The organism is Helicobacter apodemus, assembly GCF_000765745.2.
In the GTDB taxonomy this organism is placed as follows: domain Bacteria; phylum Campylobacterota; class Campylobacteria; order Campylobacterales; family Helicobacteraceae; genus Helicobacter_D; species Helicobacter_D apodemus.
In genome coordinates this window covers 57,672-111,896 of the sequence record NZ_JRPC02000003.1, presented here as the reverse complement: position 1 = coordinate 111,896, position 54,225 = coordinate 57,672, and the positions used below count along the sequence as shown (strand labels likewise).

The window sequence follows — 54,225 nt, the reverse complement described above, 5'->3', positions numbered from 1 at the left end:
GATTTAACAAATTAGAATATGTTTTAACATTAATCCTAGAGTATAGAGGTTTAAGATTAGAATTAGAATCTAAAAACTTAGGATTAAATAATTGAGGAATTAAACTTTGAGAATCTAAAGCATTAGGATTATCTTTATAAACTTTAACATTACTCTTAGAATCTAAAGCATTAGGATTTATAGCTTTTGTATTAAGATTAGAATCTAAGAGTTTAGGATTTAAAACTTTAGAAGTCTTAGAATAAAAACTTTGAGAATCTAAAGCTTTAGGATTACTTTTAGATTTTAAAGTAGAATCTTTTGTATAGGATTTAACGATTATCTCTTTATTAGATGGATTAAGGTTTTTCATTGGTTACTCTCCTTGTATTAGTCTTTGAGCAATAAAACCATTATTGCTTTTATTAAGAATATTTACTTTAATACTACTGAATAAATTATAACATATATTTATAATATTGTTATTTCTTATTAAAGAATATATTTTATTATTTCTATGTCTTATTAAAGAAAGGAATTGAGAAATTAATCTATTAAGGATTAGGGGGTTAGAATCTAAGGAATTAAACTTTAAGGGTTCAGAATTAAGATGATTCTTAGAATCTAAAGCATTAGGATTCATAGCCTTTGTATTAAGATTAGAATCTAAAAACTTAGGATTGATTACAAAGTTAAGATTAGAATCTAAGGAATTAGATTCTAAAGTAGAATCTTTTGTATGGGATTGTAAAGTTATAGTATTTGCAGTTTTAGCATTGACTTTAGAATTTGTTTTAGAATGTAAGACTTGGCTTCTTAGAGGAATATTATTGCCCCCCCCCCCGCAGGGTATAATGCTTGTTATTTAATAGAATATTTTGCATAATATTGCAACCTCTTTTTTTGTATGTAGTTATTTATGTAGCTATTAGGGAATTTATAGCTAAAATTTACTTTAAAAAGGCTAAAGGTTCTAGTTATTTTGATAAGATTACAAAAATTTTAAAGGTTGTTTTTGCAAAATTCTATCTTATCTCCTAATACCCTAATGTTAGCACCACTTGCGGGATATACCGATTTGCCCTTTAGGGAGGTGGTTAAAAAGTTTGGGGCAGATATTACTGTTAGTGAAATGATTAGTGTCTATGCTCTAGCTTTTAAGAATCAAAAAACGATGAAAATGGTAGAAAAATCTCCGCTAGAAAATCCCTTTGCCTTGCAGATTGCCGGGAATGATTTAGGGATTATTCAAAGGGCGGTGGAGTTTTTAAATACTTTAGATTCTATACAGATTCTTGATTTAAATTGTGGTTGCCCAGCCCCAAAGGTTTCAAGCCACGGGAGTGGAAGCTCTCTTTTAAAAGATCTTAATAAACTTACGCTTATCCTAAGATTCTTAAAAAAAATTAGCAAAATACCGCATTTAAGCGTTAAAGTGCGATTAGGATTTGATAAGAAAATCCCTCTTGAAATTGCTAATGCACTCAATGACTGCCCTATTGATTATGTGGTTGTTCACGGACGCACTAGGAGTGATGGCTATAGGAAAGAAAAAATCGATTATGAGGCGATAAAAACGATGAAAGGAATTTTAAAATGTCCCCTTATTGCTAATGGGGAGATAAGCTCTCCAGAGATTGCTAAAGAAGTGAAAGATTTCACAGGTGCAGACGGGCTAATGATAGGGAGAGCAGCGATACAGAAGCCTTGGATATTTACACAGATTAAAGAGGGGTTAGAGGAGAGTATTGCCTTAAGGAGAGGGGTAGCTTTAGAACATTTTGATAGGAGCATAACCTTTAGGGGAGATTATGGGGCTATTATGTTCCGCAAAAATCTCCACGCCTATTCTAAAGGCTTAGAGGGAGCGGGTGAGTTTAGGAATATCATCAATACCCTAACTAATCCTCAAGAAATACGGGAGTGTATCTTAGAGTTTTTTAACCGCACAAGCTTTAGTGAATCTGAAAATGGCTAAGAGCATTAAGGCAACCTACCAACGCCTAACCTTGACTTTGGTATAGATAAAATAGGTTGCTTTAAAGCTTTTTATGGTTTATTTTTGTTAGAATTTCAACATTTTTTAAGGTATAAGGAAATTTATGACAACTTCACTTCTTTTAGAGATAGGCACAGAGGAACTTCCGGCTATTCCTCTTTTAAGAGAACTCCCTAATATTAAAAATAAATTTGCAAAAATCCTAAAGGATTATCGCTTAGATTGTGATTTTGAGTTTTTTTATACCCCTAGACGATTAGTCCTACTCTCCTATACTTTTCCGCTTATGCAAAAGGCAGAGATTTTAGAGTTTTTTGGACCCCCTTTAGAGATTGCTTATAAAGAGGACAAACCCACACAAGCGGCTTTAGGCTTCTTTAAAAAATGCGGAATTACGCAAGAGGAAGTTTCTACCACTCTTAAAGGGGGCAAGGAGATTTTGTATTGCAAAAAGGAAGCCCCAAGCAAAGAGGCTAAAGAGCTTTTGCAATGCATTACGCAAGAGTTTTTGCATTCCTTAGATTTTGGTAAAACTATGCGTTGGGGAATGTTAAAGGAGGGCTTTATCCGCCCTATATTGTGGATTTTAGCCCTTATAGATGAGACCCTCATTCCTCTTAATCTCTATGGTGTAGAATCTAGCAATGCAACCTTTGTCCATCGTAGCCTTAGCTACCAACCCCAAGAAGTTAAGAATGTCAAAGAATATCTTGCTACACTAGAGAATGGCAAAGTCCTTTTAAACCCTAAGAATAGACGCTCTAAAATCTTAGAGGAAATTGCACAAATTGAGCAAATGCACCAGATCAAAGTAGAGATTGATAAGACACTCTTAGAGGAAGTGGTAAGTATCACGGAATACCCAACCGCTCTTTTAGGGCAATTTTCTAAGCATTTCTTAGAACTCCCACCCCCTTGTATCATCACTTCTATGAAAGTGCATCAACGTTATTTCCCAACCCATAAGGACAACGAGCTTTATAATGGCTTTATTATGGTTTCTAACTCTTTAAGTGAAGATTCTACAAGAATTATTGAAGGGAATCTTAAAGTTTTAAGCGCTAGGTTAGAGGATGCTTTATTTTTCTATCATAATGATTTAAAAAATGGCTTTAAGAGCAGTGAGCTTAAAAATATAACTTTTGTAGAGGGCTTAGGCTCTATGTGGGATAAGACACAAAGAGAGCGGGAAATTGCAAAGATTCTCATCGCTTCCTTGCCTAAGAATCTCTTCAAAGATACTGCAGATATAGAGCTTATAGATATCGCTATTAGTTTATCAAAAGCGGATTTAATGAGTGAAATGGTTTATGAATTTACAGAATTGCAGGGAAGTATGGGTTATTATTATGCGAAATCTTTGGGCTATGGGGAAAACATCGCTTTAGCCATCAAAGAGCAATACTTACCTAATGCCGAGGAGAGCAGCCTCCCTAGTAATATTTATAGTGCAATTGTAGCCCTTGCTTATAAGCTTGATAATCTCTTAGGGCTTTTTAGTATTCATAAAATCCCCAGTGGCTCAAAAGACCCTTTTGCACTAAGGAGAGCAGCTAATGGCATACTTAAAATCCTCTTGCATTTTAACCTTTCAGTCAATCTTCAAGAAGTTTTGCAAGCTTGTAGCAAACTTTATCAACCCTTTGGCATTAATCCCTTAGAGGCTTTTTTGTATGAGCGGCTAGAATCGCTCCTATCCTTTAATCCCTCTTTATTAAGGGCTACTCTTGCCACAGGTGAGCGGGATATTGTAGAGATTAAGCGGAAGCTAGAAGCCCTAAATTCAACCCTTAATACGCAAGATAAAGTCCTGCTTACCCAAACCTTTAAACGACTTGGCAATATCACCAAAGAAGTCGCTTTAGATTCTAAGTTAGAAATAAAAGAAGAATATTTAGTGGCTAGTGAGGAAATAACGCTTTATAAGAACTTTTGTCAAATAGAAGCAAGGGGGTATCAAGGGGATTATGCCAACTATCTTCAAGAGCTTTTAAACCTTGCTCCCTTTTTAAATCGGTTTTTTGATAAGGTGCTTGTTAATGCTCCTGATGAAAACTTTAAAAACAACCGCAAGCACCTTATTGCAAGAATTTACAAAGCGTTTTTAAACATTGCAGATATTAAAGAGATTAGCTTTTGATGGAATTTGATTTAGTAGCACTACAAAAGCAAATAGAGCAAAAAAAACGCAATTATCCACAGGAGTGGTTAGGTAGAAGCCTAGCTTATACCCCCTATCAACCCCGCCCTATTAGTGAGAGCTTAAGAAAAACCCAAACTTTCACACCCAAAAACCTCTACCATTTGCCAGATTCTAAGGATTTCTTAGAAATTGCTATAAGCAAAGCCCAACACCATAGTGCCTTACTCTTAGATTCCTTAGAAAACCTTACCTATATACGCCGATATATCCATTTACCCCTTGTCTTTAATGCCCCCATTATTGATACTTACCAAATCTTAGAATCCCTTGTTTATGGTGCAGATTGCATTGCTTTAAGAGCGGCTATACTCTCCCAAAGAGACCTTAAAACTTTAAGTGATTTTAGCCTTAAGCTTGGATTAGAAAGTATTTTTTTTGTCCACTCTAAAGAGGATTTAACAAAGGCTATTTTTGCGGGGGCTAATATGCTTGTGATAGAGGATATAGACCTTATCCCGCTTATCCCTAATAATAAAATCATCTTAGCTTATGCCACCTCTAGCCATAAAGGAATTGATAGTTTCATCCTAAGTGATTAAGCTTATTTTTAGATTTTTTTAGTTAAAAGCTTCTCTTATTTCAACATAAGGAGTGATTATGTCTCTTATGATAAATGAGGAATGTATCGCTTGTGATGCGTGTAGAGAGGAATGTCCTAATGAGGCTATTGAGGAAGGAGATCCCTTTTACATCATAGACCCAGAGCTTTGCACAGAATGCTATAGCTTCTATGATGAACCCGCTTGTTTGTCTGTTTGTCCTGTTGATGCTATTGTAACAGATCCTGATAATATAGAAACCCTTGAAGAACTAAAGTTTAAGCATTTTCAAATCCACAAAGAGGACTAATGGCAAAAATAACAGCAGTTATTGACATTGGTTCAAATTCTGCAAGAATGGCTATCTTTGAAAAGACTAGCCATTTTGGTTTTCATCTACTCTATGAATCTAAAAGCAAGGTTAGAATCTCTGAAAACTCTTATGAACATAATGGGTATTTACAAGATGAACCCATACAAAGAGCCATTAACGCTTTAAAAAGCTTTTTATGGATTGCAAAGCTGCATAAAGCAAGAAAGATTCTTTGCGTAGCTACTTCTGCGGTGCGCGATGCCCCTAATAAAAGCATTCTTTTACAAAAAGCTAGAGAAATTGGCTTAAATATCAAGGTTATTGATGGGGATAGAGAATCGTATTTAGGGGCTTTAGCCGCTCTTAATCTTCTGCCTTATGATAGCGGGATTACTCTTGATATAGGCGGTGGAAGCACAGAGTGTGCGTTGATTGAAAAGCATAAAATCCTTGATACCTACTCACTAGATATAGGAACTATTCGCTTAAAAGAGCTTTTTTTAGACAAAGGCGATTACAAAGGGGCTTATGATTTTATTCAAAAACATTTACAAAAACTCCCCGATCGGTTTAAGCATTCAAGGGTTTTTGGTATCGGTGGAAGTGCAAGGGCTATTAGCAAAGCTATCCAAAAGCAAATCCAATACCCCCTCTCAACCCTACACGCTTTTGAATACGACTTTTTAGAACATAAAGATTTTATCCAACAAATCTATAACACCAAAACCCAAGAATTACACAAATTAGGCATTAAAGAGGATAGGTTAGATTCTATACAAAGCGGGAGTTTAATCTTTCATCTTATCTTAGAGCATTTTAGGGCTAAAAAGGTTGTTACAAGCGGGGTTGGTGTGCGAGAGGGAGTGTTTTTAAAAGATTTATTAAACAATAAAACCAGTTTTCCTCCAAACTTTAATCCTAGTGTGCGTAATATCAAAGATAGATTTATCCGCAATACCCAGCTTTGTAAATACGCTAAATTCCTTGCCTCTAAGCTTTTCATCTCCCAAAAATGCTTTCATCTCATCCCCCAAAGTTTTGCTACGCATTTACTTATCGCAACAGAGCTTTGCAATGTAGGGGTGGCACTAAATTTTTATGAAAAGCATAGGCATAGCAATTACATTTTATTTAATGCACTTAATTATGGGCTTACGCATCAAGATAGATTGCTTATTGCATTCCTTACCCAATACAACAACAAAAAACTTCCTAATGACTATCCTTATCAACAATTACTACCACCCTTAGAGATTTTACAATATCTCTGTTTGTTTGTTGCCTTAGCTAATCTACTTAGTAAAAACCCTAACCCTAAAGACTTTATCTTTACTTGGGTGGAGGAGAATCATCACTTGAGCTTGTGTATAGAGCACCAAGAACTCTCTTATATTTTAAAAGAAAAATTAAAAAAACTCCTCACCCCACCTACCCTCTCTTTAAAATTATGCTAAAACCGCTAAAAATTGCATTTATTCGTTTAAGCTCTATGGGGGATATTATCCATAGTGCAAGTATTTTGCCCTCTCTTTTTTCTGCACTTAGTGAGAAATACCAACCTATCTTTGATTGGTATGTTGATTCAATCTTTTATGAAATTTTAGAACAATCCCCTTATATCCACAAGCTTATCGCCCTGCCTATCAAACAAAGTCTGCAAGAGAGAAAACCTAAGAATCTCTTAAAAATTTATCAATCCCTTAAAGAAGAATCTTATGATTATGTCATTGATTTACAAGGCTTAATCAAATCCGCTCTTATAGGGAAATGCTTAACCACCCAACATTTCATTGGTTTTGATTATCAAAGCATTAAAGAGCCTTTAGCCTCTTTTTTTTATACACAAAAAGTCTCTATACCTTATGAAAAACATATCTTATTACGCAATGCCACCCTAGCCTTTAGTGCTTTTAACCTTACAATCCCTACACTCCAAACCCTACTACATCCCCCTACTTTTCTTGCAAGTAATTCTAATCTATCCCCCCTGCTTATAGAGGGCAAAAAGGTATTATTGGTGCTAGAGACTTCAAAACCTAATAAAACTTATCCTCAAAGTTCGTTTTTAGAGCTTGTTAGGCTTTTTAACATCGTAGGTATTAAGCCTCTCCTACTTAGCCACAAACAAAAAGTTAATGCGGATAAAAACTTAGATTTTCAAACCTTATCTCATCTGAATTTAGGGCAAATCAAAGCTATCCTACCCCAAATGGATTTAATTATAGGGGGTGATACAGGTATCACACATTTAAGCTGGGCTTTTAATCGCCCCTCTATCACACTCTTTGGAGCAACCCCCGCACAAAGATTTGGCTTAAATACTGATAAAAACCTCTCCCTTAGTGGGAATCCTCATCCTAATTATGATAAAAAAGACTATAGTATCACCCTTATCCCCCCTCAAGAAATTTTTAATCAAGCGAAGAATCTTTTAGGGATTAGTCAATGAAAAGATTTTTATTTTTTGGATTTTTAAAATTATTAGGCGTTTTTTTTCTTTATATGCCCCATTTTTTAAGATTTAATCTTGCTTTATGTATGGCTTCTTTGCTTTGCTTTCTTGATAAAAAAAGGAAATTTGATTTATTAGCAAATCTTGATTTTGCCTATAACAATAGCCTAAGTCAAGAGCAAAAACAAGAAATTCTAGAGACTAATTACCTCAATCTAGTCTATAACACAATAAGTTTTTTTATGCTAGGAGTATGCAATAAAAAGCATATTTTAAAGATGGCTGAAATTGATAAGCCAGAAATTATTAATAACTTGCTCCACAAGGGAGAGAGCATTATATTAGTAACTGCACATTTTGGGAATTGGGAATACACAACCCCCGCTTTTACCTGTTATTTCAATCACCCCATTACCGCCATTGCTAGAATGACTCCTTATCCACTTATTAATGAATATCTGCTAAAAGTGCGATCCCAATTTAATATATCCATCTTTGATAAAAATGGTGCGGCAAAGCATCTTATACAAGCCTTAAAAAAAGACAAGGTTATAGGGATAGTAACCGATCAAAATACCGCAGAAAATGAGGGGGAATTGGTAAATTTCTTTGGCAAAAAAGTTCGCCACACTCCCATTGCTTCAATCTTAGCAAGGAAGTTTGATGCAAAAATTGTATGTTCATTCGCTTCTTATTCAAAAGATTACAAAAAGATTCTTATCAAAATCCTGCCCCCCATTGAATACCAAAAAAGCGAAAACATCAAAGCAGATATTTATAATCTTACACAAATTCAAAGTGATATATTAGAGCAATTCATAAGAGAAAATCCCAAAGAATGGCTTTGGTTCCATAAAAAGTTCAAAAATCAATATGAAGAAATTTATAGGAGGAGCGATGAATAAAATCTCTGCAGTTATCCTAACCAAAAACTCCCAACGACTTTTAAAAGAAGTTTTACAAGCCCTTAGTAAAATCGATGAAATTGTGATTTTAGATAATGGTTCAGAGGATGAAACCCTAGAAATTGCGAAAAACTTTAGCAATGTTAGAATCTATCATCACGATTTTATAGGGTTTGGTGCGATGAAAAGACTAGGCAGTAAGTTAGCTAAAAATGATTGGATACTCTCTATTGATAGTGATGAGATTGCCTCAAAAGAGCTTATTGATGAACTCTTAGAGAAAGAATTAAAAGAGGATTTTTGTTATAGCTATGCTGTGAAAAACTACTTCAATCATCGGCATATTAAAAGCTGCGGTTGGTATCCAGATAGATTTTGTGGAATCTATTATAAACACAATGCAAACTTTGATGATTCTGCTGTGCATGAAAAAATCATCTCCCTAAGCCCTAAACCCCTAAAGGTTATTCCCCTGCAAGGTTATATCTCCCATTATCCCTACCAAAACACTAGTGAATTTTTAGCCAAAATGCAAAAATACACAACCCTCTACGCACAAGATTTTGCGGGTAAAAAGCAAAGCTCTCCGCTAAAAGCTCTCCTGCATTGCCTTTGGTGCTTTTTTAAAAACTACTTCTTGCAAAAAGGATTCTTAGAGGGGTATGAAGGTTTTGTGATAGCCTCTTATAACGCACAAAGTGCATTTTGGAAATATATTAAACTCTATGAAGCTAATCAAGGGAAAAAATGAAAATTCTAATTATCAAATTGCGTAATATAGGGGATACCTTGCTTATTACCCCTCTTTTTGAAAACCTTAAAATCCATTTTGGAGAATCTAGCATTCTTGATGTTTTAGTCAATGATGGCACAGAGGGGATTTTACCCCACCAAAATATCCGCAAAATCCACATCCTCAAAAGAGCGGGAAAATTCCAAAAACTCCAATATGGGATTAAACTCTTAAGGGCGATTAGAGACGAAAAATATGACATAGTAATAAGCTTAACAAGTGGTGAGAGAAGTGCCTTTTTAAGCCTTGTTAGCGGTGCAAAAATGCGGATTGGATTTAGCCCAAAAGCCTTTTGGGCTAGACCTATCTACACACATAATCTCCAAGAAAAATACCAACACACCATAGATAATAATTTAGAATCCCTAAGGGCGCTTAATATCCCAATTATTACCAAAAAGGTGCAAGCAGCAAAAAGTCAAGAGCTACCAAACTTTCAAATACCAAAAAACTTTATCCATTTGCATTTTTTTAGCCGTTGGATGTTTAAAGCCCTAAGTGATGATTTTTGTGCAAAAATCATAGATTTTATCACCCAAACTTACGCAATAGAATGCCTTTTAACTTGCAGTAATCAACAAGAATTAGAAAAACTGCAAAGTATTTTAAACCTTAGCCAAAATAAGCCTAAATTTCTAAACAATCTTTCCCTAGCAGAAGTATCTTTGCTAAATTCAAAAGCCAAAGCCTTTGTTGGAGTTGATACCGCTATTATGCACCTAAGTGCGGCAAATAATACGCCAACTTTTGCCTTTTTTGGTCCTAGTGGGGCAATACACTGGGGTCCTTGGGATAATGATTTATTTACTTCTACTTATACACAAAAAAATGGGATTCAAAGAATGGGTAAGCATTTAGTCTATCAAGAGAGTTTTCCCTGTGTGCCTTGTGGGAGGGATGGTTGTGAGGGTAGCAAAAAAAGTGATTGTCTCTTAACAAAGCTTAATGAAGAATTAGCACTTAGGATATTAAAAGACTTTTTAGACCCTCTCTTGCTCCCACTTAGAGGAGAAAAGCCTTAAATACTTTTTTCTAACAAGGCATTTAGTCGCTTCACAAAAGCATTCACATCTTTAAGCTTACTGCCATCAAGTAATTTTGCCTCCTCTAAAAGCAAAAATGCAATCTCGGCATTTTTAGCTTCATCATTACTTAAAAGCAATTTACTCAAAATAGAATGATTAGGGTTTAACTCTAAAATAGGTTTAGGCTCTGGTATATCTCCACCCATTCCCATAGCTCCCATTTGTTTCATCATCTTCATCATCGCAGCATTAGGGTCATCAGGGTCAGCAACGATACAAGAGGGGGCTTCTACCAATCGTGTGCTTAAACGCACTTCTTTAACTTCATCGCCTAAAATCTTGCTAAAAGATTCTAACAAGGTTTTAAATTTCTTTTTTGTGGTTTCATCAATAGCATTTTCTCCTAAATCCTCTAAGGCTTCCTTAGAATTAATAGAACGCAAAGGTGTCTTATCAAACTCTCCAACCATAGGCATAACAATGCTATCAATCTCATCGCTAAAGAATAAAACTTCTAAGTCTTTTTTCGCATAGGTTTCTAACAAAGGAGAGCCTTTTAATAATTCTAAATCCTCACCTTGCAAATAATAAATAGCTTTTTGCCCCTCTTTCATTCGCTCTTTATAGGTTTTAAAAGAAATTTCTTTTCCCTCACTTTTATTAGAGGGGAATCGCAAAAGTTCTAAAAGCTTTTCTTTATTTTCAAAATCGCTATAAACCCCCTCTTTAATACATCTACCAAACTCTTGGTAGAAATTTTTATATTTTTCCTCATCTTTAGCTAAATCTTCAATTTCGCTAATAATTTTCTTAGTAGAAGCGGATTTAATCGTGGCTAAGATTCTATTTTGTTGTAAAATCTCACGACTAACATTTAAAGGTAAATCCTCACTATCAATAATACCTTTAACAAATCGTAAATAAGAGGGCAAGAGTTCTTTATCATCATCGGTTATAAAGACGCGTTTTACATAGAGTTTAACACCGGATTTATAATCTACCCTATAGAGGTCAAAGGGTGCTTTTTGGGGGATATAAAAAAGCGTAGTATATTCTAAACTTCCCTCTACTTTAGTGTGAATCCAAGTAAGGGGATCATTAGAATCATAGCTAAGATTCTTATAAAACTCCTTATATTCCTCCTCTTTTAAATCCTTTTTCGCTACTCGCCAAAGTGCGGAGGCTTTATTGATTTGCTCACTTTTCTCCTCTATAATCTCCTTTTTATTCTCGCCCTCTCCCTCACTTTTAGTTTCTACAAAATGTAAGAAAATAGGAAAAGGGATATGGTCTGAATATTTTTTAATAATCTCTTCAATACGATAGCGACTTGTAAATTCCTTTTCTTCCTCTTTTAAATAAAGCTTAATCTCACTCCCTTGGGTTTCTTTCTCACATTTTTCTATTTCAAACTCCCCACTTCCATCACTAATCCAAGCAAAAGCCTGTTTTTCTCCAGCTTTTTTAGTCGTTACAATGATTTTACTTGCCACCATAAATGCGGAATAAAAACCTACTCCAAATTGTCCAATAAGTGCGGAATCTTTTTTCTTATCTCCACTAAGTTTAGAGAGAAAATTTTTCGTTCCACTCTTTGCAATCGTGCCTAGATTATCCAATAAATCTTTTTCATTCATTCCTATTCCATTATCACTAATGGTTAAAATATTTTTATCATTATCAAAAGTGATATGAATTTCTGGAGTAAAACTTAAATTCTTTAATTTTTCATCCGTTAATGTCAAGTATTGCAGTTTATCTAACGCATCAGAGGCATTGCTAACAAGCTCTCGTAAAAAAATCTCCTTATTAGAGTATAAAGAGTGAATCATCAAATCCAAGAGTTGATTAACCTCTGTTTGAAAAGTATGTTTTGCCATTATTCATTCCTTTATTTATAAATTTTTTGCCATTATAGCAAAGAAAGTTTCAAAAATCAACAAACTTTATAGTTATAAACTAAACTTTATTGATAACATATTGATAAATATATAAGAGTTATCCTCTATTAAAGTTATACAAATAACCGCAAACTTTTTGCAAAAGCGTGCTTTTCTAGTAAAATACCTCCAAAGGATTCTCTAAAATTCTAATTTTTTCGCATACATAAAGGATAAATTTTGAAAGTTTTGATTTATGGTTTTAGCTGGAGTGGAAAGGCAGCTTTAGAACTATGCGAGGGTATGGGTTGTGATTGTTTAGTGGTTGATGATTCTTTAGATACTAATTTTAGCGATTACCGATTTATCACCTATCAACACTTAGAGGATAGAATCCTAAGCGGCAATGTTTTTGATATGTATTGGATAGCCATAAGTGGTACCAGAAATTACTGCAAAAATACAAAATAAGCTATTATCTGTGGGGGGGGGGCAGAATTAGCAAAGATACCATTTGCACCCTATCACTACAAAGCTATGATAGAAAATATTTAAAGTTTATTCAAGCTAAATACAACACCCAAACATTTATTACAAGCCTACTAGAAGGAACATTCGTATGGAAAGAGATTTTAGAAGGCTAGAAACAGGAAAAGAAAGCGGATTTGCAAAAAAGCTTTCAAAGATATAAGGCAATTAATACTCAATGCAAGGATTTAAGTATTTTTGCAAAAATCTTTAAATATGGGACTAGAAATAGCAACTTAATATATTATCAGGGCATTACTCTACCTATTAATTTAGCAGCAGAGGATAAAAACTTTTTCTTTAGGAATCCTGTGGATTTTAAAGGATTAAAGCAGAGGAAAAAGCCAATTTTAGCCCTTTTTGGTCCAAGCACAATTCAAGAAAACTATTTAAACGATAGTGATACTCTAGCTTTCAAGCTGCAAAAGCTAGAGAATAAACACAAAAATCCTAAAATCGTCTTAAACTTTGGTTTCTCTGGTTTTACACTTTATGAGCAGTTTTTGCTATATACTTCTTTAATCTATCCCCTAAAGCCTGAAATTGTTGTAGCCGTTTTCTTTGGCGTAGATATTTTAGTAGGGAGAATAAGCTGCGGAATGTTATTAGAGCAGCATTCAATCTTTTATAATGGTTTGCTAGAAAAAGATTATAGGGATATAACCCAAAGCGTAGTGCCTATGCGTTATCAATTCTTAAAAGCAGGAGAGAATCCCCCATTAAATGATAATGAAGTTCTATTACAAGCTTTACAAATGAGACTCTCTCAATTTAACGCAATGGTTAGAAGCTATGGGGGCAGATTTTACCCTATTTTAAACCCGCTACTTCCTTGTAAAAAAGAGTGGAGTAAGGAGGAGAGAGAAAATCATCTTAACACATTAAATAATTTTACCAATATCGGCGAGGATACAGATATAAAAAGAAATATGGAGGCTTTTAAAGCAATTCCAAGAGATTTTAATCTTTATGATGGTAATGAGGCATTAAGAGATTGCAAGGAAACTTTGTCTTCAGACTTCATTCACTTAACCCCCCCAAAGGGAATGAAAAATTCGCACAATATATTGCTAATCTCATAGGCTAAAGCTTAAAAAAATCAGCAAAATTCCAAAGGTTTTAGTGTATCTTTAAAAACTTTTATTAAGCTTTAATAAGAAATAAGATAAAAACGATTCCTATAATTCTTAGTAATAAGGAGTGATATGAGAATATTTCTTAAATTGTTTTTCCTTATTTTAGTGCTTACACAAGGCTATGCCCTTACGCAAAGTTATGGCAATAGAGGAAGTGATATTTTTTATAAGGGGTTAGAAGCCCATCAAAACAAAGACTTTCAAAGAGCTTTTAGATATTTTGAAAATGCTTGTAATTTGAATGAAGGTCAAGCTTGCTTCAATGTAGGTTTTTTGTATTTTGAGGGAAAAATAGTCAAACAAGACTATAAACAAGCTATAAAATATTACCAAAAGGGTTGCGATTTAGATAGCAAAGAGGGTTGCTTCAATCTAGCTCTTTTATATGAAGAAGGAGAAAAGGTTAAACAAAGCTATAAGGAGGCTGTAAAATACTACCAAAAGGGTTGCGATTTGGACGAAAGTCAAAGTTGTGTCAATCTAGGTATTTTGTATCAGAATGGGAAAGGAGTCAAACAAGACTATAAACAAGCCCTAAAGTATTACCAAAAAGGTTGTGCGTTAGGCTCTAGCGTAGGTTGCAGAGAATTTGAGAGAGTGCAAAAGCAATTAAGTCATTCAAGCAATAAAAAATGAATTTTGTTATTATATCTTTTGACCTAATACAAACTTATATTTGATTAGGGGAACATTATTAAGATAAAGGGACAATAAAGCTAGAAATATAAAAAGCATTCAAAGGCTTACAATAAAAATGGCGGGGATTTTACTTTAAATAAATTAAAAGGTCAGAACATAGCCTTTAAAGGCTATGTTAAAACCCATAACAGATATAAAAAGCTTACAGATTTACAAACTACAAAAAAGCAAAGGTTTAAAAAACCACTTTAACTTTATTAAATTTTCTAAAGGCTATTAAAGATGGGGTAGGGTAAAATACAAGGAATGGAGCTTTAATGCTATAACTTACCAAAATTTATACTTAAGGAGTAGAACTTCAATGGATAAAAGACATACTTGGTCAAATAGCCTAACTTACATATTAACAGCAGCGGGAGCAACCATTGGTTTTGGTGCAACTTGGAGATTCCCTTATCTTGTCGGAGAAAATGGCGGTGGAGCTTATGTATTAGTCTTTATCCTTGCAATGCTTCTTATTGGAATCCCTATGATTTTAGTAGAAAATGTTATTGGAAGGAGAGCGCATAGAAACTCTGTAGATGCCTTTAGCCCCCACTATCAAAACAAAGCTTTTTCAAAATATTGGAAGATTGTAGGATTTATGGGGTTAATTGGCTGTTTTGGAATTATCGCCTATTATATGGTGCTTGGTGGTTGGGTTATTACCTATATAGTCAATATCCTAAGTGGGAATCTCAATTTATCAACACCCATAGATAAAGAAATTACCCAAAATTTTTATACGCAAAATATCGAACATAATCCCCTTATGGTAACTTTATATACGATAGTATTTATCCTACTTAATTGGGTTGTCCTCATTAGGGGTATTGCAAATGGTATAGAAAAAGCGATGAAGTTTCTTATGCCTTTGCTTTTTTTATGCCTCATTGGTATTGTCATTAGGAATGTTACACTTCCTGGGGCCACAGAGGGTATCGCATTTTATCTCACACCAGACTTTAGCAAAATAGACGCAAAACTTTTTATCAATGTCTTAGGGCAAGTGTTTTTTGCTCTCTCGCTTGGTTTTGGGGTTATGATAACGCTCTCTTCTTATATCAACAAACAAGAAAACCTCATCAAAACGGCTATTAGCACAGGTATTGTAAATACTATTATTGCCCTCTTAGCAGGATTTATGATATTTCCCTCACTTTTTAGCTTTGGTTTAGAGCCCAATTCGGGTCCAAAACTTGTATTTGAAATTTTACCTATCGTATTTTCGCATATGCCTTTTGGTGCTTTAGTGGCTATTAGCTTCTTTGTGCTTCTTACTCTTGCTGCTTTTACTACCTCCATTACGCTTTATGAAGTGCTTATCACAGCCGCTGAAGAAAAATTGCATTTAAACAGGAAAATTGCAGTAAGTGGTGTTTTAATCCTAACATTCATTGCAGGGAATATCCCCTCTATTCTCTCTTATGGTGCTTGGAGTGATATAACCATCCTCTTAGACAAAAATATTTTTGATTCTTTTGACTTTATTAGCGGAAATATATTCTTTGTCCTCACAGCCCTAGCCTCTTCTATCTTTGTAGGTTGGGTTTTAGGCAATGATGCTAAAAAAGAGCTTAGTAATGGAAGCAATGCACAAGAAGTCATTAACTTTTGGCTTTATTATGTAAAATTTATTATGCCTATTGTGATTGTCATAATATTTATTTATGGGATAAAAGATTTTTTTGTATAAAAGGAGCAATTAGTTTTACTTACGCAAAATAAGCCTTAGCCCTTTGTGCTATAAACCTAAATCCAAATATTTTAAGTGCTTTTTTCACTTTTTGTGCTTGTGCTAGAGTTTGTCTTATAGGGTTATCTTTGCAGATTTTAATCTCTCCAATGTTTTAGTATTCAAGTAATTTCCATCATTTATATTTCATTACCTTTAAATCCACAATCCTTGCCTTTTCTTGAAAGATTTTTAAAGTTACAATAGCTTGATTGTTGGGATTAGCAAGTAAATCTTGAATTGTTTGTGCTTCTTTTGGTGGGGCGAAGTATCTCTCTATCTCCACTAAAGGAATAAAGTCTCTATAATATAGAGGGGGTTTTGTTTTGATACAAAGTCTATTTTTTGGTAATTTAGGTAAAACCTCTTCAAAGATAAAGAGATCAGATTCTACCTCTTTAAGGCATACAAAGACTCCTTTTTGAAAATCCCCTAAACGAAAATTTTGTGGAGACTTTACCCTATAATCTAACCGCACAAAATCTCCAGTAAGTAAATCTCTAGGATCATAGCCTTTGGTGTAGAAGCTACACCAAAGGCTATTGGGGCATAAGCCCAAGCAAACATCGTACCAATTAAGGCAAACTGCAACACACAAGCAAAAAAAGCCATTTCATCTTAAATTTTTTGGCATTTATTCTCCTTGAATAATAAAGTAATCCCACTCCAAAGAGCAAGAATATTATACTTGTGATAATGTAATTTTCAATTAATGCAATATAAGTATAGAAAATGGTTGCTACTAAGATAAGGATTACTAAAATTTTGTAATTTTCCTTAATGTAATGAATCCCTAAGAGTAGCAAGAAAATCAAATAGGGCTTTGCAAATAAAAATGCTAAGAATGCAAAATGGGGATTTTCAAGAAATTCAAGCCCCACATAACCAACAAGTGCATACCAAGTTAAAATACCAATCATAATAATGCCTAGAAAATAATTTCTAAAGTAGAAATTAGCAACACCCAATAAAGCCAATAAGACTAGAGCAAGAATAATCCATATATCCATAAGGGGAGGATTAAGCATAAAAAAACTAAATTCAAGACTAAAAACAAATAAGCATAGAATTGATAGGGCTTAAAATGGAATCCCAAAAACATCAAAGGAATCCAAACTCCACTAAATGAATCAAAATTTAGCAGTATAACTTTCTAGTAATAGAAAATTAAGGAGGGCAAGTAGCTTAGATTCAATGGGTGAGAGCTTAAAAAAAATTCCACTTTGGGTAATAAAACTCAGCAAAATTAGTAATATCAATGAATTAGCCAAGTTTAGCTTCAAGGTTTCAAAATCAATACCAAATTGATAATCTAAAAATACCCAATAGCTGCAAAGATATATCCTTGTAGATAAATAACAAAGGATTTAAGACAAAAAGCAAGGATTAAAAGCACAATTCCAACACTTAAAAATGCCAAAGCCGTATCATCGCCTAAATGATAAATTTGTGAAAGCAAAGCAATATTCCCAAGTAAAACAAACCCACTTAAAATACCAAAGCTTTGCTGAGCACTTGAACTCTTAGCATAAAAAATACCATAATGTATAAAACGCCATTTTAAATCAAAATTTTTGCATTTTAAATCGAAGCACTTTGAAATAAAATGAAAAAAATCAACAAACTTTAAGATATAGTCCTTACCTTTTAAAAAGCATTTAAAATATATTTAAAACTTTTTTAAATTCTAAGCTCTCACTTTAAAATAAAATCTATTTTTGATTCTTTTTTATATTGAAATCCTGTTAAAACAATGGAATAACTTGCCATTAACTTTACCTCTTAATTTACCATACAAGATAACTAAAGCCATCACAAACCTATTGGGGATTAGAAGTAGAATCCTTATTCCTTTTCTTGATTGCTTCTTTTGCACCCTTTGGCATATTATCCTCAAAAAGATTATCAATTTCCTTAGGACGTGTTATCATCTCTTGCACAATAAAATTTAACATTTCAAAAAGTTTATAGGCAATCTTTGGATTATCGTTTATGTCTATCTCTTTTGTAGAATGCACCGCATTATTTCCTGTAATACGCACAATATCTAAGGCTTTTTGAACTTTTGTAGGAAGTCCTAACTTGACAAGTTCTTTAATATCCTCATTAATATTTTTACCTTTAAGGCTTTTGTATTCTTTATTATCTCTCAAATATGATAGTAATTCCTCTAAGGCTAAACGCAACAAAGCACAAGCTGCTCTAGGAGAATCCCCTACAACATTAGAAGCTTCCTTGTAAATTGTCTTAATAGATTCGGGCATATCCTCTGCTGGAGGAATAGTAGATGATTTGGGATAGAGCATTTCTGTCATCAATTGTACCTTACCATTTTGTGAGAATCCATATCTTCGCCAAAGATTATAATTAAAACAAACCTGACATGTTGCAAGATGAATAGAATAGTCTATTCCATTATGCAAATACTCCCAATTCATTTGAGAATAAGCACCGCAATGGGGACAATTAAAAGCTGTCAAATTAAAAGATGGAGAGACAAATTTTTGCACTATTTTTTCAAATGAAACATTATAATTATATTCTACTAAAAGTCTCTTTTATTAAACTCCTTTCATTTCAAAATCAAATTTCATATTCAGTCTTTTTTTATATTAAAATCCTTTTAAAACGAAAGAATAAAAGGTATTAATATGGATATGGAAGAAATCATAGAAAAGCTAAAAGATATTCTAGCTAGTGAGGGACAGACAAGCATTAAAACCATTGATGTGGCAAAGGCACTAGGGATACACCCCTAGAATTTATTACTTTCTCTTATTTCAAACCTCTTTTATTCTTAATTTTTCCTTTTTCTCTTTCTAAAAGTGTATAATTTGTATAAATCGTGTATAACCGATAAACATCGTAAAATACATAGATAGAGTAGGATTTATACACTTATATAGTATAAATATATTATTTTCTAGGGATTTTAATTAGTTAATAATTGCTCAATCCTATCTTTTTGGGGAGCAATTTCTGTGATTTGGATACCAAAGTTTCCATCTACAATTACCACTTCGCCTTTTGCGATAACTTTCTCATCTACTAGCACTTCCAGAGGGTCATTAGCTAGTTGGTTAAGCTCTACAACACTTCCTATATCCATAGCGATAACATCTTTTAAGAGCATTTTTTTCTTCCCTATTCGGACTTTTATGTCTAATCTTATATCAAGAAGCATACTCATATTTTTCATCTCTGTATTATTTAAAGTAACAGAATTATGGCTATTATCATTAGAGATAGCTTGTGGAGTGGATTGCTCATTAGGGTTAAAAAGTTTTTCAAAAGCGGGAGAGAGTGCAAAATATAAATAATCTTGGATATTTCCTATATTTAATGCAAAAGTATAGAATCCTTGGTAATTATCAAGCCCTAAATCCCCCTCTGCGATAAACTCTATATTATTAATGGTGAAGCTTAACTTAGGGAGCTCTTTTTGCCCGCTTAGTGAAGTAGAAATTGCCCCAAAGATATTTGAAGCGATTTCTTTTGTCGCGTCTAAATCATCGCCTTCCATTGTTTCTTTGGATTCTCCCTCTCCCCCTAACATCATATCTGCTAGGGCAGTTCCTGCTTTGGCAGATATGAATAGGGCTAAAGAGGCATCTTGGGTTTGGATACTAATCTTTGCAAGAGGGGGCTTAAAATCATCTTTTTTGCCATCTTGTGTTTCTATATGATGAATATCGGGGGCTTGCCCTAATAATCCCTCAAAGGTGGAGATACTTTCTTGAATAATGAGTTTTAAAAAGTTTTTTAGCATAATCCCCCCTTTTAATCATCTTCTATTTCATTAGCTCTTGATTTGCGTTGTATTTCAAGCATTTCAAGGATTTCTTTAACTTGATCTTTTTCTGTTTTAATCATTTCTTTAATTTCAATAGTTTTGCGGTAGCGGTGTAACCCAATACTTGCTAGGAATTTCTCTCTACCATCGACATTGATAATTACTGTATCATCTGCTGGTCTATCAAGTCTAATAATATCATTCACTTCTAAATCTAAAATTTCTTTTACCATAAGCTTTGTCTCCCCTAACATTGCGGTAACATTTACCTTAGCTCCACCAAGTAAGGCTTGGAGCTCTTTGTTTCTGGATTTTTTAGAGCTTGTTTCGCTTAACATAATATCACGACTTGCAAGACGCGAGAGGATGGATTCTAAGGATATTACAGGATAGCAAAGGTTCATCATCCCGCTACTATGTCCTATGATAATCTCCATTACTACCATAATAACGATTTCATTTTGTGCGACAATTTGGACGACATTTGGGCTAGATTCTTTAACATCTACGGTGGGAAAAATCTCTGTTATGGGTCCCCAAGCGTCTTTTAGGGTTTGCATCATTTGGCGTAAAATTGTATCTAGTAAGTTTAATTCAATATCGCTAAACTCACGCGTGGATTCATAAGGGTCTCCTTTGCCACCTAAGAGCCTATCAATCATAGAAAATGCAATGCTAGGGTTAATTTCTAAAACTCCTGTGCCATCAAGGGGTTTCATAGAAAAGACATTGAAACTTGTAGGGCTTGGTAAGCTCATTAAAAATTCTCCATAAGTCATTTGATCCACACTATGGAGCTGGATTTCAACGATGGAGCGCATAATTGCAGAAATTTGGCTAGAGAGTGCTCTTGCCATTTTGTCGTGAATTCCCCTAAAGGCTCTTAGCTGTTCTTTGCTTACACGATTTGGACGTTTGAAATCATAAAGTGTAATTTGTCTTTGGTGAGAAATTGTTGGTTTCTCTATTGTTTCCTCTGTTTCATCTGCGTCATCATCAACGACTTCTAAAAGGGCGTCAATTTCTTCTTGACTTAATATATCAGCCATTTATCCCCCTTTGTTCAAGGTGTTGGCGAATCTTCCTAACTATGGATCTATGGATTTGGGAGACTCTAGATTCGCTAAGCTCTAAAATCTCGCTAATTTCTTTGAAATTTAGTTCTTCATAATAGTAGAGTTGGATTAAGAGCTGCTCTTGTTTGGAGGCTTTTTCTAAAATTTCTTGGATAATTTCTATAAGCTCTTCTTTTTCAATTTTGTTATAAGTTTTATCCTCTTGTTGTCCGCTTAATTGCTCATCAAGGGGTAAAATCCCATAAATTTCACTAGCATTTCTTGCTTCTTTGATTTTCTCTTCTTCTTCACCTAATATTTTACTTAAGTAAGTATTATCCGGTTCTTCTTGGTAGTCATTGTAGTATTTTGTTATTTCTTTATCGATTTTTCGTATCAAGCTTCTTGTATGTCTTCCTACATAATCAAGACTTCTTAGGTAATCAAGCATTGCACCATAGACTCTAGGTCTTGCATAACCCCAAAAGGAATCATTGATATTTTTGTCGTATTTTCTTGCAAGTTTTATAAGCTCTTCAGTGCCTATGGATATAAGGTCAGAAAATTCCACATTTGCAGGTAAGCGTTCTTTTAGTCGAAAAGCAAGAGCTTTAAGGGCTGGGAGGTAATCTAATGCTAAATTATCTTGATTTTGTTTAATCGTGCTTTGGTAGCCATTAGAAGTTTTTAGCATAGGTATTCTTTTGCTTAGATTTTGGAGCATCATCAATGTCTTCTTCTTTTAATGTTTTTTCCATTGTCCTTAAGAAGCTTCGTATTTTGTTGGTGATTTTCTCACGTTTATCAAATTCCTCAATATATTCTTCTAAAAGACGATTGTAAGAGGGCTTTTGGGTAATTTTTGGATCTTGGTTAAAGAATTTTACACATAAAGATGCGCTTAAAAGGAAAATTAGATAAAACCCGATTGTAGAGACTAAAGTTCCTGCTATAATCATCTCTGGCTCATCAAATTTTATAAAGGATAATAAAAGCCCTATAAAAAATCCAGAGACAACAGCAAAGCTTAAAAAATTATCCATTCTTAGCGTCATTGATATTTTGCTCCTAAATTAAAAATGTCCTAAAATTCTTTTAAAGAATTTGCCAAATCTTTTATCTTCTTGCACTAGCACATTTCGTTCCATTTTTTTAGCAAGAGATCTTGCGATTTCTTCAATTTCTAAGGAGGGATTGCAATTTGGTTCTTCTTTTACAAATATTCCACGATTTTTACTATAATGGTTAATTAGTGGATTTTTAGTAATTTTGCCGAGCAGTTCTAAATTGATATTTTGAATATTATGCTTTGCGATTTTTTGGATTTTTTCAAAAATACTCAAAGATTCCTCTTGGTTTTTTGCCATATTAATTAACATAAAGATTCTTTTTTGAAAATTAGCTGCTAGTTTGATAGTCGCATAGGCATCCGTGATAGCTGCTGGGTCTGGAATGGTTAAGACAATAATATCATCGCTATTGTGTAAAAAGGTTTGTGTGTATTCCCCAATCCCTGCTCCTGTATCAATAAGCACAAAATCTAAATGGTCTAAAAGTGTGGAATCTTCGATAAAAGTTTCAAACATAAATTCACTTTTGTAGCGAAAAATATCAGCTCCTGAATCTCCGGGTATTAAATATAGATCGTGTTCTATAGGGATAAGAATATCTTTAAGCTTTGCTTGATTTTTTAAGACATGTAAGAGATTCTTCTCACAGCGAACACCAAAGATAATATCTAAGTTTGCAAGCCCAATATCTGCGTCAAAAATCCCTACTTTAAAACCTAATTGCCAAAGTTTATAGGCTAGATTTGCACTAAAGGTGGATTTGCCAACTCCGCCTTTTCCACTTGTGATGGCGACAAAGTTTGTATGAGACTTTTTTTCTTTTGCTACTAGATCTTCTAGGTTTGCTGCTTGATTTTTCATCATTATGCCCTAATAAAGCCATCTAGCAAACAATCAATTAAAAAATCGCTACTTGCTACTTTTATATCATTGGGAACTTCTTGCCCGATTGAGAAATAGTTTGTTGGTTTTTTGGTTTCATAAATGAGGGAGAAAATATTGCCATAGTTGTTAGTTTCATCAAGTTTTGTAAAGGTTAGTGTATCAATCCCTAGTGTTGAAAAAGTGTGGTAAATATCTTTTAAGTCTTCATATTTTGTTGTTGCACTCATCACTAGGCTAACATCTACTTTAGAATTTGAGTCTGCATTGACAAAGCTTTTTAGGGCTTGTAATTTAGCTCTATCGTGTTGTGAGCTTCCTACAGTATCAATTAAAATATAATCGCAGTATTTTAAAGAATCTAGAGCATTAATAAATTCTTCTGTATCTACCACCGTATCAATACTTAATTTCATCTTTTTAGCATAAAACATTAATTGATCGACCGCACCTATTCTATAGGTATCTAATGTGATAATTCCTACTTTATAATGTCTATTGAGTAGCCTTGAATAACGCGCTGCAAGTTTTGCTAAAGTGGTTGTTTTGCCCACACCTGTTGGACCTACTAACATCATAATGTTTTTGGCATTGCTATTTAGATTTTCTGTTCTTGCATAAACCATTTTGCGTAAAACTTCCCTAAAATATCGTTTGATGAGTATGGAGTTTTCACGCATTTTAATAGGCATTAATTCCAGTGTTAATTGCATAATTTTTTCTAAATGTTCTTTTAACATTCCGCTTGCTTTAGCGATTCTATAAATTTCAGCAAATTCGTGAGGAATGATTAATCCCTCTTTTTTAGGACCTCTTTCTTCCCAAAACATATTTTGTATAAGCTTTATTTTGTCATTTAAGCGGTTAATTTCATTTTGGATAATTTTTAACTCCCCTAAACCTTGTTTGTATTCCTTGCTTTTTTTGTGTTCTTTTGTTAGGGTTTCTTCTTTTGGGATATTGGATTTTAGTTTATCTTCTTGTGGATAGGGGGATTTTGCGGGGGGCATTTTTGTCGCAACACCAGCAATTTGGGAGATTTGACGCACTGCATCAGAGAGCTGTAAGGATACCTCTTCAGGGAGGGGGGATTGTGTATTTTGCAAAGAACGTTTTCTTTCTAATTCTTTTTGTGCGATAAGCTCTAGTCGTTGTGCGATATTATTAGTTTTAATTGGGGATTCTTGATTGTCTTGATTATCTTTATTTTTGTTAAATTCCTCCTCACTAATGGCAACAGAGATTTCATAATTTCCATTAGCTAGTTTTTTTTGAGAAATGATAGAAAATTCGTCACCTAATTCCTTTTTTGCCTGTGTAATGGCAAGTGCGGAAGTTTCTGCATTGTAGGTAAATAATTTCATTGAAACCCTTTTAGTGGAATTAAAACACTTTCTCTCTTAGCCCATTCTTTATGGGGAATGTGCAGTTCCTTGAAAGTAATTTTCATATTTTTAAAGCCTAAAATATCTATATCTAGGGTTCGTGGTGCATTTTTAAATATCCTTTTTCTATCCCGCTTAAAAATACGTTCTAAATAACTACAATAGCTAAAAAAATCAATGGGGCAAAGATTGGTTTTTACCCAAACTATCCCATTATAAAAATCTGCTTGTTGGGTATATCCAAAAGCGGGATTCTTTAAAAAAGGTGAATGATAAATTATAATATTTTTATTTTTTAGCTTGTTAAAGAATTTCCAAAAAGTCTCTAAAACATTGCCTTTGTTACCACCAATTCCTAAGATGGCGTAGGATTTTAAGGCTTTGTTGGTAAAGAGATTATAAGGATTTGAAGTTTGAGTGAGAAAGTTTGATAGTTTTTTACGGATTTTAAAAAGATATTTTGGCTTAAAAAGTGTTGGGGTGATATAGAAAAAATTTGGTTTATATTCCCTAATATTATAGGTTTTTGTTGCATAGTATGATTTTTGGGTGAGTATCTTTTTTCTTAAAGATTTTTGTTCCATTTTTCCTAATTATCCTAAAGTCAATAAATTTTAACATTATCTTTGAGATTTAATTTTGTTGCATAGTTTGTGCTTGTGCTTGTGCTTGTTGGATAGCTTGAATTTCCCCCAAGATTTGCGATAGACCTTGGAGTGCTAGATGATAACTCATAGGACCAAATCCAGTGATCATCCCAGCACATACTGCCGCTGTAATGCTTTTGTGCCTAAAGTCTTCTCTAGTGTAGATATTGCTAATATGCACTTCAATAGTTGGTAGATTAACCGAGCTAATGGCGTCACGGATAGCAACAGAAGTATGGGAATATGCTGCAGGATTAATGATGATACCATTATATTGTCCTAGGCATTCTTGGATTTTATCGACAATTTCTCCTTCAAAATTGCTTTGAAAAAAATCCACTTCGATATTCATTTGTTCAGCGTGTTTTTGGATATTTTCGTGAATGGTTTGAAGTGTTATATTTCCATAAATTTTTGGATCTCTAACACCTAACATATTGAGATTTGGACCTTGGATTATCATAATTTTCATTGATGCTTCCTTTGTGTTTATGTGTTTAATTGAAATAAAATGAAGTAAAACTCTAAAAAGATTATAACAAAATATTCTAAAAAGAATCCCAAATGCTCTTTTATCTTTAATTTAGTTTTTTAAAAAAATGCGTTAGAATTCTGGGTTCTTTAATATTTTTAAGGATTGTGGATTATTTATTGATTCTTGAAAATATTTCAATGCAAGATATTTCTAAAATATTTTTATAAAATTTTTAGTTTCAAACTTCAAACTATGTTGGAGTCATTAAAATATAGTATTTTTAGATTGTTGGTGTGGAGATTTAGGAGTGTTTAAGGATTTTAGCGTAAAGATTAAGGATTTTAGCGAACTTGTAATGTTTGAGCATAGTATTTTTTCTATGCCTTTTATTTTTATTGCGATGTGTGTTGCTGCTAATGGATGGTTTGGTTGGAAGTTATTAATCTTTGGGGTGATTGCAACCCTAAGTGCTAGGAATTTTGCGATGGCTTTTAATCGTTGTGTTGATAGAAGGTTTGATAAGACAAATCCACGCACACAAAATCGCCCTAGTGTTGATGGTAGAATTTCTGTTAAGGCAATGATTGTTTTTATTGGAATTAATGCTTTAATCTTTATTCTTGTGAGTTTTTTTATCAATCCTCTTTGTTTCTATCTTTCTTTTCCTATTTTGGGGGTTTTGGCGGGGTATTCTTTGGTGAAGCGTGTTTCATCTTTAGCACATTTAGTGCTTGGATTATGTTTAGGTTTAGCCCCTATTGCCGGAGTAGTGGCGGTTAGTGGAGAGGTTTTATTATGGTCTTTGCCTTTATGTGTGGGGGTTTTGTTTTGGGTAGCTGGATTTGATTTATTGTATTCCTTGCAAGATGTTCAACACGATAAAAAGGAGGGATTGCATTCCATACCAAGTTTTTTAGGGATTGAGAGAACCTTGTATTTATCAAGAATTTTTCATATACTAGTTATTGTTTTTTGGGTTTTATTTATTTATTGGGCTAAACTTGGAATTTTTATGTGGGTTGGGCTTGTAATTGCTGCTTTGTTTCTTGCTTATGAACAATACCTTGTGGCGAAAAATTTTCATAATATTCCACGAGCATTTTTTAGTGTTAATGGTTATTTGGGTGTAATATTTTTTGGATTTTGTATTTTAGATTTGGTAATAAGAGGGTAGAGGTTATGAAAAGTCGTTTAATTGATACTTTATTAAAGATTGAATATGAGGAGGTTCATAATAATTCAGAGTCTTTTGTAATGGAATTTAATAAACTCACACAAAGTGATGAAGACCCCATTGGGGAATGGTTGCGTTTAATGCGTGCTAAAAAGGGGAATTTAGAGGGGGAGAATACCATTATTTTAGAATTGCTAGTTGAGATTTATAGAAAAATAGAATCTTTAGAACAAAGGATAGAGGGGAATAAAAAGACTTATATTCCTTTGGCAAATTCGGATTTAGTAACAACTATAGGGCATAGTTGCTTTGTGTTAAAAGATTCAAAAATTTCAGAGAATATTTTGTATTATGGCAGGATTGAACTTCCAACTTTTCCTATAAGGATTGTCCCTATTTACTTTGTATTACGTGATAATCTTGCTTGGATTGAGAAGATTCATACAAGAGATGAAATGGAATGGGATAGCTATGTAGCTTCTAAAGAAAGAGCACTTATTCGCTTTATGAAGTCTAATAAATAAGGTTGATGTTAATGATAATTGGTAATGAGAATATTTTGTTATGGATTGGTGTGGGGGTTGGTTTAGTTTTTGCTTTATTAATTATTTATTTTTATCTAAAAGATGCAGAAAATACTAAAAGATCTAAACGTTATGAGAAATCTATTGAGGACTTAAATAAGGAGATTTATCGTTTGCAAAAAAAGCTTAAAACTTATGAGAGTGATTTAGAGGGTTTTAAGCAAAGTATTAAGCAGCAAATTTATCAAGATACCCGTTTAGAAATGAAGAATCTTATTGATACAAATTTGCATTCACAAGTAATGCCTTTAAGGAGTCAAATAGAAAGATTAAATGAGGAATATAAACAATATAAAGAGGAGGTGGAGGGAAAGGTTTTTACACTAGAAGATAGGATTAAGGAATTTGCTTATACCCCAACAAATCCTAGTAATATCGATGAGGGACGCATTATTTCTATGTTTAAAGATGGTTGGAGTGTAGATTCTATAGCTAAAGAGCTACGTATTGGCAAAGGTGAGGTGGAATTTACCTTAAAATTTGCTAATTTGGATTAAAAGGTATTTAATGCAATTACGTGTTCCAGCAACGAGTGCTAATTTAGGACCGGGGTTTGATAGTTTAGGGCTTGCTTTGAAGCTTTATAATTATTTTAGTTTAAAACCCTCTAAATTCACTTCTATACAGATTTTGGGTGAGGGTTCAAAGAATCCAAAATTGCGTATAGATAATGCTTTTGTTAGGATTTTTAATGAGCAGCTTAAAAAACTCATAGGTGAAACGCCTCCTTTTAAATTTGTTTTTAATAACTCTATTCCTATTTCTAGGGGTTTGGGTAGCTCTTCTGCTGTGATTATTGGTGCGCTTAGTGCAGCTTTTAAAGTTGCTGGTGAAGCTTTTGATAAGCAAAAGATTTTAAATGCAGCTTTGCATTATGAAACGCATCCTGATAATATTACTCCAGCTTGTATGGGAGGGTTTAATACTTGTATGATTCATAATAAAGAGGTGCGTTTTTTAAATAAACAATTGCCCCATTGTATTTCTGCTGTTGTGGTTATTCCCAACCAATCTATTTCTACACATTTATCGCGTCAAACATTACCCAAACAATATTTACAAAGAGATGCCTTTTTTAACCTTTCGCATTCTGCATTTTTAAGTGTCGCTTTTTTTGAGGAAAAGTGGGAGTTACTAAAAGAAGCAAGTATGGATAGATTACACCAATATTATAGAATGCGACAAATCCCTATTTTATTTGATGTGCAAAAAACTGCACTTACTAATGGTGCGCTTATGAGTACTTTATCAGGGAGTGGATCGACTTTTTTTAATCTTTGTTATGCAGAGGATTCTAAGCATTTATATGAAGCTTTATCTTCTAAATTTTATAAATTAAGAGTTTTAAGTCTTGAATTTGATAATTTTGGTATGGTTTTTGATGATGAATTTAAGCTCTAGCTTGTTATAATGTGAGAATGTTAATGTCTAATCCGGTTAGAATGTGTATTGTTTGTAGGGGTAGATTTTTAAAATCCCAATTAATACGTTTGCAATATAAAGAGGGAGAACTTATCAAATTTAGTGGCGTAGGAAGGAGTTTTTATGTGTGTAGAGATTGTGTAGATAACAATAGAATTGTTGATTGCATTATAAAAACTTGTAAGATTGACAAAGGGTTGAAAAAAATTTTAAAACAATCATTAAAGGAGATTTTTGTATATGGATAAAATCCGTATTAGTCAGATTGCCAAAGAAATTGGGAAAACAAGCAAAGAAATAATCCAAAAAGCTCAAGAGCTAGGTTTTGAAGTAAAAACTGCTTCTAGTAGTGTAACTGCTACACAAGCTGAAGAATTATATAATTATATTTTATCAGGAAAAAGTGTTGAGAGAGCTCAAGAGGAAGTTAAAAAAGAGACTAAACAAACAGCCGCTAAAAAAAGTAATTCTTTAAAAGAAACTCCTATTATAGAAGTTAAAGAAAGTAAGAATACTATTAAAAAAGTTAAAGAAAAGAAAAAACAAATTTCTGAAATATCTACACAAGAGGTTGAGGAGAAATTAGATAAACCTAATAATGTTATTGAAGAGTTACATTTAGACTTTACTCAAGATAATCCAGCTATTAAACGAACAGGGTTAAGGATCGTTAAAAAGCGGGATATTAAAGAAGAGTTACCAAAAGTAGAGAAAAAGAAAGAAGTAACGGGTAAGACTTTGCAGGATTTGCTTGGAAATTTAGATGAGAGTTTTTCTAAAAGGGAAAAGAAAAAGAAAAAAGATAAACCCCTTGTGATGAAAAAAAACCAGCAAAAAATAGATTTATTAGATAATAGAGAATTTCATACTTCAAGTGATGATGAGGAAGATGAGGGCATCATTTTATTTGATTTAAGTGTGCAAGATGAAGTAGATATTGATGAAGAGGAGAATGAAAAAAAGGTAGCTACTGATAGAATCAAAGTTCAAAGACATAATCCTTTTATGGAGCAAGGCACAACAAGACGATCAAGCCGTAAAAAAGCACCAAAACCTCAAAAAGTAGAAGAATCCATTAGTGGAGTTGTTAGAGTCCCAGAGGAGATTAGGGCTTATGAATTTGCAGAGAAAATTAAACGTTCTACGGGTGAAGTTATTAAAGTGCTTTTTAGTCTTGGAATGATGATTACTAAAAATGATTTTTTAGAAAAAGATGCTATTGAAATTTTAGCTGAAGAGTTTGGTGTTGAAATTGAAATTATTAATACCGCGGATGAATTAGATTATACACAGCTCCACGATGATGAGGACAAAGAAGAGCATTTAGAGCCTAGAGCACCAGTAGTTACGATTATGGGGCATGTTGATCATGGAAAAACTTCTTTATTAGATGTGATTAGGAATACAAAAGTAGTTTCTGGTGAAGCAGGCGGCATTACACAACATATTGGTGCTTATACAATCACCAAAGGAGGGAAGCAAATCACTTTTATTGATACTCCCGGACACGAGGCTTTTAGTGAGATGCGTTCTCGTGGAGCACAAATTACAGATATTGCTATTATTGTCATTGCAGCTGATGATGGGGTAAAGCCGCAAACTATTGAAGCACTTAATCACGCCAAAGCCGCTAATGCTTGTATTATTATTGCGATTAATAAGATTGATAAACCTGATGCTAATCCTGATAAGGTTAAAGCAGAAGCGGCGGAATTAGGATTTACTCCGCTTGAATGGGGGGGAGACTATGAGTTTGTGCATATTTCCGCTAAGAGTGGAGAGGGTATTGATGATTTGTTAGAAATTATCTTATTGCAAGCAGAAATTTTGGATTTAAAGGCTAATCCTCATAGAGCCGCTCGTGCAGTCGTTATTGAAAGTAGCTTAGAGAAGGGCAAGGGTCCTGTAGCGACTTTAATTATTCAAAATGGGATTTTAAAAGTTGGTGATAGTATCATTGCAGATACGGCATTTGGGAGAGTAAGGGCTATTAGTGATGATAATGGCAAAAATGTTACGAATCTTTTGCCATCTGGGGTTGGAGTAATTACGGGATTCAATGAAGTGCCTCCAGCAGGTTCTATTTTGCTCGTGGTGGCTAATGATAATATTGCAAGAGAGTATGCACAAAAACGTTTAGCACATTTGCGACAAAAAGAGTTTTCTCATTCTACAAAGGTTTCTTTTGATGAATTAAGCACTATGGTAGCACTTGGGCAATTAAAAAATCTTCCCGTTATTGTTAAAGCCGATACACAAGGAAGTTTAGAAGCTATTAAAGGAAGTTTAGAAAAGCTTCAAAATGAAGAGGTAAAAGTTAATATTGTTCATAAAGGTGTAGGAGGAATTACAGAGGGTGATGTAACTTTGGCTGCTGCTAGTGCAAATTCTATTATTTTGGGATTTAATGTGAGACCAACTGGAAGTGTAAAAAATAAAGCCAAAGAATTAGGAGTTGAGATTAAAACTTATTCTATTATTTATGCACTTATTGATGATATTAAAGCATTATTAGGAGGGCTTCTCTCTCCTGTGCTTGAAGAAGAAAATACTGGGGAAGCTGAAGTTAGAGAGACTTTTAATATCGCAAAAGTTGGGACTATTGCGGGCTGTTTTGTAACAGATGGTGTTATTCAAAAAGGTATTAAAGTGCGATTAATTCGTAATGGAGTGGTAATACATAATGGCAATATTCTTTCCCTTAAACGTTTTAAAGATGATGTAAGAGAGGTGGCTAAAGGTTTTGAATGCGGGATTGTTTTAGAAAATTATAATGATATTCAAGTAGGCGACGTCTTTGAAACTTATAAGGAAGTGGAAAAACAAAGGACCTTATAAATGAAAAACATTAAATTAGAACGAATCCAATCTCTCTTAAAAGAGCTTATTCCCTCTGCTTTAGCGAATTTAGAGGATACAAGATTAAATAATCTTAGTGTGTTAGAGGTAAAATGTTCTAGAGGAAAGTATTTCGCACAAGTTTTTTTAGATCCTTCTTTTATCACACAAGAGGAAAAAAAAGTTATTCTTCACCAGCTAAAAAAAGCAAGAAATATTATCAAAGGATATTGCTTAGAAGAGAGTGGTTGGTTTCGTTGTCCAGATTTTAACTTTGTTTTTGATGATTCTTTAGAAAAAGAAATGCGTCTTGATAGGATTTTTCAAGCTTTACAAGAAGAGAGGAATATAAAGCACGGAGACAAAGCAAGAGGGTTAGATTTAGGAGCATTAGAGTAATGATAAGCTCGGATTTAGAGGCAAAAATTTCTATTTTAATCCAAAGTTTGGGTTGTGAGCTATATGATATGGCTATTATCAATGAAAATAATCATAAAATCTTACGCGTTTATATTTCTAAAAAGCCCTCTGTTAGTCTTGAGGATTGTCAAGAGATTAGTCTTGCCCTCTCACCGCTTTTAGATGTAGAAATGCCAAATTTTGAGAATTATTTTTTGGAAGTTAGCTCACCGGGAATTGAACGCATTTTAAAGACATTAACACATTTTCAAGGTGCTATTGGTGAGCTTGTGAAAGTTAAAATGCTTGATAAGAGGGAATTTAAAGGTAAATTAGTAGAGGTTTATGAGGATTCTATAAAGCTTGAAAGTGGGCAGAGTATCCCTATAGAAGCCATCAAAAAAGCACAAACTTATTTTCTATGGTAGATTCTTTTTATCTTGATTTGGCGATTAAAAAAGCTTGGGATTATCAGTGTCAAACTTTGCCAAATCCTGCTGTTGGGGCTGTTATCTTGGATAAGTTTGGGGCGATTTTAAGCATTCAAGCTCACAAAGTTGCAGGTGAGCCGCACGCTGAGGTTTTAGCATTGCAAGAATCTTATTATCGCCTAAGCGGAGATTCTTCAATTTTTAATCTTTTTCAATCTCAAGAGATTCATCAATTTCTTTTAGAAAATGCTAAGGATTATTTCAAGGATATAACCCTTTATGTTACTTTAGAACCTTGCATACATCGTGGAAAAACTCCCTCTTGTGCAGAACTTTTAAAATTATTAGGGATTAAAAAAATCATTATTGGGACACAGGATTGTAATAAAGAGGCTAAAGGAGGGGCTAACGCACTTAAAAGTTGTGGAGTGCAAGTTGTAAAGGCTTGGGAGGAAAAAGAGCTTTTGAGGGCTTATGAATATTCTAAGGCATTATTAATTCCTTTTAGTAGTCTGCAAAGCAAAGGGAGTTTTATCCTTTTTAAATATGCTAGTCGTTTAGATGGCAGTATTGATGGAGGGCAAATTAGCTCTAAAGCTGCACAAAGTTTTATGCATAATTTAAGGACAAGAGTAGATACCCTTCTAATTTCTGGTAAAAGTGTGCGTTTAGATAATCCTATACTTGATTGCAGGTATGCAACCTTAAAGGATAAAAGACCGCCTTGTGTAACAATCTTAACGCATTTAAGAGATTTTCCTAAAAAAGCTCCTTTATTTTCTGTTCCTAAGAGAGAAGTAAAAATACTCCATAAGATAGAAAAGTTTGAAGGTTTTGTGATGTGTGAGGGGGGAGCAGACTTGTTTAAGACTTTGATCCCCCAAATTGATATGGTATTGTTTTTTCTAAATCCTTCTATGCAGAGTGATTTTCAGCTTCATATGCAACTTCAAGCTAATTTTAGGATTTTGTATTCACAACAAATTGGGGATGATTTAATATTATGGCTTCAGCCTTTTAGGGATTAGAAAATCTTATAAAGGGAATTTGCCTCTGCCATCCAATTTTCTAATTCCTCCCATTTTTGGCTGTTAATTAACTCTTTTGCAAAGTTTATTTCTTTTTGGAAGTATTCTAAGGATTTTAAAATTTCTTCACGATTTTGTTTAGAAATATCACTCCACATTTTAGGAGAACTCTTAGCGATTCGCACCATACTTTTAAATCCTCCGCCTGCTAGGGTTAGTATATCTTTTGGGTTTTGTTGGGATAGCACGGTATTTGCTAGGGCATAACTAATGATATGCGGTAAATGGCTAATGAAAGCAGCGTGGTTATCGTGTGATTTTGAATCCATTTTGATAATATTCATTTTCAAAGTAATGAATATTTCTTTTGCCATTGAAATTTGAAATTCTCCGCTTTGTTCTAAATCTGTTAAAACTATGATATGATGGGGCAAAAGGTCTTTAAATGCTGCCTTTGGTCCAAAATTTTCTGTCCCACTCATAGGATGAGCACAGATAAAATTTTTGCGAATACTTGGGGGGATATTTTGGGATATTAAATATTTTGTGCTACCTAAATCAATAATTGTGGTATGTGGGGATACGCCAATGAGTTGAGGAAGAATCTCTAAGATAGCTTCTACGGGTGTTGCAAGAAAAATAACATCGCATTGCTTGATTTTTTCTAATTCTACACCTTCATCAATTAAGCCTAAAGACAGGGCTTGTTGTAAATGAATCTCGTTGTTATCTAACCCCACAATCCTTTTAAACATTGCACTTTCTTTTAGTGCTAATCCTAAAGAACCACCAATTAACCCTAGACCAATAATTCCTGCTTGCATTTATCCTCATTTAAAGTTTTTTGAAAATTATATATTTATTTGCTTTAGTTTTGGTAGGTTTAATGTCAAAATAGGGTATAATTGGAGCTTTAATATTAATTTTGCTATTTAAAGTTGCGAGGTTTTATCATTAATGAAAGCTCTTAAATCATTTTTATTGGGATTAGTTGGCTCTTGTGCTTTGGCTGTTGGTGCTGAATTGCCTATTATCAAAGAGGTGCGTTATGATGGGCTAAATTATATTTCTCCCCTTATTGCTAATGAGATTGCTAAAGTGCAAATTGGTAAAACGCTTGATATTCAAAGGATTAATCAATCTATTCTTGATTTTTATAAGCAGGGATATTTTAAAGATATTTGGGCTACAGAAGAGGATGGGATTTTGGTTTTTCATTTTGTTGAAAAGCCTGTTATTGCAAGTTTAATTATTAGTGGTTATGGAGCAGGTAAAGATCAAGCTGTTATTAATAAAGAAATAGGACTAAAAAAGGGTGATGTTTATGATGAAATGAAAATTAATGCTACAAAGAAACGCATTATTGAAATGCTTGAAAAACAAGGCCGCTATGATACTATAATAGAATCAAAAATTGAAGAAATTAGCCAAAATGCTCTTAAAGTAACATTGGAGATTAATCAGGGTGAAGAAATTATTATTCGTAAAGCTAACTATTATGGGAGAAAAAATCTTAAGGTATCTCGTATTGAAGCTTCAACTGCTAATAAAGAAAGAGATTTTTTAGGTTGGATGTGGGGGTTTAATAGTGGTAAGTTGCAAATTAATGAGATTGAGACAGATTCGCTTAGGATTCAAGATCTTTATTTGCAAAAGGGTTATTTAGATGCTAAAGTTAGCCAGCCTTTTTTAAGGACGGATTTTACAATCTATGATGCAGAGTTAGATTATTATATTGAAGAGGGCAAACCTTATAAGGTTTCTGGTATTGATATTGTTCAAGAAGAAATGGTAATTGATGATGAGGAGCTTTATAGTGCTATTAAAACTAAGCAAAAAAAAGTTTTTAATATTTCTACAATGCGTAAAGATGCGGAAACTTTGAAATATAAAGTTGGGGATTTAGGGTATGCTTTTGCTCGTGTTACTCCTGATTTGGATAAAGATGTAGAAAAGTCTGAAGTTCGTATTGTCTATTATATTCAACCTGGAAAAAAGGTAAAAGTTAATGATGTTATTATTTCTGGTAATTCTAAAACTTTGGATAGAGTAATTCGTAGAAATATCCTCTTAGCACCCGGTGATCAATATAATATGACAAAAATTACACGTTCTAAAAATTCTATTATGCGTTCAGGTGGTTTTGATGATATTCAAATTGAGGAGAAACGGATTGATGAGGAAAACATTGATTTGCTTGTTAAAGTAAAAGAAGCTAAAACAGGTGAATTTAGTTTTGGTGTAGGTTATGGTAGCTATGATGGTATTATGGGGAGTGCTTCGATTAAAGATAGAAATATTTTTGGGACAGGCTTAACGGCTGGTATTTATCTTGATAAAAGTCAAATTTCTACTTCTTATCGTTTTAATATCTATAATCCTGCAGTTCTAGATAGTAATTATAGTCTCTCAACAGATGTTTATCAAAGTCAATATGATAACTTTGATTATAAAGAAAAAACAAGAGGTTTTAGTCTTGTTGGGGGAAGAAGGATTACTGATACTTTAGAGACAACCTTGGGCTATATGTATCAACAATCAGAGCTTTCAAGTTTTAGCAATTCTTTTTATTTGAATTATTATCGCGGAAAATATACTAAGTCTTCCATAATACCGGGTGTATATTATGATAATACAGATTCTTACTTTTTTCCTAAAAATGGTTGGAAGGCTAATGCAAGTTTAGAATATGCAGGAGTTGGTGGTGATGCAGAGTTTTTGAAGTATTTTGGTAATTTGTATTTTTTTAAAAACTTAGAGGATTTGATAGATGTAGATTTGACCTTTAGATTCCGCTCTAAGTTAGGATATATTCAAGATAATGGTTATGTTCCTTTAAATGAGAGGTTTTATTTAGGGGGGATAAATTCGCTTAGGGGTTATCAAACCAATTCTATTAGCCCAAGGGATAGATTTGGCACAAGGATTGGTGCCAACAAAACTTCTTATAGTTCAGTGGAGCTTAGTTATGGATTGTTTGAAACAGTGCCTATGCGTTTGAGTGTATTTTATGATTATGGTATGCTTGGAAAAAATGATATCACTCAAATACGAAGAAGTTCTACAGGTATTGCTTTAGAATGGATTTCACCAATTGGTGCGATTACTTTTATTATTCCTAAGGCACTTGATAATAAACCCGGAGATAACACTTCATCGTTTGAATTTACAATGGGACAGAGATTTTAATTATGCAGATAAAAAATAGAGATAGTGTAAAAATAAAACTCCCTAGAGTTAGCCCTAAAGAGATTTTAGATTTGATGCAAAATACTTCTTTAAAAGAGCTAGGAGAAAGAGCTTTTGCTATTAAAAAACAATTGCATCCTGATAATATCACGAGTTTTATTGTAGATAGGAATATTAATTATACGAATATCTGTTGGGTGGATTGTAAGTTTTGTGCGTTTAAACGTAGAATCAATGAAGCAGATATTTATATTTTAAGTTTTGATGAGATTGATCAAAAAATTGATGAATTGCTTGCTATTGGTGGGACACAGATATTGTTTCAAGGTGGGGTTCATCCGAGTTTAAAAATAGAGTGGTATGAAGATTTACTCTTGCATATTACTCAAAAATATCCACAAATAACTGTGCATGGGTTTTCTGCTATTGAGATTAATTATATTGCAAAAATTTCAAGAATCTCTATTTTGGAAGTTTTAGAACGTTTGAAAAAATGCGGTCTTGCTTCTATACCAGGGGCGGGAGCGGAAATATTAAGTGATAGGGTACGTGATATTATCGCACCTAAAAAGTTGGATTCTGATGAATGGATAGAAGTTCATAGGCAAGCTCATAAAATTGGTATGAAAAGCACCGCTACAATGATGTTTGGAAGTGTAGAGAGTGATGAGGATATTATAGAGCATTGGCAGAGGATTAGGGATTTACAAGATGAGACTAATGGATTTAGAGCTTTTATTTTATGGAGTTTTCAACCAGCCTTTACGCCTTTACAAAAAGAGTTTCCTCATTTGCATAAAGCTTCTTCTAATCGGTATTTAAGACTTTTAGCTTGTAGTAGGATTTTTTTGGATAATTTTGCTAATATCCAAAGTAGTTGGGTTACACAAGGTTCTTATATCGGGCAATTAGCCTTGTTATTTGGTGCTAATGATTTAGGCAGCACAATGATGGAAGAAAATGTAGTGGCTGCAGCAGGAGCTAAAAATTCTATGAATCAAAATGAAATGATAAGTTTAATTAAAGATATTGGGGAGATTCCCGCAAAACGCAATACGGCTTATGATATTTTGGAGTGTTTTTCGTGAGGGTTTTTTTACACATTTTTTTATTTTTACTTGGAATAAAAGGATTTTTAATGGCAGCTGAATTAAAGAATGTTGAAATAAAGGGTGTGGATATTCCCATTATTTATGAGCAAAATATCCAACTTCCTTTGTTTTATGTGCAAATTATTTTTAAAGGTGCAGGAGGGATTAGTAATAAAGGGCTTTATGGATTATCGGATTTAACAAGTAGCATTTTAAATGAAGGGACTAAAGAATTGGGGGTTACGAAATTTTCTCAAAAATTAGAAGAAAAGGCTCTTTCTTTAGAGGTTGAGAGTAGATTTGAAACGATGAGTTTTACTTTAAGTGGTATGAAAAAGGAAAGTCAGGCTGGATTTAGACTCTTAAAGTCTTTACTCCAAGATCCAAATTTCACACAAGTTACTTTAGAGAAAGTAAAAGAAACTGCGCTAACTTCTCTTTTAGAAAAAGAAAGTGATTTTGACTACCAAGCCAATCGTGCTTTGAATGCCATGATTTTTAAGGATTCTCTCTTAGAATACCCATTAAGTGGGACAAAGGAATCTATTCAAAAAATTACTTTAAAAAATATTCAAGATTTCTATCAAACTTTCATTAATTTAAAATCAGCGATCGTTATTGCAGGAGGGGATATTGACTTTTTAACAATTACACAAAGCCTAAATGATGTTTTAGGGGGTTTGCCTGAAGGTAAAGAAGTGCAAATTAAGCCTATCAAAGTTCATCGAGATGAAGGGTATAAACGGCAAGTTAAAGATACCAAACAAGCTTATATTTATTTTGGTGCTCCTTTAGAGGTTAAAGATATTCAAAAAGAAATTGCAAGGGTTAAAGTTGCCTCTTTTGTTTTAGGTGGAAGTGGTTTTGGTAGTCGCATGATGGAAGAAATTCGTGTTAAACGCGGATTAGCTTATTCTGCAGTTATGCACTTAAATGCTGGCCAAACAATTTCTTATGCACAAGGCTATTTGCAAACAAGTATTGATAATGAAAAAGAGGCTAAGAGTATTGTTAGAGAAGTTATAAAGGAATTTATACAAAAGGGGATTACACAACAAGAATTACAAGAAGCTAAACAATATTTATTAGGTAGTGAGCCATTGCGTAATGAAACACTCTCGCAAAGATTAAATGCTGCTTTTAATAATTATTATAGAGGCTTGCCTCTTGATTTTAATCATAAAGTTTTACAAGAAATTGCAAACCTTAAACTTGAGGATGTCAATGCTTATATTAAAAATCACCAAGAGATTTCTGCCTTAACCTTTTCTGTTGTGAGTGCGGATTAATTGGAGATACCAGAGAGTATTAAAAAGTTAGGTATTCAAACCTTTTTTGGATTTGTGCTTCATTTTACCCCTAAAGGTTATACCAATAGTTATTTATCCCAAACTTTAGAGGCAAATACCCAAGTGGTGTTAAAAATAGAGGTGTTAAAATATTTTTCTTATAAAGCCGCTAAGGTGCTTTGTTATGCTTCTTTGTTTGATAGAGAAATAGAGCTTGTTATTTTTAATCCAAAGCCTTATCATAAAAATATATTCATTCCAGGTGAGTATCTAATAATCAGTGGCAAAATACAAAAAAATGGTGGATGTTATACGCTTATTCAGCCAAAAATATTAAAATCTTTAGAGGGGATTTTTCCAAATTTTGGCACAAGGGGGACTCAAGAAAGCTTGTTGCGTGATTTTTCTAAAAATATTTCTTTGCAATCTTTGCAAAGTTTTTACCCAAGGATTCCTGTAAAATATTTAAAAGCTTTATTAATGATTTATCAACCTAATCTTGATTTCTTTGAATCTTTTCAAAAACAAGGAGGATTTTTTGGGGATTTTTTAGATGCTTTGAAGTTTGTAGAGATTTATGAATATATGCGGAAGTTAAAAACTAAAAAGAGGGAATTTCAAAGTTTAAAGTCTCTGCAAGGAGAGATTGAAGGTTGGATAGATTCTTTGCCTTTTAAATTAACTTTAGGTCAGATGAAGGCTATTTATGAAATTAAACAATCTCTTGCTAGTAACAAAGCTGCAAGAAGGGTTATTATAGGGGATGTTGGGTGTGGAAAGACTCTAGTTATTTTTGCTTCAGTGCTAATGGCATATCCTAACAAGAGTTTATTAATGGCCCCAACTTCTATATTAGCTAGACAAATCTATGAGGAGTCTCAAAAGTTTCTACCTCCTTTTATCAAAGTTGCTCTATTTACTCAAGGTGCTAAAGAAGGGGATTTGCATACTAGTGATTTTCTTATTGGCAGTCACGCACTTTTATACCAGGATTTGCAAGATTATTCTTTAGTGATGATTGATGAACAGCATCGTTTTGGAACTGCACAACGTAACACTTTAGAGAGAAAATTTGAGAAAGACTTGAAACGTCCTCATATTTTGCAATTTTCTGCAACTCCTATTCCTAGAACTTTGGCAATGGTTCAGTCAAATTTTTTAGATTTTAGTTTTATAGAAGATTTTCCTTATAAAAAGGATATTGATTCAGAGATTATTCATAAGCAAGATTTTAAAAAACTTTTAGCCCATATCCATAAAGAAATTGTTAAAGGGTATCAGATTATTATTGTGTATCCTCTGGTGGAGGAGGGTAAAGATGCAGATTATGTCCCTCTAAAGGAGGGAGAAATATTTTGGAAAAAACATTTTCAAGGGGTGTATGTTACCTATGGCAAGGATAAAGCTAAAGAGTTGGTGTTAGAAGAATTTAGAGATAAGGGAAATATTTTACTCGCAACAACGCTCATAGAAGTGGGAATTTCTTTGCCTAAACTTTCTACTATTGTAATTGTAGGTGCAGAACGTTTAGGGTTAGCAACTTTGCATCAATTAAGGGGCAGAGTTAGTCGTAATGGATTAAAAGGTTATTGTTTTTTATATACCAATAAAGATAAAATAGAACGTTTAGAGAGGTTTTGCCAAATACAAAATGGGTTTGAAATTGCTAAGTTAGATTTGCAATATAGAAATAGTGGGGATTTATTAAATGGCGAGCAACAAAGCGGAAAACAATTTCTTTGGATAAGTTTAAGCTCTGATGAATCGATTATAAAAATAGCTAAAGAGAGTTTGGGTGGGTGAGAGTTAAGGGTTTAAGTATAGCTTCTTAGAGCTCTTCTTTGGTTTATTTGAGTATATTTATTAAAATTTACATTCTTTAAAGAAAAAGTTTATTATAATCCAAGCACTAAGATTCTATATATTTAGGGCTTGATTTATGAGATATTTTGGACTTTTAATAATATCTGTATTTTTTAATATTTTTGCTTTTGCCTCCCCTTTTGGCAATAAACTTATTGTTCCAATTGTTGAAATGGATGAAGATTCTCAACATTATGCTTATGTTCCAGCTTTTGACTTAAAAGTAGGTGAGAGTGGTGAGATTATTCGTTGGTTTAATAAAGATCGTTCTGGAATTGTAGCTAAAGCTGCAGTTATTGAAATTAAAGACAATAAAGCAAAAATTGCTTTTGAATCTTTTAAGGGTTTTGAACAAAAGGCATTCCCAATACCCCTTTTAACTCCACAAAAGGGTGATGAGGTAATTTTTAGAGCTTTTAATGATAGAGCTTTTCTTATTGCTCCTACCCAAGAAATTTATGAGAAGATTAATGCTGCTTATCCTGATGTAACTTGGCTTCATCCTGATTTGTTTGCTGCTTATTTAATGGACATTGGACATACTGCACCTGTTAAAGGAGATTTTAGGCAAATATGTTTGCAATATGCTACTGGTGTCGTATATTTAGTTAATCTTAATGAAGGGCAAGTTTTAGATTGTCAAACCTTTAGTGTGCTAAAGAAAGATTATATCACTGGGAGAGCACCCATTCAAGAGAGAGTCCTTCCCTTTTATTCACGTATAGGGGATGTAAATAGTAATTGGTTTTCTTATATTATTAATGATGTTAAAACTCAAGATTATTATTTGTATTTTGATGCACTTTTAAAAGGTGAGATTAAGGATGAGGATGCAACATTTTTTGGACGCATTACTAATTATTTCACTCAAAGTATTAAGAATATCTTTTAAGGTTTAAAATGACACAAGAGCAGATTAGGGATTTAAGGGCTATTGTTGGAGAGGAAGATTGTTTTGATGATAAAGCTCACTTAAGTGCTTATTGTTATGACGCAACAAGAGAAAGAAAATATCCTGAATGTGTCGTGTTTCCTCATAATGAAGAAGAGGTGAGTAAAATTGTAAAATACTGCAATGATTATAAAATCCCTATTGTTCCACGTGGTGCTGGTAGTGGATTTACGGGAGGGGCATTAGCAGTTGGTGGCGGTGTAGTTTTAGCCTTAGAAAAGCATATGAATCAAATTTTAGAAATTGATATGGAGAATATGGTAGCAAGAGTGCAACCTGGTGTTGTTAATATGCAACTTCAAAAGGCAGTAGAGGCAGTAGGATTGTTTTATCCGCCCGATCCTGCAAGTGAGCATTATTCTACCTTAGGGGGTAATGTAAGTGAAAATGCAGGAGGTATGCGAGCTGCTAAATATGGTATTACAAAAGATTTTGTAATGGCTTTGCGGGCAGTTTTGCCTAATGGAGATATTATAAGGGCAGGTAAAAAGACTATTAAAGATGTGGCGGGTTATAATATTGCTGGGATTCTTATTGCTAGTGAAGGAACTTTAGGGGTTATTACAGAAATTACTTTGAAGCTTTTAAGTAAGCCAAAATATAGCAAAAGTGCTATGGGTGTCTTCCCAAGTATTAAATCTGCAATGAATGCGGTTTATAAAACAATGGCAAGTGGTGTTACGCCTGTAGCTATGGAATTTTTAGATAATCTTACTATTAAAGCTGTGGAGGAGAAATTCCATAAGGGCTTACCAAAAGAAGCAGGGGCAATCCTTATAACAGAGGTAGATGCTAATTTAGAAGAAGAAATTACTCGCCAAATTACAAAGATACAAGAAAAATTTTATGAAAATGGAGCAAATGATTTTATTATCGCAAAGAATGAGGAAGAATCTGTAAAATTATGGTTTGCTAGAAAGAATGCAAGCCCTAGTATTAGTATCTATGGGAGCAAGAAACTTAATGAGGATATTACCGTTCCTCGCTCTAAACTTCCCGAGCTTTTAGAGAGAATTGCTGAAGTTTCTAAAAAATATAATGTCCTTATTCCGTGTTTTGGTCATACTGGGGATGGCAATGTGCATACTAATGTGATGGTGGATGGCACAAAAGAAGAAGAAGTTAAAAGGGGTTATGAAGCTATTGAAGAGATTTTTAAAATTACCATTGAGCTTGGTGGCACATTAAGTGGAGAGCACGGCATTGGTCTTTCAAAGGCACCTTTTATGAAACTTGCTTTCACGCAAGAAGAGATGGATTTATTCCGAGCTATTAAAAAAGCTTTTGACCCTAATAATATATTAAATCCCGGAAAAATGGCATTATGAGTTTAAGATATAATATATTTATTTTTTAAGGATGTTCAATATGGTTTATGATGTGCAAAAAATTAGAGACATTCTTCCTCATCGTTATCCCTTATTGCTTGTAGATAGAATCACCTCCATTGCTTATAATAAGAACATTGAAGCTTATAAAAATATTACCATTAATGAGGAAATTTTTAATGGGCATTTTCCTATACAACCTATTTATCCGGGTGTTTATATTATAGAGGGAATGGCGCAAGCAGGAGGTGTTTTAGCCTTTGTTAGTATGTTTGGTGAAGATTCTAATAACAAAGGCGATAAAATTGTATATTTTATGAGTATTGATAAGGCAAAATTTAGAAATCCTGTAAATCCGGGTGATAAGCTTGTTTATAAGCTTGAAGTGGTTAAGCAAAAGGGAGGTATTTGGGTTTTGCAAGGTTATGCTTATGTGGAAGATAAGCTTGTAGCAGAAGCGGAGCTTAAAGCAATGATTGTTGATAAGAACTCAAGAGAGGGTATAAAGTGAGTGTTGCAAAATCGGCTACTATCGCACCAACTGCCATTATAGAGGATGGTGCTGTTATTGGTGAGTATGTAGAGATAGGTCATTATTGCGTGATTGGTAAAGATGTAAGAATTGGGGATAATACAAAAATCTATAATCAAGTAACTATTGTAGGAAATACTACTTTAGGAAAAAATAACGAAATTTTTCCTAATGCAGTGTTAGGAACGAAACCTCAAGATCTTAAATACCATAATGAGCCTAATACACTTATTTTTGGGGATAATAACAAAATTCGTGAATTTACAATGATTAATCCTGGCACAGAGGGTGGAGGGAGTAAAACTATTATTGGGAATAATAATCTTCTTATGGCTTATGTGCATATAGCTCATGATTGTATTGTTGGAGATTCTTGTATTTTGGCTAATGGTGTTACCCTAGGTGGTCATATTATTATGGGGAGTCATATTAATATTGGTGGATTAACCCCTATTCACCAATTTTGCAAAATTGGAGATTATGCGATGGTGGCTGGAGCAAGTGCTTTATCTCAAGATATACCCCCCTTTTGTTTAGCAGAGGGAAATCGTGCGGTGATTCGAGGATTAAATTTACACCGCTTAAGAAAAAACTTTGAGCATCATCAAGTTGATAAGATTTATAATGTTTATAAGCGTTTATTTTTTGGGAATAAACCTATTAAAGAAATAGCACAAGAAATTTTAGAAGAAAATTATAAGGATGAAAATATTTTTAAAATGTGTGAGTTTATTATCCAATCAACGAGGGGAATCCCTTTTATAAGGAGGAATGATGAGTGAGAGAGTGTGTGATTTTTGTAAGTCTGAAGAAACACATAATAATCCTGTTATTTCAGGTAATAATGTTTGTATTTGTAAAAATTGTGTGATTGCCTCTTATAAAATACTTTTTGGTGAGAGTGATTTTAATCCTTATGTAGATACTGAAAGTATAAAGGAATTTGAAGAAAATATTACTTTACTTCCGCCAAAAGAGTTAAAAATTATTTTAGATGAGTATGTAATCGGACAAGACAAAGCCAAAAAAGTCTTTAGTGTTGCTGTTTATAATCATTATAAAAGGATTATGCAAAATATTGAAGATGATGATACAGAAATTGCTAAGTCTAATATTTTATTAATTGGTCCAACAGGCAGTGGAAAAACTCTAATGGCACAGACTTTAGCGAGATTTCTTAATATCCCTATAGCCATTTGTGATGCAACGAGTTTAACAGAGGCAGGATATGTTGGAGAGGATGTAGAAAATATTTTAACAAGACTTATTCAAGAAGCTAATGGAGATGTTCAAAAGGCACAAAAAGGAATTGTTTTTATTGATGAGATTGATAAAATCTCACGGCTTTCTGAGAATCGTTCTATTACTCGGGATGTTTCTGGAGAAGGAGTGCAACAAGCACTTTTGAAAATCATTGAAGGTAGTGTTGTTAATGTTCCTCCCAAAGGAGGTAGAAAACACCCTAATCAAGATTTTATCCAAATTGATACCAAAAATATTTTATTTATTTGTGCAGGTGCTTTTGATGGATTAAAAGATATTATAGAAAAAAGGATAGGTGGTAATACTTTGGGGTTTAATAACTGCATAAATTCTATACAACGAAGTGGAACAATTTTAGAATATGTAGAACCTGATGATTTAGTAAATTTTGGATTAATTCCTGAACTTATTGGGCGTTTGCATATGGTAGCTACCTTGCAAGATATTGACAAAGAAGCAATGATGAATATTTTACAAAAGCCAAAAAATGCTTTAGTTAAGCAATACCAAAAACTTTTTGCTTTAGATGGAGTTCAATTAACTTTTAAGTTAGAGGCTTTAGAAGAAATTGCTAATCTTGCCATAGAGCGTAAAACGGGTGCTAGGGGTTTGCGTGCCATTATGGAAGATGTGATGCTTGATATTATGTATGAATTGCCTGAATTAAAAGAATATGAGGTGGTAATTACTAAAGAGGTGATTTTAAAGAAAGCAAAACCTATGTTAGTTAAACACAAAAAAACAAATAAAAAAAGTGCCTAAATTTATTAAAAGAGAGAGAATATGTTGATAGATAAAATAATCGGTTGGTTTTCACATGATATTTCTATAGATCTTGGGACAGCAAACACTATTGTGCTTATCAAGGGTCAAGGTGTTATTATTAATGAACCTTCTGTGGTGGCTGTGCAAAATGATCGTTATGGTAAAAATAAAGTTTTAGCAGTTGGGCACGAAGCTAAAGAAATGGTTGGGAAAACACCAGGGAACATTTTAGCAGTTCGCCCTATGAAAGATGGCGTTATTGCAGATTTTGATATGACAGAGAAAATGCTTCGTTATTTTATTGAAAAAGCTCATAAAAGGAAGGCTTTAATGCGTCCTAGAATTATTGTGTGTGTGCCTTATGGGCTAACAGGGGTTGAAAGAAAGGCTGTAAGAGAATCGGCTATTAGTGCAGGTGCTAGAGAGGTATTTTTAATTGAAGAGCCTATGGCAGCAGCTATAGGTGCTGGACTACCCGTTAAAGAACCAAAAGGAAGTTTGGTTGTAGATATTGGAGGGGGGACGACAGAAATTGGAGTTATATCACTTGGTGGATTGGTAATTTCAAAATCTTTAAGAACGGCAGGAGATAAGCTAGATAATGCAGTTGTGGATTATGTGCGTCGTAAATATAGTTTGCTTATTGGGGATAGGACAGGAGAAGAGATAAAGATACAAATTGGTTCAGCTATTAGTCTTGATGAACCTCTTAATATGCAGGTTAAAGGGAGGGATCAAGTAAGTGGATTATTAAATACTATAGAACTAACAAGTGAAGATGTAAGAGAGGCTATGAAAGAACCCCTTAAGGAAATTTCTAATGCCTTAAAAGATGTATTAGAACAAATGCCCCCAGATTTAGCGGGAGATATTGTTGAAAATGGCATTGTTTTAACCGGTGGAGGGGCTTTGATTCGAGGTTTAGATAAATATCTTTCTGATATTGTCAAATTACCTGTTTATGTTGGTGATGAACCATTATTATGTGTTGCAAAAGGAACGGGAAAGGCTTTAGAGGAAATCGATGTTCTTCAGCAACTATCTTATGAGTAGTGAATGAAAAAAGTCTTTCTTTGGATTGTTTTTATTGCTGTTACGCTTTTTGTTTCTACAAAAATATCTAAAGAAATTCATTCAGAAGTCTTGCGTCTTAGCAGTGCTATTAAAATAGGAATCTTAAATATTAATAATAATATCATTAATACTATTACGCGTCATTTCCAGCAAGCGGAGCAAATCAAGTATTTAAACAATGAATTAAGAGATAAGCAACAAATTGAATACTTTTTTAATGCTTTAAATGTAGAATATAAAGAACTTTTAGAATCGGTTTCTTCAAGGTTACCAATAGATTTGCCAAATATTCATTTTGTTCGTAATATTTCGTATGTGGATATGAATAATTATGCAAAGATTTGGTTGCAATCTGATTTTGATAAGAAGCCTGATGATAAGCTTATATTTGGGCTTATACATAATAACGCTGTGGCGGGAATTGCCAAATTTGAAAATCATCGCCTTATAGGTTATTTAAATGGTGATGAGAAATGTACCTATAGCACGGTAATTGGTGAAAATAAAATACCTGGTATTGCAAAGTATGATGCTAATAAAGGCTTTATTGTGGATTATATCCCTCTTTTTCCTCCTGTGCAAATAGGAGATATTGTTTATACAAGCGGCTATGATAATATTTTTTATCCTGAAATTTTAGTGGGAGAAGTTCAGAGTGTAGAGTATAGGCAAGGTTATCAAGTTGCACTTATTAAACCCGCTTTGGATAAAGTTGCACGATTTTATTGGCTTATAGATATTCAAAACTATGATATAGAAATCGGGAATGAAGATTCGTAAATATAATTTTATAACTTTGAGTTACATAATAATTTTTTATAACTTAGTATTTTTTAAGCATAAAAGAGATAGATTTAATTTTACCAAAAAAATCATAGTATTAAGGAGATGATATGGAAATGCAAAGAGAACAAGTCCTTCTTGAAAAGGCACAAAAGAGACTAGAAGAGATTCATAAAATCCCTGCTCTTAAAAAAGGGAATAGTATAACTAAAGCTTTAAGGCGAAATGGAATCTCACGAAGAGATTTTATGAAATGGGCAGGAGCAATGACTGCTATGCTTTCACTTCCTGCAAGTTTTGTTCCTCTTACTGCAAAAGCGGCTGAAGTAGCCGATAGATTACCTGTTATTTGGCTGCATATGGCAGAATGCACGGGTTGTAGTGAGAGTTTGCTTAGAAGTGATGGACCAGGCATTGATAGTTTGATTTTTGATTACATCTCTTTAGAATACCATGAAACACTTATGGCAGCTTCAGGATTTCAAGCAGAACATAATTTAGAAGCTGCTATTGAAAAATATAAAGGTCGTTATGTGTTAATGGTGGAGGGAGGAATCCCTACTGGATTAGAAGGGCAGTATCTAACTATTGGGGCACATGGAAAGACGGGTTGGCAAGGCACTGTAGAGGCAAGTGAACACGCAGCGGCTATTTTTGCAATTGGCACCTGTTCTAGCTTTGGTGGAATTCAAGCAGCTAATCCAAATCCAACAGCAACAAAACCTTTAAGTCAAGTTATTAATAAACCAGTGATTAATGTTCCTGGTTGTCCGCCAAGTGAAAAAAATATTGTTGGTAATGTTATTCATTTTATTCTTTTTGGGACATTACCAAGTCTTGATGCATTTAATCGTCCAAAATGGGCTTATGGACTTAGGATTCACGATCTTTGTGAGAGAAGAGGGCATTTTGATGCAGGAGAGTTCGTGCAAGCTTTTGGGGATGATGGTGCAAAAGATAGTTATTGTCTCTATAAAATGGGTTGTAAAGGACCTTACACTTTTAATAATTGTTCTAAGCTCCGTTTTAATTCCCATACAAGTTGGCCTATTCAAGCAGGGCATGGTTGTATAGGCTGTAGTGAACCAAATTTTTGGGATACAATGGGTCCTTTTGAAGAGCCTATGGCCAATAAGCTGTATAATACACCATTCTTTGGTGGTGCAGATAGAACCGCTGATAATATTGGGATTACTTTGCTAGGTGCTGCTGCAATTGGTATAGCAGCTCACGCAATATTAACTAATATCAAAAAAGATAACCAATAAAGGAGGGGCTTATGTCAAAAAGAATTATTGTTGATCCTATTACTAGAATTGAAGGACATTTAAGAATTGAAGTGATTGTTGATGATAATAATGTTATTACTGATGCTTATTCTAGCTCCACTTTATGGAGGGGTATTGAAGTTATTGTGAAAAATAGAGATCCTAGAGATGTTGGTTTTATGGTGCAAAGAATTTGTGGAGTTTGCACATTTTCTCATTATAAAGCAGGGATTTCAGCAGTAGAGGATGCTTTAGGGATTCAAGTTCCCTTTAATGCAGAAATGGTTCGCTCTTTAATGAATGTTTCTTTGGTTTTACACGATCATTTAGTGCATTTTTATCATCTACATGGGCTTGATTGGTGTGATATTACTTCTGCCCTTAAAGCAGACCCAAAAAAAGCTTCAGAACTTGCCTTTAAATATGTAGATAATCCTATTGCTGCAGGAGCAGATGAGTTAAAAGCAGTTCAAGAACGTGTGAAGAAGTTTGCAAGCTCTAAACAAGGTCTTGGTCCCTTTGCTAATGGTTATTGGGGGCATAAGACTTATAGATTTTCACCCGAGCAAAATCTTATTGTTTTATCTCATTACTTAAAGGCTCTTGAAATTCAAAGGGTGATGGCTCAACTTATGGCAATTTTTGGGGCTAAACAGCCTCATCCTCAGAGTCTAACTGTGGGTGGAGTTACTTGTGTAGTAGATATTTTAGATCCTACAAGATTGGGTGATTGGCTAACAAAGTATAAGGAATGTGCAGATTTTGTAAATCGTGGTTATTATGCAGATATTGTAATGGCAGCAGAGGTTTATAAAAATGAACCTAGTGTTTTAAAGGGTTGTGGAGTAAGAAATTTCCTCTGTCACGCAGAGATACCTATTAATAGAAAAGAAACTTTATATAGCACTGGTATTGTAAGAAATGGTGATATTTCAAAGCTTTATGACTTAAATGAGGAGTTAATCACAGAGGAAGCTACACATTCTTGGTATAAAAATAATCAACCACTTCACCCTTATGATGGAGAAACAGAGGCTAATTATACAGGTTTTGTTGATGCTGATACCATTGGACCAGATGGCAAACCTATTCATACTAAGGCTTTAGATATTAAAGGAAAATATAGCTGGATAAAATCTCCTCGTTATGAGGGAGATGCTATGGAGGTGGGACCTTTAGCGGCCATGGTAGTTGGGTTAGCGGCGAAGAATCCTAGGATTACTCAAATTGTAAATCAATTTTTAAAAGATACTGGATTACCTGTAGAAGCTCTTTTTTCAACATTAGGAAGAACTGCAGCTAGAGCATTAGAGTGCAAACTCTCTGCTAATTATGGCATTGAAGCTTTTAATTCTTTGGTTGAAAATCTAAAAACTGGTGATCAAAGCACTTGTGCTCCTTATAAAATTGACAACAATAAAGAATATAAAGGTCGTTATATTGGTAATGTTCCTAGAGGGACACTTAGCCATTGGATTAGAATTAAAGATGGCGTTGTATCTAATTATCAATGTGTCGTTCCTAGCACTTGGAATGCTGGACCAAAAGATTCAAAAGAACAAATGGGACCTTATGAATTTTCTTTAATTGGCACTAAGGTTGAAGATATTACACAGCCTTTAGAGATTATTCGCACTATCCATTCTTTTGACCCTTGTATCGCTTGTTCTGTGCATTTAATGGATACAAAAGGGAATGAGATAGGGCAATATAAATTAGATCCTATTGCTATGAATCTTAAATGCTAAAGGAGAAGAATATGGAGACAAAATACCGATCCATTTATGAGTTTTCAAGACTTACAAGGATATTCCATTGGATAAGAGCTTTTTCTATTTTTGCATTAATAGCAACAGGCTTTTATATTGCTTATCCTTTTTTAGCACCGAATAATTTTACAGGAGAGCCGGTGGGCTTTTTATATGCTTTAATGCGTAGTTGGCATCTTATTTTTGGCTTTTTGCTAATTGCGGTTTCAATTTTTAGGATTTATATTTTTCTCTTTTCTAAAGAATGCCATATCGAAAGACGTTCATTTTTAGATCTTATTAATCCTATTGTATGGGTTAAGATTATAGGAAATTATTTATTTATAGCAGCGCATCCTCATATAAAAGGAGCTTATAATCCCATTCAGCTTGTAACTTATATAGGTGTTATGTTTTTAATCTTTGCTATTTCTCTTACTGGATTAATTTTATATGCCCATGTTTTTCACGAAGGGCTTGGTGGATTTTTATCTTTTCTTAGACCTTTAGAGGTATTCTTTGGAGGGATTGCAAATGTTAGAGGAATACACCATATACTAACTTGGGCATTTATTATTTTTCTCCCTATACATATTTATATGGCAGTTTGGAATGCAACAAGGTATCCTGGAGCTGGTGTTGATACTATTGTTAGTGGTTATAAATTCGAAAAAGATGGACAACATTAAGGTAGTTTTTGAAGATTTTGATTCTAGGCATAGGTAATATTTTATTTGGGGATGAAGGAATTGGAGTTCATCTTTCAAATCTTCTTAAAGTCAATTATACTTTTAGCGGGGAGAGCAGTGTTGATATTGTTGATGGAGGGACGATGGCACAACACCTAATTCCGCTTATTACTCAATACCAGCAAGTTTTAATTTTAGATTGTATAGATGCTAACGATGCAAAAGTTGGTGATGTTTATTTCTTTGATTTTAGTGCCGTTCCTAACAATATTACTTGGGCTGGAAGTGCCCATGAAGTTGAAATGTTGCAAACTTTAAAGATGATTGAAATGCTAGGAGATTTACCACCTACAAAAATCTTAGGTGTGAAGCCCTTTGTTATTGGTACAGACCCAACTTTTGAATTATCTAAAGAGATTTTACAAGCAGCGAAAATTATGGAAGCAAAGGCTATTGAATATTTAGAATCCTTAGGTATAAAAGTTTGTAAAAAAAGTAATCAAAACTTGCAAGAGGTTGCACGTTTTTCTTATAAGGGCTATTAGAGTGAATATTTCTTTAGTTTTTGGTTTTATTGAAGAATTTCAAAGTTCGCAAAATGTTAAGAGTTTTATTGTAAAAATTTTAGATAATGCACTTAGAAAATATTCTCTACAAGGTAGATTTTATGGTGACGAGGAAGAATTTTTTTTTGCAAGTTTGTGGTGAAGAATCTGTTGTCTTAGAATTTAGTGATTATTTATCAAAAGTTATTCCACTATCTTTGCAGTGGAGTTTTAAAGAAATGAGGGTACTAGAAGATAATCAAAGCATTAATAAACCCCCTTTAGAGACTTCTTATAATATCCCTTCTTTGTATTTGAGTGCTTTGGAGTTACAGGCAATAAGCAGTAGGAAAAGTGAAAATTTTTGTAATTTATGGGGAGATTTTATTAATTTTGCTCAAACTCCTTTGAATTTTTTTAATAATGAGACTGAGATGCTTATAAATTCAAAGGTTTTATTAGAAGATTCTTTGGGGCATTTAGCCCAAGCTTTAAAGAAAGGAGAGAGGGTTTTTTTAAAGACTATTTATGGAAAAAAAGAATTGGTTTTACTAGATGAAAAAAATCCTAAAAAAATAGAAGGTGATTATTGGTTTATGCCTTTTTGTTTGAATAATGCTCAAATAATTTTTAAAGCTTCTAAAGAAGAGCTACAAGCTTTAGCAACTTTAGAAAAGCCTCTTATAAGGTTAAAGCCAAAATCCATTTTTACAGAGTTTTTTTCCCAATCTTTTGTAACGTGTGTTTTGCCATATGAACCGCTTTTAGTGCTTTTGACAAAATTTTTAGAAGAGTATAGTGGTTTGTATTTATTGCCACTAAAAGAAGAAAAAATAAGGCTTGGTCTTTGTTATTTCATTGTTCAAGAGTCTTCCCCAGTTTTGATTAGTGTGGGTAAAAACTCTTTAATTCTCCAACATCGTTTTGAAGCAGCAAAAGACATTTCTTATGCCACTATGAAAGAATTTGAAAAAGCTCTTTTAAGAGAAAAATTAGAAAAGGTGAATCTACTCTATTTAGGTAGAGGGCAAACGCGTTTTATGCTTTATTTTAATCAAAGTTTTAAAGAACCATTAGAATTTGCTTTTGAATCTAATATTGCTTTAAGGATTGATGAATTAAAGGTATTTAATAAAACTACACAATCTTTGTTGAAAAATTTTACTAAGGAAAATCAAGATTTAATAAGGGAGTTAGAGACTTATTCTAAAGAATCAAAAATATCTTTTAATCTTTTAGAGTTAATAGGGATGTGCGGTATTTTATTGGATTTTAAAGTAGATTCTATGGATTTAATGTTGCTTGCTTATGAAGTTTTAGAGTGTGCATCAAATTTTGTTGGCCAAAAAGGACCTCGTATTGATTTTAAATTAGAACGTAATGAAGAAGGAAAAGTGTATCTTGATACTTTGAAAACTTTGCGTTCTGTTATGAGTTTTAAATTAGCAGGAGTAGAAAAAGAATTATTGTGTTTTGGGATTATAGATTCTTTTGCAGAATTTTTTGCTAATTTTAGTAGAGATATGGAAGAGAGCTATAATACCAAAGGCATCATTGTTTGTGGCGAGATGTTTTTAAATAAACAATTCCTTGATCAATTTATCCATTATTTACCTAAAAATTCAGAAATTTTTTCTACTCCAATCATTGATTTTTTACTATAAATTTAATTTCTAATTGAGGAATTTTTATGAAAGAGTTAAAGTATCAAGCAGTTACCCCCAAAGAATATCAAAAGGTAACACCTGAAATTTTTTTTAAACAACGAAGAAGATTTTTAAAGCTTGGAGCTGGTAGTTTAGTCGCTGCATTGAGTGTGGAAAGTCTTTTAGCCGATATAGTTAATAAAACGGATAAATTGCATTATCGCCCAATGAGTGATAAAGAAATGCTAAAGATCAATAGAAATGTTATATTCCCAACTCCAGAGGAATTAGCGACAAGTTATAATAATTTTTATGAATTTGGATATTCTAAAAGCGACCCAAAAAATAAAGCAGGTTCTTTAAAGACTTCTCCTTGGAGTATCAGTATAGAAGGGGAAGTGCAAAAACCTTTTGTGATTGATGTTGAAGAATTAATCACTAAAATGACTTTAGTAGAGAGGATTTATCGGTTTAGATGTGTAGAAGCTTGGAGTATGGTAATTCCTTGGATTGGATTTGAGTTAAGAGAATTTATTAACTTTGCTAAACCTACTAAAGAAGCAAAATATATCCGTTTTACAACTCTCTATGATCCTAAGCAATTCCCAATGCAAGGAGGATTCTTAGGACTTGGTATGGGATCAAGTTTTCTTGATTTTCCTTATAAGGAGGGTTTGAGGATTGATGAGGCAAGGAATCCTTTGTCTATGCTTGCAGTTGGAATGTATAAAAAAAGATTATTGCCACAAAATGGAGCGCCTATTAGATTGGTAGTACCTTGGAAGTATGGTTATAAAATGATTAAATCTATTAATAAAATAGAATTTTTGAAAAAACAGCCTGTTTCAACTT

The 54,225-nt window shown here is 33.4% G+C and carries 56 protein-coding genes and 1 pseudogene (1 of these 57 cut by a window edge); 42 read left to right on the top strand and 15 right to left on the bottom strand.

The annotated features are described in order from the left end of the window. Positions 1 to 352, bottom strand: a 352-nt coding sequence (locus tag LS72_RS01955) for a hypothetical protein (protein WP_138154929.1), incomplete at its 3' end; no start/stop codon positions are given. 307 nt (positions 353 to 659) lie between these two features. Between LS72_RS01955 and LS72_RS01950 the strand changes: the two genes are divergently transcribed. From LS72_RS01950 to LS72_RS01905, 10 genes are all read left to right on the top strand, one after another. Further along, a complete protein-coding gene (locus LS72_RS01950; RefSeq protein WP_138154927.1) occupies positions 660 to 848 on the top strand; it encodes a hypothetical protein in 189 nt (62 codons plus the stop codon). A gap of 179 nt (positions 849 to 1,027) precedes the next feature. After that, entirely contained in the window at positions 1,028 to 1,957 is a 930-nt protein-coding gene (locus LS72_RS01945) for a tRNA dihydrouridine synthase (RefSeq protein WP_084590199.1), read from the top strand. A 124-nt stretch (positions 1,958 to 2,081) separates the two neighbouring features. Beyond that, a complete protein-coding gene (gene glyS / locus LS72_RS01940; RefSeq protein WP_034554842.1) occupies positions 2,082 to 4,118 on the top strand; it encodes a glycine--tRNA ligase subunit beta in 2,037 nt (678 codons plus the stop codon). Further along, a complete protein-coding gene (locus tag LS72_RS01935) occupies positions 4,118 to 4,720 on the top strand; it encodes a beta/alpha barrel domain-containing protein (protein WP_034554843.1) in 603 nt (200 codons plus the stop codon). The genes glyS and LS72_RS01935 overlap by 1 nt, the downstream gene beginning before the upstream one ends. 58 nt (positions 4,721 to 4,778) lie before the next feature. After that, positions 4,779 to 5,030, top strand: a complete 252-nt coding sequence (locus LS72_RS01930) for a YfhL family 4Fe-4S dicluster ferredoxin (RefSeq protein ID WP_034554844.1) — start codon at positions 4,779 to 4,781, stop codon at positions 5,028 to 5,030. Continuing rightward, positions 5,030 to 6,487, top strand: coding sequence for a Ppx/GppA phosphatase family protein (locus tag LS72_RS01925; protein WP_034554845.1), 1,458 nt, complete (start codon positions 5,030 to 5,032; stop codon positions 6,485 to 6,487). The genes LS72_RS01930 and LS72_RS01925 overlap by 1 nt, the downstream gene beginning before the upstream one ends. Further along, complete coding sequence (gene waaC / locus LS72_RS01920; RefSeq protein WP_138154925.1) at positions 6,481 to 7,482, top strand: lipopolysaccharide heptosyltransferase I; 1,002 nt, start codon at positions 6,481 to 6,483, stop codon at positions 7,480 to 7,482. The genes LS72_RS01925 and waaC overlap by 7 nt, the downstream gene beginning before the upstream one ends. After that, entirely contained in the window at positions 7,479 to 8,390 is a 912-nt protein-coding gene (locus LS72_RS01915) for a lipid A biosynthesis lauroyl acyltransferase (RefSeq protein ID WP_034554266.1), read from the top strand. Before waaC ends, LS72_RS01915 begins: the two co-directional genes overlap by 4 nt. Beyond that, on the top strand, positions 8,383 to 9,141 hold the full coding sequence (locus LS72_RS01910; protein WP_034554263.1) for a glycosyltransferase family 2 protein: 759 nt from the start codon (positions 8,383 to 8,385) through the stop codon (positions 9,139 to 9,141). Before LS72_RS01915 ends, LS72_RS01910 begins: the two co-directional genes overlap by 8 nt. Beyond that, positions 9,138 to 10,205: a glycosyltransferase family 9 protein gene (locus tag LS72_RS01905; RefSeq protein ID WP_034554262.1), complete on the top strand. Its 1,068-nt coding sequence runs from the start codon at positions 9,138 to 9,140 to the stop codon at positions 10,203 to 10,205. The genes LS72_RS01910 and LS72_RS01905 overlap by 4 nt, the downstream gene beginning before the upstream one ends. On the opposite strand, the gene htpG is transcribed toward LS72_RS01905, so the two are convergent. Next, positions 10,202 to 12,088 (bottom strand): molecular chaperone HtpG, encoded by a 1,887-nt coding sequence (gene htpG, locus LS72_RS01900; RefSeq protein ID WP_034554260.1) that lies wholly within the window; start codon positions 12,086 to 12,088, stop codon positions 10,202 to 10,204. The genes LS72_RS01905 and htpG overlap by 4 nt on opposite strands. 240 nt (positions 12,089 to 12,328) lie before the next feature. Here htpG and LS72_RS01895 point away from each other — a divergent pair, with 240 nt between their 5' ends. The 4 genes from LS72_RS01895 (at position 12,329) to LS72_RS01880 (ending at position 16,126) form a co-directional block, all read left to right on the top strand. Continuing rightward, positions 12,329 to 12,559, top strand: coding sequence for a hypothetical protein (locus LS72_RS01895; RefSeq protein WP_034554258.1), 231 nt, complete (start codon positions 12,329 to 12,331; stop codon positions 12,557 to 12,559). Positions 12,560 to 12,753: 194 nt separating this feature from the next. Further along, positions 12,754 to 13,698: a hypothetical protein gene (locus LS72_RS01890; RefSeq protein WP_034554257.1), complete on the top strand. Its 945-nt coding sequence runs from the start codon at positions 12,754 to 12,756 to the stop codon at positions 13,696 to 13,698. A 123-nt stretch (positions 13,699 to 13,821) separates the two neighbouring features. Then, positions 13,822 to 14,388, top strand: a complete 567-nt coding sequence (locus tag LS72_RS01885; RefSeq protein ID WP_052087309.1) for a tetratricopeptide repeat protein — start codon at positions 13,822 to 13,824, stop codon at positions 14,386 to 14,388. 364 nt (positions 14,389 to 14,752) lie between these two features. Beyond that, on the top strand, positions 14,753 to 16,126 hold the full coding sequence (locus LS72_RS01880; RefSeq protein WP_034554255.1) for a sodium-dependent transporter: 1,374 nt from the start codon (positions 14,753 to 14,755) through the stop codon (positions 16,124 to 16,126). A gap of 175 nt (positions 16,127 to 16,301) precedes the next feature. On the opposite strand, the gene LS72_RS01875 is transcribed toward LS72_RS01880, so the two are convergent. The 4 genes from LS72_RS01875 to LS72_RS01860 form a co-directional block, all read right to left on the bottom strand. Then, a complete protein-coding gene (locus LS72_RS01875; protein ID WP_084590160.1) occupies positions 16,302 to 16,763 on the bottom strand; it encodes a GDYXXLXY domain-containing protein in 462 nt (153 codons plus the stop codon). Beyond that, positions 16,741 to 17,175 (bottom strand): hypothetical protein, encoded by a 435-nt coding sequence (locus LS72_RS01870; protein ID WP_194145527.1) that lies wholly within the window; start codon positions 17,173 to 17,175, stop codon positions 16,741 to 16,743. The genes LS72_RS01875 and LS72_RS01870 overlap by 23 nt, the downstream gene beginning before the upstream one ends. A 302-nt stretch (positions 17,176 to 17,477) precedes the next feature. Continuing rightward, a complete protein-coding gene (locus LS72_RS11305) occupies positions 17,478 to 17,624 on the bottom strand; it encodes a hypothetical protein (protein WP_238700669.1) in 147 nt (48 codons plus the stop codon). A gap of 361 nt (positions 17,625 to 17,985) precedes the next feature. Continuing rightward, positions 17,986 to 18,645: a DUF4145 domain-containing protein gene (locus LS72_RS01860; RefSeq protein ID WP_202978611.1), complete on the bottom strand. Its 660-nt coding sequence runs from the start codon at positions 18,643 to 18,645 to the stop codon at positions 17,986 to 17,988. A 171-nt stretch (positions 18,646 to 18,816) separates the two neighbouring features. Between LS72_RS01860 and LS72_RS11635 the strand changes: the two are divergent. Then, positions 18,817 to 18,921 (top strand): annotated as a pseudogene (locus LS72_RS11635) (S24 family peptidase); the annotation flags it as partial. 176 nt (positions 18,922 to 19,097) lie between these two features. Here LS72_RS11635 and fliY read toward each other — a convergent pair. From fliY to aroQ, 8 genes are read right to left on the bottom strand one after another with little or no spacing between them, the layout of a single operon-like run. Continuing rightward, on the bottom strand, positions 19,098 to 19,934 hold the full coding sequence (gene fliY, locus LS72_RS01850; RefSeq protein WP_034554596.1) for a flagellar motor switch protein FliY: 837 nt from the start codon (positions 19,932 to 19,934) through the stop codon (positions 19,098 to 19,100). Positions 19,935 to 19,945: 11 nt separating this feature from the next. Continuing rightward, on the bottom strand, positions 19,946 to 21,007 hold the full coding sequence (gene fliM / locus LS72_RS01845; protein ID WP_034554597.1) for a flagellar motor switch protein FliM: 1,062 nt from the start codon (positions 21,005 to 21,007) through the stop codon (positions 19,946 to 19,948). Continuing rightward, positions 21,000 to 21,707: an RNA polymerase sigma factor FliA gene (fliA, locus tag LS72_RS01840; protein WP_034554598.1), complete on the bottom strand. Its 708-nt coding sequence runs from the start codon at positions 21,705 to 21,707 to the stop codon at positions 21,000 to 21,002. Before fliA ends, fliM begins: the two co-directional genes overlap by 8 nt. Then, a complete protein-coding gene (locus LS72_RS01835) occupies positions 21,691 to 22,068 on the bottom strand; it encodes a hypothetical protein (RefSeq protein WP_034554599.1) in 378 nt (125 codons plus the stop codon). The genes fliA and LS72_RS01835 overlap by 17 nt, the downstream gene beginning before the upstream one ends. Before the next feature lie 18 nt (positions 22,069 to 22,086). Then, the gene (locus LS72_RS01830) at positions 22,087 to 22,944 is read right to left on the bottom strand and encodes a P-loop NTPase (protein ID WP_034554600.1); all 858 of its coding nucleotides are present in this window, start codon (positions 22,942 to 22,944) and stop codon (positions 22,087 to 22,089) included. Positions 22,945 to 22,946: 2 nt separating this feature from the next. Further along, on the bottom strand, positions 22,947 to 24,329 hold the full coding sequence (gene flhF / locus LS72_RS01825; RefSeq protein ID WP_034554601.1) for a flagellar biosynthesis protein FlhF: 1,383 nt from the start codon (positions 24,327 to 24,329) through the stop codon (positions 22,947 to 22,949). After that, on the bottom strand, positions 24,326 to 24,934 hold the full coding sequence (folK, locus tag LS72_RS01820; RefSeq protein ID WP_194145526.1) for a 2-amino-4-hydroxy-6-hydroxymethyldihydropteridine diphosphokinase: 609 nt from the start codon (positions 24,932 to 24,934) through the stop codon (positions 24,326 to 24,328). The genes flhF and folK overlap by 4 nt, the downstream gene beginning before the upstream one ends. Before the next feature lie 49 nt (positions 24,935 to 24,983). Next, positions 24,984 to 25,469, bottom strand: a complete 486-nt coding sequence (aroQ, locus tag LS72_RS01815) for a type II 3-dehydroquinate dehydratase (protein ID WP_034554602.1) — start codon at positions 25,467 to 25,469, stop codon at positions 24,984 to 24,986. Positions 25,470 to 25,779: 310 nt separating this feature from the next. Between aroQ and mqnP the strand changes: the two genes are divergently transcribed. Genes mqnP through ribD form a run of 9 tightly spaced genes read left to right on the top strand, consistent with a single transcriptional unit; the run spans position 25,780 to position 33,348 of the window. After that, positions 25,780 to 26,646: a menaquinone biosynthesis prenyltransferase MqnP gene (mqnP, locus tag LS72_RS01810; protein ID WP_269149267.1), complete on the top strand. Its 867-nt coding sequence runs from the start codon at positions 25,780 to 25,782 to the stop codon at positions 26,644 to 26,646. 5 nt (positions 26,647 to 26,651) lie between these two features. Then, on the top strand, positions 26,652 to 27,170 hold the full coding sequence (locus LS72_RS01805) for a hypothetical protein (RefSeq protein WP_034554430.1): 519 nt from the start codon (positions 26,652 to 26,654) through the stop codon (positions 27,168 to 27,170). An 11-nt stretch (positions 27,171 to 27,181) separates the two neighbouring features. Then, on the top strand, positions 27,182 to 27,727 hold the full coding sequence (locus LS72_RS01800) for a DUF6115 domain-containing protein (RefSeq protein WP_034554432.1): 546 nt from the start codon (positions 27,182 to 27,184) through the stop codon (positions 27,725 to 27,727). A 10-nt stretch (positions 27,728 to 27,737) separates the two neighbouring features. Then, the gene (gene thrB / locus LS72_RS01795) at positions 27,738 to 28,631 is read left to right on the top strand and encodes a homoserine kinase (RefSeq protein WP_034554434.1); all 894 of its coding nucleotides are present in this window, start codon (positions 27,738 to 27,740) and stop codon (positions 28,629 to 28,631) included. A 23-nt stretch (positions 28,632 to 28,654) separates the two neighbouring features. Further along, on the top strand, positions 28,655 to 28,900 hold the full coding sequence (locus LS72_RS01790) for a DUF448 domain-containing protein (RefSeq protein ID WP_034554436.1): 246 nt from the start codon (positions 28,655 to 28,657) through the stop codon (positions 28,898 to 28,900). Next, positions 28,893 to 31,490: a translation initiation factor IF-2 gene (gene infB, locus LS72_RS01785; protein ID WP_034554444.1), complete on the top strand. Its 2,598-nt coding sequence runs from the start codon at positions 28,893 to 28,895 to the stop codon at positions 31,488 to 31,490. Before LS72_RS01790 ends, infB begins: the two co-directional genes overlap by 8 nt. Beyond that, a complete protein-coding gene (rbfA, locus tag LS72_RS01780) occupies positions 31,491 to 31,889 on the top strand; it encodes a 30S ribosome-binding factor RbfA (protein ID WP_034554437.1) in 399 nt (132 codons plus the stop codon). Next, entirely contained in the window at positions 31,889 to 32,317 is a 429-nt protein-coding gene (rimP, locus tag LS72_RS01775) for a ribosome maturation factor RimP (protein WP_034554438.1), read from the top strand. The genes rbfA and rimP overlap by 1 nt, the downstream gene beginning before the upstream one ends. Then, positions 32,311 to 33,348: a bifunctional diaminohydroxyphosphoribosylaminopyrimidine deaminase/5-amino-6-(5-phosphoribosylamino)uracil reductase RibD gene (gene ribD, locus LS72_RS01770; protein WP_034554440.1), complete on the top strand. Its 1,038-nt coding sequence runs from the start codon at positions 32,311 to 32,313 to the stop codon at positions 33,346 to 33,348. Before rimP ends, ribD begins: the two co-directional genes overlap by 7 nt. On the opposite strand, the gene LS72_RS01765 is transcribed toward ribD, so the two are convergent. Beyond that, positions 33,345 to 34,172 carry a prephenate dehydrogenase gene (locus LS72_RS01765; protein ID WP_034554441.1) on the bottom strand — a complete coding sequence of 276 codons (828 nt, stop codon included), beginning with the start codon at positions 34,170 to 34,172 and terminating at the stop codon, positions 33,345 to 33,347. The two genes, ribD and LS72_RS01765, sit on opposite strands and share 4 nt — an antisense overlap. Positions 34,173 to 34,305: 133 nt before the next feature. Between LS72_RS01765 and bamA the strand changes: the two genes are divergently transcribed. From bamA to msrP, 18 genes are all read left to right on the top strand, one after another. Beyond that, positions 34,306 to 36,537, top strand: coding sequence for an outer membrane protein assembly factor BamA (bamA, locus tag LS72_RS01760; RefSeq protein ID WP_138154923.1), 2,232 nt, complete (start codon positions 34,306 to 34,308; stop codon positions 36,535 to 36,537). A gap of 2 nt (positions 36,538 to 36,539) precedes the next feature. Continuing rightward, the gene (locus tag LS72_RS01755) at positions 36,540 to 37,625 is read left to right on the top strand and encodes a dehypoxanthine futalosine cyclase (protein WP_052087249.1); all 1,086 of its coding nucleotides are present in this window, start codon (positions 36,540 to 36,542) and stop codon (positions 37,623 to 37,625) included. 50 nt (positions 37,626 to 37,675) lie between these two features. Continuing rightward, complete coding sequence (locus LS72_RS01750; protein WP_052087248.1) at positions 37,676 to 38,917, top strand: M16 family metallopeptidase; 1,242 nt, start codon at positions 37,676 to 37,678, stop codon at positions 38,915 to 38,917. Beyond that, positions 38,918 to 40,720, top strand: a complete 1,803-nt coding sequence (gene recG / locus LS72_RS01745; protein ID WP_034553313.1) for an ATP-dependent DNA helicase RecG — start codon at positions 38,918 to 38,920, stop codon at positions 40,718 to 40,720. Positions 40,721 to 40,856: 136 nt separating this feature from the next. Beyond that, positions 40,857 to 41,672 (top strand): plasminogen-binding N-terminal domain-containing protein, encoded by an 816-nt coding sequence (locus LS72_RS01740; protein WP_034553310.1) that lies wholly within the window; start codon positions 40,857 to 40,859, stop codon positions 41,670 to 41,672. A gap of 8 nt (positions 41,673 to 41,680) precedes the next feature. After that, complete coding sequence (gene glcD, locus LS72_RS01735) at positions 41,681 to 43,060, top strand: glycolate oxidase subunit GlcD (protein WP_034553308.1); 1,380 nt, start codon at positions 41,681 to 41,683, stop codon at positions 43,058 to 43,060. Between the two features lie 40 nt (positions 43,061 to 43,100). After that, positions 43,101 to 43,571 (top strand): 3-hydroxyacyl-ACP dehydratase FabZ, encoded by a 471-nt coding sequence (gene fabZ / locus LS72_RS01730; RefSeq protein WP_034553305.1) that lies wholly within the window; start codon positions 43,101 to 43,103, stop codon positions 43,569 to 43,571. Next, complete coding sequence (lpxA, locus tag LS72_RS01725; protein ID WP_034553302.1) at positions 43,568 to 44,374, top strand: acyl-ACP--UDP-N-acetylglucosamine O-acyltransferase; 807 nt, start codon at positions 43,568 to 43,570, stop codon at positions 44,372 to 44,374. Before fabZ ends, lpxA begins: the two co-directional genes overlap by 4 nt. Then, positions 44,367 to 45,617 carry an ATP-dependent Clp protease ATP-binding subunit ClpX gene (gene clpX / locus LS72_RS01720; protein WP_034553300.1) on the top strand — a complete coding sequence of 417 codons (1,251 nt, stop codon included), beginning with the start codon at positions 44,367 to 44,369 and terminating at the stop codon, positions 45,615 to 45,617. The genes lpxA and clpX overlap by 8 nt, the downstream gene beginning before the upstream one ends. 21 nt (positions 45,618 to 45,638) lie before the next feature. Then, complete coding sequence (locus LS72_RS01715; protein WP_034553298.1) at positions 45,639 to 46,673, top strand: rod shape-determining protein; 1,035 nt, start codon at positions 45,639 to 45,641, stop codon at positions 46,671 to 46,673. Positions 46,674 to 46,676: 3 nt separating this feature from the next. After that, entirely contained in the window at positions 46,677 to 47,474 is a 798-nt protein-coding gene (mreC, locus tag LS72_RS01710) for a rod shape-determining protein MreC (protein WP_052087247.1), read from the top strand. A 119-nt stretch (positions 47,475 to 47,593) separates the two neighbouring features. Continuing rightward, entirely contained in the window at positions 47,594 to 48,745 is a 1,152-nt protein-coding gene (locus LS72_RS01705) for a hydrogenase small subunit (protein ID WP_034553322.1), read from the top strand. An 11-nt stretch (positions 48,746 to 48,756) separates the two neighbouring features. Further along, the gene (locus LS72_RS01700; RefSeq protein WP_034553296.1) at positions 48,757 to 50,493 is read left to right on the top strand and encodes a nickel-dependent hydrogenase large subunit; all 1,737 of its coding nucleotides are present in this window, start codon (positions 48,757 to 48,759) and stop codon (positions 50,491 to 50,493) included. A gap of 11 nt (positions 50,494 to 50,504) precedes the next feature. Beyond that, positions 50,505 to 51,182: a Ni/Fe-hydrogenase, b-type cytochrome subunit gene (gene cybH / locus LS72_RS01695; RefSeq protein WP_138154921.1), complete on the top strand. Its 678-nt coding sequence runs from the start codon at positions 50,505 to 50,507 to the stop codon at positions 51,180 to 51,182. 8 nt (positions 51,183 to 51,190) lie between these two features. Further along, positions 51,191 to 51,727, top strand: a complete 537-nt coding sequence (locus tag LS72_RS01690; RefSeq protein ID WP_034553292.1) for a HyaD/HybD family hydrogenase maturation endopeptidase — start codon at positions 51,191 to 51,193, stop codon at positions 51,725 to 51,727. Between the two features lies 1 nt (position 51,728). Then, on the top strand, positions 51,729 to 51,890 hold the full coding sequence (locus tag LS72_RS11300) for a hypothetical protein (protein ID WP_238700668.1): 162 nt from the start codon (positions 51,729 to 51,731) through the stop codon (positions 51,888 to 51,890). Further along, complete coding sequence (locus tag LS72_RS01685) at positions 51,874 to 53,391, top strand: protein hydE (protein WP_238700667.1); 1,518 nt, start codon at positions 51,874 to 51,876, stop codon at positions 53,389 to 53,391. Before LS72_RS11300 ends, LS72_RS01685 begins: the two co-directional genes overlap by 17 nt. A 26-nt stretch (positions 53,392 to 53,417) precedes the next feature. After that, positions 53,418 to 54,225 carry the 5' portion of a protein-methionine-sulfoxide reductase catalytic subunit MsrP gene (msrP, locus tag LS72_RS01680; RefSeq protein WP_052087246.1) on the top strand. 191 nt of this gene lie beyond the right edge of the window, so only the first 808 of its 999 coding nucleotides appear in the window; it begins with the start codon at positions 53,418 to 53,420; its stop codon lies off the right edge, out of view.

What these genes read in the sequence shown, in the direction of transcription:
- LS72_RS01945 (WP_084590199.1), top strand. Translation starts at nt 1,028, where the DNA reads ATGTTAGCACCACTTGCGGGATATACCGATTTGCCCTTTAGGGAGGTG.
- glyS (WP_034554842.1), top strand. Translation starts at nt 2,082, where the DNA reads ATGACAACTTCACTTCTTTTAGAGATAGGCACAGAGGAACTTCCGGCT.
- LS72_RS01935 (WP_034554843.1), top strand. Translation starts at nt 4,118, where the DNA reads ATGGAATTTGATTTAGTAGCACTACAAAAGCAAATAGAGCAAAAAAAA.
- LS72_RS01930 (WP_034554844.1), top strand. Translation starts at nt 4,779, where the DNA reads ATGTCTCTTATGATAAATGAGGAATGTATCGCTTGTGATGCGTGTAGA.
- LS72_RS01925 (WP_034554845.1), top strand. Translation starts at nt 5,030, where the DNA reads ATGGCAAAAATAACAGCAGTTATTGACATTGGTTCAAATTCTGCAAGA.
- waaC (WP_138154925.1), top strand. Translation starts at nt 6,481, where the DNA reads ATGCTAAAACCGCTAAAAATTGCATTTATTCGTTTAAGCTCTATGGGG.
- LS72_RS01915 (WP_034554266.1), top strand. Translation starts at nt 7,479, where the DNA reads ATGAAAAGATTTTTATTTTTTGGATTTTTAAAATTATTAGGCGTTTTT.
- LS72_RS01910 (WP_034554263.1), top strand. Translation starts at nt 8,383, where the DNA reads ATGAATAAAATCTCTGCAGTTATCCTAACCAAAAACTCCCAACGACTT.
- LS72_RS01905 (WP_034554262.1), top strand. Translation starts at nt 9,138, where the DNA reads ATGAAAATTCTAATTATCAAATTGCGTAATATAGGGGATACCTTGCTT.
- htpG (WP_034554260.1), bottom strand. Translation starts at nt 12,088, where the DNA reads ATGGCAAAACATACTTTTCAAACAGAGGTTAATCAACTCTTGGATTTG.
- LS72_RS01885 (WP_052087309.1), top strand. Translation starts at nt 13,822, where the DNA reads ATGAGAATATTTCTTAAATTGTTTTTCCTTATTTTAGTGCTTACACAA.
- LS72_RS01880 (WP_034554255.1), top strand. Translation starts at nt 14,753, where the DNA reads ATGGATAAAAGACATACTTGGTCAAATAGCCTAACTTACATATTAACA.
- LS72_RS01870 (WP_194145527.1), bottom strand. Translation starts at nt 17,175, where the DNA reads ATGGATATATGGATTATTCTTGCTCTAGTCTTATTGGCTTTATTGGGT.
- fliY (WP_034554596.1), bottom strand. Translation starts at nt 19,934, where the DNA reads ATGCTAAAAAACTTTTTAAAACTCATTATTCAAGAAAGTATCTCCACC.
- fliM (WP_034554597.1), bottom strand. Translation starts at nt 21,007, where the DNA reads ATGGCTGATATATTAAGTCAAGAAGAAATTGACGCCCTTTTAGAAGTC.
- fliA (WP_034554598.1), bottom strand. Translation starts at nt 21,707, where the DNA reads ATGCTAAAAACTTCTAATGGCTACCAAAGCACGATTAAACAAAATCAA.
- LS72_RS01835 (WP_034554599.1), bottom strand. Translation starts at nt 22,068, where the DNA reads ATGACGCTAAGAATGGATAATTTTTTAAGCTTTGCTGTTGTCTCTGGA.
- LS72_RS01830 (WP_034554600.1), bottom strand. Translation starts at nt 22,944, where the DNA reads ATGAAAAATCAAGCAGCAAACCTAGAAGATCTAGTAGCAAAAGAAAAA.
- flhF (WP_034554601.1), bottom strand. Translation starts at nt 24,329, where the DNA reads ATGAAATTATTTACCTACAATGCAGAAACTTCCGCACTTGCCATTACA.
- folK (WP_194145526.1), bottom strand. Translation starts at nt 24,934, where the DNA reads ATGGAACAAAAATCTTTAAGAAAAAAGATACTCACCCAAAAATCATAC.
- aroQ (WP_034554602.1), bottom strand. Translation starts at nt 25,469, where the DNA reads ATGAAAATTATGATAATCCAAGGTCCAAATCTCAATATGTTAGGTGTT.
- LS72_RS01805 (WP_034554430.1), top strand. Translation starts at nt 26,652, where the DNA reads ATGAAAAGTCGTTTAATTGATACTTTATTAAAGATTGAATATGAGGAG.
- LS72_RS01800 (WP_034554432.1), top strand. Translation starts at nt 27,182, where the DNA reads ATGATAATTGGTAATGAGAATATTTTGTTATGGATTGGTGTGGGGGTT.
- thrB (WP_034554434.1), top strand. Translation starts at nt 27,738, where the DNA reads ATGCAATTACGTGTTCCAGCAACGAGTGCTAATTTAGGACCGGGGTTT.
- LS72_RS01790 (WP_034554436.1), top strand. Translation starts at nt 28,655, where the DNA reads ATGTCTAATCCGGTTAGAATGTGTATTGTTTGTAGGGGTAGATTTTTA.
- infB (WP_034554444.1), top strand. Translation starts at nt 28,893, where the DNA reads ATGGATAAAATCCGTATTAGTCAGATTGCCAAAGAAATTGGGAAAACA.
- rbfA (WP_034554437.1), top strand. Translation starts at nt 31,491, where the DNA reads ATGAAAAACATTAAATTAGAACGAATCCAATCTCTCTTAAAAGAGCTT.
- rimP (WP_034554438.1), top strand. Translation starts at nt 31,889, where the DNA reads ATGATAAGCTCGGATTTAGAGGCAAAAATTTCTATTTTAATCCAAAGT.
- ribD (WP_034554440.1), top strand. Translation starts at nt 32,311, where the DNA reads ATGGTAGATTCTTTTTATCTTGATTTGGCGATTAAAAAAGCTTGGGAT.
- LS72_RS01765 (WP_034554441.1), bottom strand. Translation starts at nt 34,172, where the DNA reads ATGCAAGCAGGAATTATTGGTCTAGGGTTAATTGGTGGTTCTTTAGGA.
- bamA (WP_138154923.1), top strand. Translation starts at nt 34,306, where the DNA reads ATGAAAGCTCTTAAATCATTTTTATTGGGATTAGTTGGCTCTTGTGCT.
- LS72_RS01755 (WP_052087249.1), top strand. Translation starts at nt 36,540, where the DNA reads ATGCAGATAAAAAATAGAGATAGTGTAAAAATAAAACTCCCTAGAGTT.
- LS72_RS01750 (WP_052087248.1), top strand. Translation starts at nt 37,676, where the DNA reads ATGGCAGCTGAATTAAAGAATGTTGAAATAAAGGGTGTGGATATTCCC.
- LS72_RS01740 (WP_034553310.1), top strand. Translation starts at nt 40,857, where the DNA reads ATGAGATATTTTGGACTTTTAATAATATCTGTATTTTTTAATATTTTT.
- glcD (WP_034553308.1), top strand. Translation starts at nt 41,681, where the DNA reads ATGACACAAGAGCAGATTAGGGATTTAAGGGCTATTGTTGGAGAGGAA.
- fabZ (WP_034553305.1), top strand. Translation starts at nt 43,101, where the DNA reads ATGGTTTATGATGTGCAAAAAATTAGAGACATTCTTCCTCATCGTTAT.
- clpX (WP_034553300.1), top strand. Translation starts at nt 44,367, where the DNA reads ATGAGTGAGAGAGTGTGTGATTTTTGTAAGTCTGAAGAAACACATAAT.
- LS72_RS01715 (WP_034553298.1), top strand. Translation starts at nt 45,639, where the DNA reads ATGTTGATAGATAAAATAATCGGTTGGTTTTCACATGATATTTCTATA.
- mreC (WP_052087247.1), top strand. Translation starts at nt 46,677, where the DNA reads ATGAAAAAAGTCTTTCTTTGGATTGTTTTTATTGCTGTTACGCTTTTT.
- LS72_RS01705 (WP_034553322.1), top strand. Translation starts at nt 47,594, where the DNA reads ATGCAAAGAGAACAAGTCCTTCTTGAAAAGGCACAAAAGAGACTAGAA.
- LS72_RS01700 (WP_034553296.1), top strand. Translation starts at nt 48,757, where the DNA reads ATGTCAAAAAGAATTATTGTTGATCCTATTACTAGAATTGAAGGACAT.
- cybH (WP_138154921.1), top strand. Translation starts at nt 50,505, where the DNA reads ATGGAGACAAAATACCGATCCATTTATGAGTTTTCAAGACTTACAAGG.